Origin of the sequence: Mucilaginibacter sp., assembly GCF_036568825.1 — a bacterium.
Taxonomy (GTDB): Bacteria; Bacteroidota; Bacteroidia; order Sphingobacteriales; family Sphingobacteriaceae; genus Mucilaginibacter.
The window spans coordinates 1-43,392 of sequence record NZ_DATCRU010000072.1 but is presented as its reverse complement, the minus strand read 5'-3'; the positions used below and the strand labels follow the sequence as shown (position 1 = coordinate 43,392).

39 protein-coding genes and 1 pseudogene are annotated in these 43,392 nt (G+C 42.1%); 18 read left to right on the top strand and 22 right to left on the bottom strand.

Annotated elements, in window-relative coordinates:
* Positions 1-510: sugar phosphate isomerase/epimerase family protein (locus VIM89_RS16675; RefSeq protein WP_488157309.1), on the top strand; the 510-nt coding region annotated here is incomplete at its 5' end.
* A gap of 23 nt (positions 511-533) precedes the next feature.
* Here VIM89_RS16675 and VIM89_RS16670 read toward each other — a convergent pair.
* Positions 534-1,307, bottom strand: coding sequence for an NUDIX hydrolase (locus VIM89_RS16670; RefSeq protein ID WP_488157308.1), 774 nt, complete (start codon positions 1,305-1,307; stop codon positions 534-536).
* Positions 1,308-1,447: 140 nt separating this feature from the next.
* On the opposite strand from VIM89_RS16670, the gene VIM89_RS16665 reads away from it, so the two are divergent.
* The 9 genes from VIM89_RS16665 to VIM89_RS16625 all read left to right on the top strand — a co-directional run bounded on the left by VIM89_RS16665 (position 1,448) and on the right by VIM89_RS16625 (position 13,224).
* Positions 1,448-1,822 carry a hypothetical protein gene (locus VIM89_RS16665; protein ID WP_488157307.1) on the top strand — a complete coding sequence of 125 codons (375 nt, stop codon included), beginning with the start codon at positions 1,448-1,450 and terminating at the stop codon, positions 1,820-1,822.
* 24 nt (positions 1,823-1,846) lie between these two features.
* Positions 1,847-4,201 (top strand): beta-glucosidase, encoded by a 2,355-nt coding sequence (locus VIM89_RS16660; RefSeq protein ID WP_488157306.1) that lies wholly within the window; start codon positions 1,847-1,849, stop codon positions 4,199-4,201.
* 427 nt (positions 4,202-4,628) lie between these two features.
* Positions 4,629-5,711, top strand: coding sequence for an L-rhamnose/proton symporter RhaT (gene rhaT / locus VIM89_RS16655; RefSeq protein ID WP_488157305.1), 1,083 nt, complete (start codon positions 4,629-4,631; stop codon positions 5,709-5,711).
* Between the two features lie 14 nt (positions 5,712-5,725).
* Complete coding sequence (locus VIM89_RS16650; RefSeq protein ID WP_488157304.1) at positions 5,726-7,843, top strand: bifunctional aldolase/short-chain dehydrogenase; 2,118 nt, start codon at positions 5,726-5,728, stop codon at positions 7,841-7,843.
* 11 nt (positions 7,844-7,854) lie between these two features.
* Positions 7,855-9,129, top strand: a complete 1,275-nt coding sequence (locus VIM89_RS16645) for a sugar isomerase (RefSeq protein ID WP_488157303.1) — start codon at positions 7,855-7,857, stop codon at positions 9,127-9,129.
* Positions 9,130-10,515 carry an FGGY-family carbohydrate kinase gene (locus tag VIM89_RS16640; RefSeq protein WP_488157302.1) on the top strand — a complete coding sequence of 462 codons (1,386 nt, stop codon included), beginning with the start codon at positions 9,130-9,132 and terminating at the stop codon, positions 10,513-10,515. It begins immediately after the preceding gene.
* Complete coding sequence (locus tag VIM89_RS16635; protein ID WP_488157301.1) at positions 10,512-11,252, top strand: (Fe-S)-binding protein; 741 nt, start codon at positions 10,512-10,514, stop codon at positions 11,250-11,252. The genes VIM89_RS16640 and VIM89_RS16635 overlap by 4 nt, the downstream gene beginning before the upstream one ends.
* A 5-nt stretch (positions 11,253-11,257) precedes the next feature.
* Positions 11,258-12,631: a lactate utilization protein B gene (locus VIM89_RS16630; RefSeq protein WP_488157300.1), complete on the top strand. Its 1,374-nt coding sequence runs from the start codon at positions 11,258-11,260 to the stop codon at positions 12,629-12,631.
* Positions 12,628-13,224, top strand: coding sequence for a LutC/YkgG family protein (locus VIM89_RS16625; RefSeq protein ID WP_488157299.1), 597 nt, complete (start codon positions 12,628-12,630; stop codon positions 13,222-13,224). The genes VIM89_RS16630 and VIM89_RS16625 overlap by 4 nt, the downstream gene beginning before the upstream one ends.
* Here VIM89_RS16625 and VIM89_RS16620 read toward each other — a convergent pair.
* The 9 genes from VIM89_RS16620 to VIM89_RS16580 form a co-directional block, all read right to left on the bottom strand.
* On the bottom strand, positions 13,221-14,246 hold the full coding sequence (locus VIM89_RS16620; RefSeq protein ID WP_488157298.1) for a GntR family transcriptional regulator: 1,026 nt from the start codon (positions 14,244-14,246) through the stop codon (positions 13,221-13,223). The two genes, VIM89_RS16625 and VIM89_RS16620, sit on opposite strands and share 4 nt — an antisense overlap.
* Before the next feature lie 272 nt (positions 14,247-14,518).
* Entirely contained in the window at positions 14,519-15,856 is a 1,338-nt protein-coding gene (locus tag VIM89_RS16615) for a sensor histidine kinase (protein ID WP_488157297.1), read from the bottom strand.
* 6 nt (positions 15,857-15,862) lie between these two features.
* Positions 15,863-16,543: a response regulator transcription factor gene (locus VIM89_RS16610; RefSeq protein WP_488157296.1), complete on the bottom strand. Its 681-nt coding sequence runs from the start codon at positions 16,541-16,543 to the stop codon at positions 15,863-15,865.
* Positions 16,544-16,545: 2 nt separating this feature from the next.
* On the bottom strand, positions 16,546-17,427 hold the full coding sequence (locus tag VIM89_RS16605; RefSeq protein ID WP_488157295.1) for a hypothetical protein: 882 nt from the start codon (positions 17,425-17,427) through the stop codon (positions 16,546-16,548).
* A 36-nt stretch (positions 17,428-17,463) separates the two neighbouring features.
* Positions 17,464-17,805, bottom strand: coding sequence for a hypothetical protein (locus VIM89_RS16600; protein ID WP_488157294.1), 342 nt, complete (start codon positions 17,803-17,805; stop codon positions 17,464-17,466).
* 272 nt (positions 17,806-18,077) lie between these two features.
* A complete protein-coding gene (locus VIM89_RS16595) occupies positions 18,078-19,004 on the bottom strand; it encodes an FAD:protein FMN transferase (RefSeq protein ID WP_488157293.1) in 927 nt (308 codons plus the stop codon).
* Positions 19,005-19,164: 160 nt separating this feature from the next.
* Complete coding sequence (gene prfA / locus VIM89_RS16590; RefSeq protein WP_488157292.1) at positions 19,165-20,238, bottom strand: peptide chain release factor 1; 1,074 nt, start codon at positions 20,236-20,238, stop codon at positions 19,165-19,167.
* A gap of 311 nt (positions 20,239-20,549) precedes the next feature.
* The gene (locus tag VIM89_RS16585; protein WP_488157291.1) at positions 20,550-21,041 is read right to left on the bottom strand and encodes an SRPBCC family protein; all 492 of its coding nucleotides are present in this window, start codon (positions 21,039-21,041) and stop codon (positions 20,550-20,552) included.
* Between the two features lie 12 nt (positions 21,042-21,053).
* Positions 21,054-21,818, bottom strand: coding sequence for a UDP-2,3-diacylglucosamine diphosphatase (locus VIM89_RS16580; protein ID WP_488157290.1), 765 nt, complete (start codon positions 21,816-21,818; stop codon positions 21,054-21,056).
* A 160-nt stretch (positions 21,819-21,978) separates the two neighbouring features.
* Here VIM89_RS16580 and VIM89_RS16575 point away from each other — a divergent pair, with 160 nt between their 5' ends.
* A complete protein-coding gene (locus VIM89_RS16575; protein WP_488157289.1) occupies positions 21,979-22,773 on the top strand; it encodes a DUF1835 domain-containing protein in 795 nt (264 codons plus the stop codon).
* Between the two features lie 227 nt (positions 22,774-23,000).
* On the opposite strand, the gene VIM89_RS16570 is transcribed toward VIM89_RS16575, so the two are convergent.
* Positions 23,001-24,593 (bottom strand): glycoside hydrolase family 10-like protein, encoded by a 1,593-nt coding sequence (locus VIM89_RS16570; RefSeq protein ID WP_488157288.1) that lies wholly within the window; start codon positions 24,591-24,593, stop codon positions 23,001-23,003.
* Between the two features lie 347 nt (positions 24,594-24,940).
* Here VIM89_RS16570 and VIM89_RS16565 point away from each other — a divergent pair, with 347 nt between their 5' ends.
* Positions 24,941-25,858 carry a hypothetical protein gene (locus VIM89_RS16565; RefSeq protein WP_488157287.1) on the top strand — a complete coding sequence of 306 codons (918 nt, stop codon included), beginning with the start codon at positions 24,941-24,943 and terminating at the stop codon, positions 25,856-25,858.
* Positions 25,859-26,157: 299 nt separating this feature from the next.
* On the opposite strand, the gene VIM89_RS16560 is transcribed toward VIM89_RS16565, so the two are convergent.
* From VIM89_RS16560 to VIM89_RS16545, 4 genes are all read right to left on the bottom strand, one after another.
* Positions 26,158-29,901 (bottom strand): sensor histidine kinase, encoded by a 3,744-nt coding sequence (locus VIM89_RS16560; RefSeq protein WP_488157286.1) that lies wholly within the window; start codon positions 29,899-29,901, stop codon positions 26,158-26,160.
* A 92-nt stretch (positions 29,902-29,993) separates the two neighbouring features.
* Positions 29,994-30,884, bottom strand: a complete 891-nt coding sequence (gene fabD / locus VIM89_RS16555; protein WP_488157285.1) for an ACP S-malonyltransferase — start codon at positions 30,882-30,884, stop codon at positions 29,994-29,996.
* Positions 30,885-31,002: 118 nt separating this feature from the next.
* Complete coding sequence (gene folE, locus VIM89_RS16550) at positions 31,003-31,641, bottom strand: GTP cyclohydrolase I FolE (RefSeq protein WP_488157284.1); 639 nt, start codon at positions 31,639-31,641, stop codon at positions 31,003-31,005.
* A gap of 9 nt (positions 31,642-31,650) precedes the next feature.
* Entirely contained in the window at positions 31,651-32,067 is a 417-nt protein-coding gene (locus VIM89_RS16545; protein WP_488157310.1) for a 6-pyruvoyl trahydropterin synthase family protein, read from the bottom strand.
* Between the two features lie 82 nt (positions 32,068-32,149).
* Between VIM89_RS16545 and mqnB the strand changes: the two genes are divergently transcribed.
* Both mqnB and VIM89_RS16535 read left to right on the top strand, forming a co-directional pair.
* Complete coding sequence (mqnB, locus tag VIM89_RS16540) at positions 32,150-32,797, top strand: futalosine hydrolase (protein ID WP_488157283.1); 648 nt, start codon at positions 32,150-32,152, stop codon at positions 32,795-32,797.
* A gap of 90 nt (positions 32,798-32,887) precedes the next feature.
* A complete protein-coding gene (locus VIM89_RS16535; RefSeq protein ID WP_488157282.1) occupies positions 32,888-33,724 on the top strand; it encodes a menaquinone biosynthesis family protein in 837 nt (278 codons plus the stop codon).
* Positions 33,725-33,767: 43 nt separating this feature from the next.
* Here the strand turns inward: VIM89_RS16535 and hflX are convergent, their stop codons facing one another.
* Entirely contained in the window at positions 33,768-34,952 is a 1,185-nt protein-coding gene (hflX, locus tag VIM89_RS16530; RefSeq protein ID WP_488157281.1) for a GTPase HflX, read from the bottom strand.
* A gap of 97 nt (positions 34,953-35,049) precedes the next feature.
* On the opposite strand from hflX, the gene VIM89_RS16525 reads away from it, so the two are divergent.
* Together VIM89_RS16525 and VIM89_RS16520 are read left to right on the top strand one after the other, a co-directional pair.
* Positions 35,050-35,292, top strand: coding sequence for a DUF433 domain-containing protein (locus tag VIM89_RS16525; protein ID WP_488157280.1), 243 nt, complete (start codon positions 35,050-35,052; stop codon positions 35,290-35,292).
* Positions 35,282-35,635 carry a DUF5615 family PIN-like protein gene (locus tag VIM89_RS16520; RefSeq protein WP_488157279.1) on the top strand — a complete coding sequence of 118 codons (354 nt, stop codon included), beginning with the start codon at positions 35,282-35,284 and terminating at the stop codon, positions 35,633-35,635. The genes VIM89_RS16525 and VIM89_RS16520 overlap by 11 nt, the downstream gene beginning before the upstream one ends.
* Position 35,636: 1 nt before the next feature.
* Here VIM89_RS16520 and VIM89_RS16515 read toward each other — a convergent pair whose 3' ends face one another.
* From VIM89_RS16515 to VIM89_RS16495, 5 genes are all read right to left on the bottom strand, one after another.
* Positions 35,637-37,064, bottom strand: a complete 1,428-nt coding sequence (locus tag VIM89_RS16515) for an ATP-dependent DNA helicase (RefSeq protein ID WP_488157278.1) — start codon at positions 37,062-37,064, stop codon at positions 35,637-35,639.
* A 59-nt stretch (positions 37,065-37,123) separates the two neighbouring features.
* Complete coding sequence (gene trpC, locus VIM89_RS16510; protein WP_488157277.1) at positions 37,124-37,906, bottom strand: indole-3-glycerol phosphate synthase TrpC; 783 nt, start codon at positions 37,904-37,906, stop codon at positions 37,124-37,126.
* A gap of 54 nt (positions 37,907-37,960) precedes the next feature.
* On the bottom strand, positions 37,961-38,551 hold the full coding sequence (locus VIM89_RS16505) for an anthranilate synthase component II (protein WP_488157276.1): 591 nt from the start codon (positions 38,549-38,551) through the stop codon (positions 37,961-37,963).
* Between the two features lie 162 nt (positions 38,552-38,713).
* On the bottom strand, positions 38,714-40,123 hold the full coding sequence (locus VIM89_RS16500) for an anthranilate synthase component I family protein (RefSeq protein WP_488157275.1): 1,410 nt from the start codon (positions 40,121-40,123) through the stop codon (positions 38,714-38,716).
* A 235-nt stretch (positions 40,124-40,358) separates the two neighbouring features.
* The gene (locus tag VIM89_RS16495) at positions 40,359-40,802 is read right to left on the bottom strand and encodes a cytochrome B (RefSeq protein WP_488157274.1); all 444 of its coding nucleotides are present in this window, start codon (positions 40,800-40,802) and stop codon (positions 40,359-40,361) included.
* 461 nt (positions 40,803-41,263) lie between these two features.
* Between VIM89_RS16495 and VIM89_RS16490 the strand changes: the two genes are divergently transcribed.
* The gene (locus VIM89_RS16490; RefSeq protein WP_488157273.1) at positions 41,264-41,767 is read left to right on the top strand and encodes a hypothetical protein; all 504 of its coding nucleotides are present in this window, start codon (positions 41,264-41,266) and stop codon (positions 41,765-41,767) included.
* Between the two features lie 3 nt (positions 41,768-41,770).
* Here the strand turns inward: VIM89_RS16490 and VIM89_RS16485 are convergent, their stop codons facing one another.
* Positions 41,771-43,060 carry an anhydro-N-acetylmuramic acid kinase gene (locus VIM89_RS16485; RefSeq protein ID WP_488157272.1) on the bottom strand — a complete coding sequence of 430 codons (1,290 nt, stop codon included), beginning with the start codon at positions 43,058-43,060 and terminating at the stop codon, positions 41,771-41,773.
* On the opposite strand from VIM89_RS16485, the pseudogene VIM89_RS16480 reads away from it, so the two are divergent.
* Positions 43,059-43,392 (top strand): annotated as a pseudogene (locus tag VIM89_RS16480) (glucosamine-6-phosphate deaminase); the annotation flags it as partial. The gene VIM89_RS16485 and the pseudogene VIM89_RS16480 overlap by 2 nt on opposite strands.

The window sequence follows — 43,392 nt, the reverse complement described above, 5'->3', positions numbered from 1 at the left end:
CCGTTTATCAGGGTGTTTCCCAATGATTTTCCGAAGGGAACAGACAAAAATATAACCATGGATCTGATGGCTGGCGGACTGCTGACGCTGGCAAAATATGCGGAAGGAAGCAATGTATCCGTACTTATAGAATCGCATGGCGACCTGGTTCATTCAGATGATCTTGAAAAAGTGCTGAAAGCTGCTGAACACAAACATGCAGGCATGATCTGGGATGTTGTAAATATGTGGTCAATCACTAAAGAACCGGTGGGCCGGGTTTTTGAAAGGCTGAAAAAATATATACGTCATACCCATATCAAGGATGCAAAGGTTTCGGGTAGTGATGTTCAATATGTCTTCCTGGGCAAAGGCGATACACCCATTTTTGAGGCTATTGATTTGCTGGCAAAAAACAATTACCAGGGTTATTACAGTTTTGAATGGGAAAAACTATGGCACCCTGAACTGCCTTCATCTGAACTTGCTTTAGCCGATTATAGCCAAACCATGAGGAAGCATTTTAGCTGATTTGTGAACATCAGGCCTCGAAATCAGAAAGCCAGGTCCGCCCCGCTTTTTAATGCAGTTTCATATTTCTCCTTATCAAACTTATAAAGATAAGGCGAGCGGTGAGGGCCAATCTTCCTCGTCTCATTGAGCTTGATAATAATACCTGTTGCCATCAGGCGTTTGGCAAAGTTCCGGTCATCCAATTGTTTGCCAAGAATAGTCTCGTACAAGCTATGGATTTCAGGCAAGGTAAATTTTTCTTCCAGCAGTTCGTATCCTATCGGATAATGAGCAATATGGAGGCGCATAGCTTTCAATGCTTCTTTAATGATCATTTCATGATCGAACATCATTGGAGGCAACTCATTTACTGGCCACCAGGCGCAATCCGCCTCCTGCTCGGATTTTGTAACGGTTACTTTAGAAAATTCCGTCAGCGTATAAAAAGCTATCGACACAAAATAATCGAATATCCAGGAGTCGGCAGGTATTTCAATCCCGGCTATCTTTGATATTTTTTCGGCAGTAAACCCATTGTCGGCTACGCGTTGAGGATTTCCGAAGGCATTGAACTTTTGTAAAAACAATCCCCTTAAGCCGGTCCGTAAATAAGCTATTCGTTTTGCTGCCTCTTCAATCGACTCTGTTCGTTTGATATAACCTCCGGTCACCGTCCATTTCTCATCTGCAAAAGGCTGTTGCAACAAAACTTTCAGTTCTTTTTCATGATAACCGAATATCACATTATCAACCGACACATTGCGCAGGTAATCATTTGCATGGTTAAAAAAGTCGTCGAACAGATCTTCTGTCATGGTTAATTATCGTTTTCAAAATTAGAAATTTTCTATTGTGTAAAAAATACGCAATGAAACTTGCTTTTGTAAAAATAGCGATATATATTTATTCCGTTCAAATTACGGATTGTATTTAACTATTTAACCAAAAAGACATTATGAGAAAACTGACTTTCATTTTTACATTGGCCACAGCCCTGTTCTTTGGCCTGAACGCAAAAGCGCAAACCACCGATTATTTCCCGGGCAAATGGAACGTTGTCATTATGGGTACACCCAACGGCGATGCTAAACTAACCTTCGTGTTGGAAAGAAAAGACGGCAAATTAGGCGGAGTTGTACAGGATACCACTGGCAAGGAAATGACCAAGATCACCCAGATCGACGAAAAGGACAAAACCATCAACGCCGCATTTACCATCCAGAGCTACGATGTAAATTTAACATTGGAGCCGGTAGATGACGACCATGTAAAAGGCAGCCTGATGGGCATGTTCGAGGCAAAAGGTATACGTGTTAAAGAAAATCACTAAGCAGATAAATCCATTAGAATAGAAATGAAGAAATTATTTTTTGTGCAGATTGTCGTAGTAGCAGCATTAGTAGCCGGACAATCTGCTTTTGCGCAGGAGAAAGAGCCGCAGTTTGGTAAAGACCCGATCAAAGAGATCGTGAAGAAAATGAGCCTGGAGGATAAGGTGAAAGTGGTTGTGGGTAAAGGGTTTTCCATGCCGGGCTTAAGTATGGGAGCTGTTGACAAAACTCCTGATAAAATGCCTACGATATCCGGACACACTAATCCGAACCCTAAATTCGGAATACCTTCTATAGGTATGGCTGACGGGCCTGCAGGTATTCACAGGTTTGTGATGACCAAAAAGGATTCAGCAGATAATTTATTTTCAACCGCATGGCCGGTGGGAACATTACTGGCATCAAGCTGGGATACTGCACTGGTTAGAAAAGTGGGCGTTGCCTTTGGTTCAGAGATCAAATCATACGGCATTGACTTTATACTTGGTCCGGGTGTTAATATCCATCGAAATCCGCTTGGAGGACGAAACTTTGAATACTATTCAGAAGATCCGCTGGTTTCGGGTAGCATGGCTTCGGCTATTATTAATGGTATCCAGTCGCAAGGTGTTGGTGCAACTATCAAACACTTTGCGGCAAATAACCAGGAAACTGACCGCGCTTCGGTAAACGAGATTATTAGCGAACGTGCCTTGCGCGAGATCTATTTGAGGAACTTTGAGATCGCTATCAAAAGATCTCATCCATGGGCGGTCATGAGCTCTTATAACCTGATCAACGGTACTTATGCTTCTGAGAGCCGTGACTTGCTAACGACAGTTTTGCGCGAAGATTGGGCATATAAAGGTCTCGTGATGAGCGACTGGTTCGGTGGTAAAGATGCTGCCGCGCAGGTGTATGCAGGCAACAACTTGATGATGCCGGGAAATCCAACCCAGGTAAAAGCGATTACCGAGGCTGTAAAATCAGGAAAACTTTCAGAAGCCGAACTGGATAAAAATGTAGAGGCTGTTTTAAATGTACTGGTACATACGCTTACCGCAAAAAATTACGATTATCCAAACAAAGCCGATCTTAAAGGGCATTCACAAATATCAAGGGAAGCTGCAGCTGAGAGTATGATCCTGCTGAAAAACAACGACAATGCATTACCTATAAAAAAGAGCGGTGCAACTATTGCACTGTTTGGTAATCACGGCTACGACCTGATAGCAGGTGGCACAGGAAGCGGCGATGTAAATAAACCATACGTAGTTTCCTTAAATGAAGGGTTGACCAAGGCTGGTTACAAGCTGGATGATGCATTAGCGCAGAATTACAAAGGCTACCTGGCTGACTACGCGTCCAAGCATCCAAAGAAATCTTTGATACAGGAGCTGATGAATCCAACACCTTTTGCACCTGAATATAAATTTGATGCCGGCAGTGCAGGTCAAAAAGCAGACGCATCGGATGTGGCGATCATCTACATAGGCAGAAATGCCGGCGAAGGTAACGACCGTAAAGTAGCTGATGACTATGAGTTGACTGATCTTGAAAAAGATATGATCACCAGTGTCTCTGATGCTTTCCATGCAAAACATAAACCGGTTATTGCCGTGTTAAACATTGGCGGTGTGATCGATGTAAAGGCATTCCGCGATAAGGTTGATGCCATATTGCTGGCATGGCAACCTGGCGAAGAAGGTGGTAACGCTATTGCCGATGTATTGAGCGGCAAAGTAAATCCATCAGGCAAACTGGCAACTACTTTCCCTGAGTCTTATAGCGATGTACCTTCAGCTAAAAACTTCCCTGGTAAAGAATTCCCTGAAAAAGCAACTCAGGGCATGATGGGCAAATCCATTCCTGCCGAAGTTGTTTACCAGGAAGGCGTTTATGTAGGCTATCGTTACTATAATACCTTTAAGATTAAACCAGCTTACGCGTTCGGTTATGGATTGTCATACACCAGCTTCTCCTACAGCAAACTGACCTTAAGCAGCGCTGCATTTAATGGTAAGATCACAGCTACAGTAACCGTTACCAATACCGGATCGGTTGCAGGTAAAGAAGTGGCTGAATTGTACCTGAGTGCCCCGCACAAAAGCATGGATAAACCATCTGAAGAGTTAAAAGGCTTTGCAAAAACAAAAGAGTTGAAACCGGGCGAATCTCAAACTTTAACATTTACTTTAGATGCAAAATCATTAGCTTCTTTTGATACTGCTCAGTCGGCCTGGGTAGCAGATGCAGGCGAATACAAGGTTAAGATTGGCGCGTCAAGTGCGGATATCAAACTGGAAAAGCCATTCAGCCTTGCTAAATCTATTACCGTTGAAAAAGTGCACAAGGCCTTAGTTCCTCAAGTAAGCATCGATGAGCTGAAGGCTAAATAAGCAGAATCTCTTAAAAATAATAATTAACTGGTCTTAAAGTCTTCCGGATAACCCGGAAGACTTTTTTGGTTTAAATTACCTCTTGAGGATTATGATGTATTTATATCTTTATGATTTACCCCATAAGGGTAACATGTTGGTAGAAAAAACATAACACCCCATTTTTTGCGCCGTAGGTGCAACACATTTTCGACATTGCTATTCGAAATGCATGTCAGGTATTGCACCTACGGCGCAGAAAATATATTTCAATTATTATTTCTACCGACATTTAGCTCCTAACGGAGCATCATTTTAGGAAATGGATTTGTGTCTCTCACTCACAAATAAGAATAGATTTTGGCAGTTAAAGACAGATAAGGACAGTTGCTAAAAAGTTGTAAATTACCTTAGCAAAAATTATCGTCAACCAATCAACTTAAATTAAATGCAGGTAATATTCGGAGTAATCTTCCATTTTATCGGTGGTTTCGCGTCGGGTAGTTTTTATATTCCTTACAAAAAAGTAAAGGGCTGGGCCTGGGAAAGCTTCTGGATAGTGGGTGGATTATTCTCATGGCTTATCGTTCCGCCGATAGCTGCATGGCTTACTATTCCCGGCTTTGCCGAGATCATCCACCAGACTAATGGCGGTGTAATTTGGCTCACCTATTTTTTTGGCTTGCTTTGGGGAATCGGTGGTTTGACCTATGGACTCGGCGTTCGTTATCTAGGCGTTTCATTAGGCAGCACAATCATATTGGGACTTTGCTCGGTATTTGGCTCACTTGTGCCTTCGATTTATTACAGTCTCAATCCAAAAGCAGGGAAGGATAATTTTGGCACATTGCTACATACCCACTGGGGACAAATGGTATTGATAGGCATCATCGTATGCGTTATCGGGATTATTGTTTGCGGTAAAGCGGGTACGATAAAGGAGAAAGACCTTCAAAAAAACCAAACTGCTGCGGCAGATAATAAAGAATACCATTTCGGCATAGGAATATTTGTAGCAATCGTTTCAGGCGTGCTGAGCGCTTGCTTTAATTTCGGTATCGAAGCCGGTAAGGATATGGCGGATACAGCTAATCATTTATGGCAGGCTGCGCATCCCGGACAAGGAAATTTCCTGTTTCAAAACAATGTTACCTATGTGCCCTTGCTATGGGGAGGATTGACCACCAACTTTATCTGGTGCATGATCCTGAATGCACGCAATAAAACATTTGATAATTACGCAGATAAAAAGACACCGTTGCTGAGAAACTACTTATTCTCGGCATTGGCAGGCACAACCTGGTTTTTGCAATTCTTTTTCTATGGCATGGGCGAAAGCAGATTGGGTAACGGCGCAAGTTCGTGGATACTGCACATGGCATTCATTATCCTGGTCGCCAATATATGGGGACTGCTCCTGAAAGAATGGAAAGGGGTAAGCAAAAAAGCCTTTGCCACGGTGATTGCAGGTATATTGATCATTATCGTTTCTGTACTCCTCGTAGGCTACGGAAACTCATTAAAAGCTTAAAAATAAATATTTATATGAAAACAACTGCTGACTTCAAATATGTGAGTTATCTGTGGGATGACGCAGCAGCCGAAAAACTGGAAGGCGATGAAGTAGGATTACTAATTTACAGGTCGAATTTGCTTGGGGCTGATCTGCGACTGACCAACTATGGCGGCGGCAATACCTCGTGCAAAGCCATAGCAAACGACCCGCTGACCGGCGAGGAAACCGAAGTAATGTGGATCAAAGGCTCAGGCGGGGATATAGGAACGCTTAAAAAAAGTGGACTAGCCGCATTATATGTCGACAGGTTACGCAGCCTGAAAAATGTATACCGCGGACTGGAGTTTGAGGATGAAATGGTAGAGCTATTCAACCATTGTATATATGATCTGAACTCAAAAGCGCCATCTATTGATACACCTCTGCACGGGTTTTTGCCATTTAAACATATCGACCACTTACACCCTGACGCAGCCATTGCCATCGCGGCAGCAAAAGATGGAAAGCGCATTACGCAAGAATTATTCAGCGGTAGTATCGGTTGGGTTGATTGGCAGAGACCGGGTTTTGATCTGGGCTTAAAATTGAAAGAATGTCTTGATAATAATCCGGGCATTCGTGGTATAATGTTGGGCTCACATGGTTTGTTTACCTGGGGCGATACGGCTTATGAAAGCTATATCAACACTCTGGAAGTTATAGAACGTTGCGCTGCTTACCTGGAAGATAATTATGGCAAAAAAGGCCCTGTATTTGGCGGGAAAAAGTTAGAAAGCCTGAGCGAAGCGGATCGCAAAAAACAAGCTGCAGCTATTGCACCAATATTACGCGGCTTCTGTTCGAGTGAGCGCCACATGGTGGGGCATTTTACAGATGATGCGCGTGTGTTGGAGTTCATTAACTCCAATGATTTAACTCGGCTGGCTCCAATGGGAACCAGTTGCCCGGATCACTTTTTGAGAACGAAAATTAGTCCGCTGGTGCTTGAGTTGAAATCGGATGAAGACTTATCAGATGAAAAAGCGATCAAAGAGAAATTGCAACCGGCTTTTGAAGCATACCGGAAGATGTACACCGAGTATTACGAAAACTGCAAACATCCAAACAGTCCGCCGGTGCGCGATGCCAACCCGGTGATCATTCTTTACCCGGGTGTGGGTATGTTCTCTTTTTCAAAAGATAAACAAACTACCCGCGTGGCATCCGAGTTTTATATAAACGCGATCAATGTAATGAAAGGTGCGGAAGCTGTTTCTGAATACACTTCATTGCCTCGCCAGGAAGCTTTTGATATCGAATACTGGCTGCTGGAAGAAGCGAAGCTGCAACGTATGCCAAAACCAAAAGCATTATCCGGCAGGATCGCCCTGATAACCGGTAGCGCAGGTGGTATTGGTAAAGCTATCGCTAAAAAATTTGTGGAAGAAGGTGCCGTGGTGATCCTCAACGACATGAATGCTGAACGCCTAGAGGGCGCTGGTGAAGAGTTTAAAAAGCAATTCGGCAAAGATTCTTATACCACAGCGTTATTGGACGTGACCAAACAAGAGCAGATCGACGAAGCATTAAATGCAGCAGCATTAGCTTTTGGCGGGGTAGATATTGTAATAAATAACGCTGGTTTGTCCATCTCCAAATCAATCGGCGACCATACTGAAAAAGATTGGGACCTGCTTTATGATGTGCTGGTGAAAGGTCAGTTCTTTATTACCCAGGCTGCCGTTAAAGTAATGCAAAAACAAGCTATTGGTGGAGACGTGATTAATATCGTCAGCAAAAACGCTCTGGTAAGTGGTCCAAATAACGCAGGGTATGGTAGTGCAAAAGCGGCACAATTACACCTGAGCAGATTAAATGCAGCGGAATTAGGTTCAGACAATATTCGCGTAAATGTAGTAAACCCCGACGCAGTGATCAGCGATAGTAATATTTGGGCAGGTGGCTGGGCTGAAGGCCGCGCTAAAGCATATGGAATTACCATTGAAGAATTACCGGCTTATTATGCCAAACGCACTTTGCTTAACCAGGTGATTTTACCGCAGGATATTGCCAATGCATGTTTTGCTTTTGTTGGCGGATTGCTGAATAAATCGACTGGTAATGTATTGAATGTAGATGGCGGCGTGGCAATGGCATTTGTAAGATAAATTGAACCAGTATGAAACAAGGGAAAGAAGTTATTGGCGAACACAACCAGCAGCTTGAGGCGGAACATAAACGCAAATTTGAATTTATTGCCGAGGGAGTGCCCAATGTAGATGAGGTCATAAAAAAGCTCATTGCGTTTAATATCGCAATCCCAAGCTGGGCATTGGGTACGGGTGGTACACGCTTTGGTCGATTTTCTGGCGGTGGCGAACCACGTAATTTGGAAGATAAAATTGCTGATGTGGGTTTGATCCATGCCTTAAACAAATCCAGCAATTCTATCTCCTTACATATTCCATGGGATATTCCTGAAAATGCTTCAACAATAAAAGCACTGGCAGCACATTACGGGCTGCATTTTGATGCAGTCAATTCCAATACATTCCAGGATCAGCCCGACCAGGAACTAAGCTATAAATTTGGTTCATTGAACCATGTGGATAAGGCGGTTCGCCAGCAAGCAATTGAGCACAATATCCAGGTGATAAAATACGGTGTTGAACTCGATTCAAAAGCGTTGTCAGTCTGGCTATCGGATGGCTCAAACTTCCCTGGCCAGCTGAATATGCGTGGTGCTTTTGAGCGGACATTTGATAGTTTGCAGCAGATATACTCTGCTTTACCAGATGACTGGAAGATGTGGGTAGAATATAAACCCTATGAGCCTAACTTTTACTCAACCACCATTGGCGATTGGGGGCAATCCTACCTGTTATCAAGCAAACTGGGTAACAAGGCACAAACTTTAGTTGATCTCGGTCATCACCTTCAGGGAGCGAACATTGAGCAGATAGTTGCCTTGCTTTTGATGGAAGGCAAGTTGGCAGGTTTCCATTTTAACGATTCAAAATACGGTGATGATGACCTGACTGTAGGTAGCATTAATCCATATCAGTTATTCCTGATCTTTAATGAACTGGTAGAGGGTATGGACGCAAGAGGTATGAATCATGCCACAGGGATAGGCTGGATGATCGACGCCTCGCACAATATAAAAGATCCGATAGAAGATCTGTTGCAGTCGGTAGAGGCTATAAAAATAGCCTATGCACAGGCGTTGCTGGTTGACCAGATTGCTCTGAAACAGGCGCAAAAAAATAACGATGTGGTGCAGGCGCAGGAGATTTTGCAACATGCTTATCGTACGGATGTGCGTCCACTGGTGGCACAGGCACGCTTACTGGCAGGCGGAGCATTACAACCTTTAGCGCTTTTCAGAAAGCTCGGTGCGCGTGATAATCTGATCAAGGAAAGAGGACTGAAAACTATAGCAACCGGATTGTAAATGAAGCCAATACCCGTCATAGCTATTTTTGATGTCGGCAAAACGAATAAGAAACTATTCCTGTTTGATGAGCATTACCAGATAGTTTATGAAAAATCGGCCCGTTTTATTGAAACCGCAGATGAGGATGGGTTTCCTTGTGAAAACCTGGAAAGCCTGCGGCTGTCTGTATTTGATTCATTAAGCACGATATTCCGTCTGAAGGAGTTTGAGGTGAGGGCTGTAAACTTTAGCGCCTATGGGGCAAGCCTGGTTTATGTAGATGAAGAAGGCAAGCCTCTAACGCCATTATACAATTACCTGAAGCCGTTTCCGGAAGAACTAAGCAAACAGCTTTACGCTAAATACGGTGGGGAAGAAAAGTTTGCGTCCGAAACGGCATCGCCTATCCTGGGAAGTCTAAATTCTGGTCTTCAACTCTATCGACTAAAAATACAGAAGCCCGAAATCTTTAAAAAACTGAAGTATGCGCTGCACCTTCCTCAATATTTGAGTTCATTGATATCCGGCCAATATTGTTCGGATATTACCAGCATCGGTTGCCATACTGCCTTATGGGACTTTAACAACCGTCGATATCACGAGTGGGTTGAAAAGGAGGGCTTATCACTAAAATTGGCGCCAATCAAGAGCCCTGCTGAGGCTTTAGAAGCTTGCTTTCCGGGTAACAATTATTGTGTAGGTATTGGTTTGCATGATAGCTCTGCTGCGCTTATCCCCTACCTGGTGAGTTTCAACGAACCTTTTATCCTGATCTCAACCGGAACATGGTGTATCAGCATGAACCCGTTCAACCAAGCCCCATTAACTCAGAATGAATTGCAGCGGGATTGCTTATGTTTCCTGCAATACCAGGGTAAGCTGGTTAAGGCATCAAGGTTGTTTGCAGGAAATGAACACGAACAACAGGTAAAGCGCATTGCCGAACATTTTAAACAGGACGCGATCAGGTTTAGAACGATGCCTTTTGACCCTGAAGTAATTAATAAATTGCAGCAATCTATTCAGCAAAACAAGCATTCTGACGCATTTTTGAAGGAATCCGTTTTTAAAAACAGAGATTTAAGTATTTTTAGCGACGAAACAGAAGCCTATCATCAACTGGTCCTCGACCTGATACATCAGCAGGTATACTCTACCCGGTTGGTGCTGAAAGGTACTTTTGTGAAGCGGATTTTTGTTGACGGTGGTTTTAGTAAAAACGCTGTATATATGAACTTACTGGCAAATGCCTTTCCCGAGATCGAGGTTTTTGCAGCTTCAATGGCCCAGGCGACTGCCATTGGCGCGGCGCTGGCCATTCATAGATCCTGGAACAATAAACCTATACCAGGCGACATTATTGAATTGAAGTATTACGCGCAAAGCAAGCCTGTAACCAAATGACTGTTGGACTTTTTATTCCCTGCTATGTAGACCAGTTTTATCCCGGTGCTGCAATAGCTACTTTACAACTACTCGAAAAATTGGGTGTATCTGTAGTTTATCCGCCCAAACAAACCTGCTGCGGCCAGCCTATGGCTAACTCGGGTTACGAGCACCTGACAACTGGTTGCAACGAGCTATTCATAGACAATTTTTCTGCCTTTGATTATATCGTATCGCCTTCGGGGAGTTGCATACTGCATATAAAAGATCATCTGCATTCTGAAAACAGGGAAAATGAAGCAGTGCAGGTACGCCACAAAGTATACGAACTGACAGAGTTTTTAACCGATATACTAAAGGTAGATCATCTTGACGCTACATTTCCACATAAGGTAGGTGTGCATCAAAGTTGCCACGGTCAGCGCGGACTAAAAATATCACAAATGACTGAATTGGTAGCTGAGCCATTTTCCAAGCCAGTGCAGCTACTCAATATGGTACAGGGAATTGAGTTGATCCCGCTGAGCCGACAGGATGAATGCTGCGGTTTTGGGGGGACATTCTGCGTAGCCGAAGAAGCAGTTTCGGTAAAAATGGGTATTGATCGTGTTACAGATCATTTGGAACATGGTGCCGAGTATATTACCGGGGCAGACATGTCGTGCCTGATGCACATGGAAGGTATTTTAAGAAGACAGGAGAGCAAAGTGAAAGTGATACATATTGCCGAAATATTAAATTCTTCAGCCCAATGAGTACGATGTCAACAAAAAATCATGCTGAACTCGCCGGGCAATTCAATGCCGATGAACAACGTGTCGACTGGCACGATGAAACTTTATGGTGGATCCGTCAGAAACGCGATAAAGCCGTAAATCAATTTCCTGAATGGGAATTGTTGAGAGAGACAGGCTCTAAGATTAAAGAGCATACCCTGTCAAATCTGGCCAATTACCTGGAAGCATTTGAAGCTAATGCATTGGCAAATGGCATCACCGTTCACTGGGCTGCTGACGCGAAGGAACATAACGAGATAGTACACAGGATTATCAAAAGGCATGGCGTTAACCGTATGGTAAAGAGTAAATCCATGCTGACAGAAGAATGCCATCTGAACGAATACCTGGCTGAGAACGGCATCGAAGTAATTGATTCTGATTTAGGCGAACGCATTGTACAACTGGCAAAAGAACCGCCTAGCCATATCGTTTTGCCTTGTATCCATAAAAAGAAAGAAGAAATAGGTGATTTATTTCATGAACACCTTGGAACACCCGCAGGTGTTTCCGATCCGCAAATACTGGCCGAAACTGCGCGCCAGCATTTGAGAGAAGTTTTTCTAACACGAAAAATCGCTCTTACAGGCGTAAACTTTGCGATTGCCGAAACAGGTGAATTCATCGTTTGTACCAACGAAGGTAACGCTGACATGGGAGCACATCTTTCCGAAGTGCATATCGCCAGCATGGGTATAGAAAAGATCATTCCTAAACGAGAGCATCTGGGTGTATTTCTAAGATTGCTTACCCGTAGTGCAACAGGACAACCGATTACTACCTACTCCAGTCATTATAAAAAACCACGGCCTGGGCAGGAGATGCATATCGTGATTGTAGATAATGGGCGGAGCGTCCAATTAAGTCGAAAAGATTTTCGCAATTCACTTAAATGCATACGTTGTGGCGCTTGTATGAATACCTGCCCGGTTTATCGCCGCAGTGGTGGCCACAGTTATCACAATGCCATCAGTGGTCCGATTGGTTCCATTCTGGCGCCAAACCTGGATATGGAAAAATATGCCGATCTGCCGTTTGCTTCTACACTGTGCGGATCATGCTCCAATGTTTGCCCGGTAAAAATTGATATTCACGACCAATTATATAAATGGCGGCAGGTGATTGTTAAAGCTGGATATACGACCAAAACCAAAAGCGCCGGTATGAAAATGATGAATTGGACGCTTTCATCTCCAAGCATTTATCACGTAGCAGGAAAAGCAGGAAGGATTGTGATGAAGTACGCGCCATTTGCGGTAAATAATAGTTTAAATCCATGGTATAAACAACGCGATATGCCGAAACCACCGGCAGAATCATTTGATGAATGGTACAAAAAGAACAGGGGGAAAAAATGAGCAGGGAAAAAATAGTATCAGCTATCCGAGCTAATCAACCTGAGTTGACTGCTTTGCCGGATGTTGAACCGCTTAAAGCTTACGCTAACAAAGAAAATTTATTAGCTCAATTTACAACCATCGCCACAAATATTGGCGCCAAGGTATGTGAGGTAAAGAATATAGATGAGGTAAAAACCGCAATCCAAAATAATTTTGGAGAGGGGAAGAGAATTGTCTCAACTTTATCAGAACTCAGCGATATTGCAGATACCAAAGAATACCTGAAAAATTTGCCTGTCGAATTAGCTGATGTTGAACTGGCGATATTGCGATCTGATCTTGCTGTAGCCGAAAACGGTGGTATATGGATCACCGAAGATCAGATGGGGCAAAGAGTGTTGCCTTTTATAACCCAGCATCTGGCCGTAATAGTTGATGCAAAAAATATTGTGCCGACAATGCACGATGCATATAGTTCTATCGGGATTACTACGCAAGGATTTGGTGCTTTTATAGCCGGTCCTTCAAAAACGGCTGATATCGAACAATCATTGGTAATAGGCGCTCATGGCCCAAGGAGTATGAGCCTATTCCTGCTTAGCGAAGACTAAAGGGAACTTCTCTCTGTAACTTTAAAAGGAATCGCAATATGTTCCGTTGAATTGGTTAAAACCAGTCCAGCGGTTTTCTTGCCCATCAACGCAAAATCAGTTGAGATAGTGGTTATGCCATCCAGGATGATCTTTTTCAATGGGGTTTCATTGTAGGAGATCACGCCTACATCGTTGCCTACTTTTAATTTTGCTGCGATGATCTTCTCGATCAATTCCACCAGGTGGTCTTCCATTACATTGATGTAGGCCACATCTTTTAATACTTTTTCCTCCTTCAGGGAATAGATCACTTCATAATCAAAAGCATATTGCTGGCAAAAATTAAGGAAGCCTGTGAGTATTTCTTTTGGGTAATAGGAATTCTCAGGGAATATGATCTTCAATGTATGATACTTGCCCAGCTTGTTGAGCAGTTTTTCAAGGGCTTCGTAAATGTCTTTTTCAAAGCTTTCATAAACAGCACCGAACTGACCTGTGACACCGGATTCCAGCTTATCCATCAGTATCAATTTATCCTTTGGTATGGCATTGATCACTTCATAGGCACGCTCAGTATTCTCCATAAAGTGCGGAATGATCACGAACTTGGAGTAGTTGTTAATCTTATCCAGGATCAGCTTTTTGAATACATTGAAATCGTTATTATAGATATAAAAGTCGATGGCAGCATTGTTCCCTAAAGTCGCCGCAAAAGCGTCATACATGATCTTTTTATGGCTGCTAAGTTTGTTGAATAATAAAAGAACTTTTACCGGTTGGTTGAAATTTGTATTCGCTATAAAATACCCTTTTCCTGCAACTGATTTTACAACACCTGCCTTCTTTAATTCGGTGTAAGCCCTTTCAATCGTATTCCTTGAAGTATCCAATGCCACACAGAAATCATTAATAGATGGAAGAATATCATCTTTCTCAATCTTCCCCGATTCAATACCCCTTAAAATGGAATTGATGAGCTGTAAATATTTCGGAGTGATGGAATACTCATCTATCTCAACAATCTTCAGGTAATTCTTCATAATGGCCTACAATACAAACATAGTTTTTTTATAAAAAAGAAGAGCTCCTGATGGGCAGGAACTCTTTCAACCAATTATAAAACCTAAGAGAGAAGAGAGACGCAGAGGATGGATTCGAACCATCTGTTTGCCCCGGTAAGCGCTCTGCATTATGTGTGATAGAAAACGTATTGTTTAACTATCATGGAACAAATATATGAATTAATATATAATGTCTATAGGAAAAGTAGTATAAAATTAAAAATATTCACAAGTGGCTATTTTACAGCTAATTATGATGTAATTGTTATAAGATTAGCCGGAAAAATCAGCTTAAAGGTGGTACCAACTTCGGGTTCCGAGGCTACTTCGATACGGATTTGATGAAAATCAGCTATAGATTTTACAATAGGTAATCCCAAACCGAAACTATCCTGTTGAAGCGATTGCGTGAATTTTTTAAAACGATTAAAGATATGAGGGATGCGCTCTGCACTGATGCCTATGCCGGTATCGGCTACAGCAACAATAAAAAATTTATTATCCGCATGACCGGTTATTTTAATCTCGCCATGCTCTTTATTGTATTTAATGGCATTATTTATCAGGTTGAAAAACAAGTTGAAGAGCAGGAATTTATTTACATGATTTAACTCCCATTCAGCGGGGATATCTATTTCGCAAATGATTTCTTTCTCCTGCAGACGAATAGATATTTCTTCATACACCTCGTGGATCAGTTCAGATAAAGATATGTTATCTTCTTTCAAGAACTGTTCATTTTCTATCTGCGAGATAAGCAGCAATGTTTTGGTGATGCTTTTCAGCCGGTTCAAGATCTTCTGCATCTCAATCAACCGCACTTTAGTTTCATCGGGAATGTCCTCCTCCTCAAACATATTCTCGATTTTCGATTGCAGTATGGATATCGGAGTCATCAGCTCGTGCGATGCGTTCGAAATAAATTCGCGTTCCTTCTGGAAAGTACTTTCGATGGTCTGGATCATCTTATGAATGCTGATATCCAGGTATTCAAAGTCGGTGGTTGAGGTCTTGACCTTCTTATAAGGTGTATGGTTCGGGAACTTATGCCCGATCAGTTTTGTTTTAATGATCAATCCTAAAGGCCGCAGAACATAGGTAGAGTAAACCTGGTCGGCCAGGATGGTCAGCAGGATCATCCCCAGTAATATTTCAAGGGCTATGTTTTGTAAGGGCGTGGTAGTTTCGTTAATAGTATCGATACTTTTCCCTATCTCCAGTATGTAATTTTGCTTGCCAACCTTAAAATTATGACTCAATATCCGGTATTGGATGGTATCGCCTTCAACAAGCCGGTTTTCATTAAAAATAGTATCGATACTTTCATTTAATGAATCAACGTCCAGACTCACATACTCTTCCTTAAGCAATGCATTGTAGCTGCCATAGCCTTCACCATTCTGTATGTAATTATTGATACCGGGCCCGCTAACGAGTTTCAATACCTTGTCCTCCTGGCGTCTGAGCCAGTTATCAGTATAACTGCGGTTAATATCCCTGATCAGCGTCGGCAGCAACAATACAAACAACACCACTATTACCACTTTAGAGATGGTATTAAACAGTGTCAGTTTGGTTCCGAGCTTCAAAGGCGTTTAACTAATATTGATACGATAGCCTAATCCCCGCACCGTTTCCAGCCAGTCGGGTGAGCTATATGCATTCAGTTTTTTACGGATATTTTTTATGTGGGCATCAATGTAGTTGGAATCATAATCATCATTTACGATGCTTCCCCATATATGCTCACTTAATTGGGACCGGGTTAGGGTCCTGTTTTTATGCAGCAACATATAAGCTACCAGGTCGAATTCCTTTTTGGTGATACTGCTAATAGGGGTATTATTATGGGATATTGTACGATTGGTCAGATCGATCACAAAATCACCCAGCATTACTACGGAATGCTTGAGCCCGAATTTCCTGCGAATAATAGCCTGCATCCGGCTTTGCAGCTCGAGTAGTGAGAATGGCTTTGGCAGATAATCGTCTGCACCCAGATCAAGTCCTTTTATACGGTCGTTCACTTCTGCACGTGCGGTTAATATGATACATGCCGCTTCGGGATTATATTTTTTTGCTTCTTTTAAAAGATCAAGCCCGTCGTAATCGGGCAGACCGAGGTCAATCAGGATAAAATCATACAGGTTGGTTGCTATTTTCTCTGATGCAGAAATACCATCGAAGCAAACCTCACAAATATAATTTGAGTTAGATAGAAAAATCTCCAGCTCATTCGTCAGTGCTTTTTCGTCTTCAACAATCAGAACATTCATAGCTAATAAAAAACGTAATAAAAAGTCAGGTTATAGAACGATTCTTTATGGTTCCTTAATATACCCTCAACGTTTACAGGTATAGAATATTTATAAGCAAACTCAAATGTATAATGCGGCCTGTTGTAAGCAATAGGAATTTTAAAGCTATAGTTCAGCATATCGATCTCGCTGTTATGCTTGGCATATTTCTGAATGCTGATCGGAGGTCCGATTGGGGTATAGGTAAAATCTACCCTGCCCGGGTGGTTCAAATTGTATTTTTGTACGAAGTTCTGCGTGCCTAAAATAACATTAAAGCCAGGATTGAATGATAGGTAATCCTTGTCGTCAAAAATACTCCAGTTTGTTTCGATATATTTAGAATTGGTGATCGTCATAAAAAAGTCGTGCGATTCACCGAATAAGTAATCCAGTATAACGCCTGATTTTAATATCTTCCAGTCATAGCTGTTATTAAAGTTGATATCATTGGAGGAGGCTGATTTAATGATAAGCGCATTGCGGTCAAAGATAAAACGGGTGTAACTGATATTACCTGCGAATTTTGGTGTTATATGATAAACATAACCGCCTCCCAGGTCAACCTCATCAACATTTGGGATAGAGCCCAATACTTTGTAGGCCGACCCATAAACAAACCAGCCGAATTTAGTATTGTAAATCGCATCTGCATTTAAAAAAGGATACTTAACCGGCCCTGTACGACCGAAAAAGCTTGCATCGCTGCCAAAGCTTACTCCTGCCGAAATTGATCTTTTCTTTATGATCGTGTCTGAATCAGCAACTATGCGGGCTGAATGATCTGCGAAACCGCGATTGGCAGGTGTGGCATTCACATCCAGGTAAATTGTCAAAAGAAGCAGGGCGCAGATGTATTTCATTTTAATAAATACGCAATATAATATCCATTGATATAGTTAATTACCATTCCTCCTCGGTATTTCAGGAGGCCGCTCCAATCCCGCCGGACGCCGCTGGCGTTTTGGCTTTACTTTATTTGGTGAATTTGCGCTACCATTTTCATCAACCTTTTCCGGTTTTGGTAAACGCTTCGCCTTGGCAACTTCTTTTATTTTCTTTTTGTCATCGGGTTCCTGCTGTTTCTTTTTAGTGGTATCACTATAAAGAACTGCTACCAGTGCCGAATCGGTATGAAAGGCGACAGATTTATGGTGATGTACACCATTATTAAATTTTGCGGAAGATAAACATGGTATGAGTATCAATAGCAGGACAATATACACAAACCACTTAATCATTAGGAGTAGAAAAGTTTAAAAGTTTTTTCAAACGCAATCCATTCAAAGTTAAACCACAGTCCCGGATGTCCTGCCAGAACGTATGTAACGTTATTGTTTATCTATCAAAAATGGAAATTTTTAGCGAAATAATTTGGCCGCCGACCTGAAGAAAGCCGTCAATGGTAACCGAACACAATCTATTATCTTGTAGGTTAAACAGATTCTATCAGCGCTTTTGGGCGAAATTTCTCGTTGGTGATCCTGCCAAATAAGGACAGGTCATTTCCAAACTAAGACAAATAATTAACTTCTTTTGAAGTGTAAACCCTGTCGTGGTCATCAACGATCACACAGGCCAGTTGCTGTAACTGGTTGATGAGGTATAAACCTGCGTTAACGCCCATCGTCATTACCGGCGTAGCCATCGCATCCGAAAGCTCTGCGGTAGGACTAACAATGCTTACACTTTTTAACACACTAACCGGAAACCCTTTTTTGGTATCCACGTTGTGCGTATATTTTTTGTTGCTGATGGTCACATTCTTCTCGAAATTTCCCGATGTGGCCACAGCCATATTGCTGATATTGATATTGGAAAAAGGTTGAGATTTACGGTCAGGATCGGCTGAAGCGATTGTCCATGGTGCATTATCCGGTTGTAAACCCCAGGTGAGCAAGTCGCCGCCCGCATTAATTACCCCGCTGCTTACGCCCATCATTTGCAATACATATTTCGCTCTATCGGCAGCATACCCCTTGCTCAAACCGCCAAAGCCTATACGCATACCCTTTTCGGTTAAGAAAACAGTTGTTTTTACCTCGTTGGTCTGTACATTTTTGTAGTTGGTGAATTTTACCGACTCAAGCTCGATCTTTGTAGCCTCAATATTTGTGTCGACTGCATTATAGGTAATATCGAAAGTACCAAAAGTAAGCTCAGAAATTTTAAGAGCGCGTTCAACCAGCCTGAATATCTCTGCATTAACTTTTACCGGTTTTATGCCTGCATTGCGATTGATGTCGTTGATCTGGCTATCGTCGCTGAAGGTGCTAAGTAACTTTTCAACCCGGTTAATCTCTGCAACGGCGGCATCGATACAATTATCTGCCCAAACGGGGTCGTTACCAACAACACTGATCTCGAAACGGTTTCCCATCAAACGTATTTCGCGCCTGAATATATTTTGGTCGTTATTATAATGTTTTACAGCTAACATGGGGCATTTAATAAATTCTTGCAATTGGGTCATTACGACACAATTAATGCAATATGCATTTTGCCCGAAAGTAAAAGCCGAACATGAAAATAACATGAAAAACCAAGCGAGCTTAACATTATGTTAAACTTTTAAGAAAATCTGACTTTTAAGAGACGATTTAAGCGATGGTGCCTTCTTTTAATTTTTCAGCGTTCTCAGCAAATTGCAGCGCTTCCAGAATTTCCTGAATATCGCCGTTCATTACGCCGGGTAAATTATACATTGTAAGGCTGATGCGATGCTCGGTAACGCGCCCCTGAGGATAGTTGTAGGTACGTACTTTAGCTGAGCGGTCGCCTGTGGAAACCATAGTTTTACGTTTTTTGGAGATATCTTCGAGGTGCTTTTGCAGCTCCATCTCGTATATCCTTGAACGTAATACCTGTAAGGCTTTATCGTAGTTTTTTAATTGCGATTTCTGGTCCTGGCACTGTGCAATGATGCCGGTTGGTATGTGGGTTAACCGCACTGCTGAATACGTGGTATTTACAGACTGTCCGCCTGGCCCTGAAGCACAGAATAAATCCTTACGAATATCGCTCGGGTTCAGCTCAATATCAAATTCATCAGCCTCTGGCAATACCACCACGCTGGCTGCTGATGTATGTACACGCCCCTGGGTTTCGGTATCAGGTACACGTTGTACACGGTGCACACCCGATTCGTATTTTAAAGTACCGTAAGCGTCTTCAGCCAGTACGTTAAAGACAATTTCCTTGTAGCCGCCTGCAGTGCCTTCGGTATAGTCAACCAGTTCAGTTTTCCAGCCGCGTTTTTCGCAGTAGCGCATATACATGCGGTAAAGGTCACCGGCAAAAAGGGCAGCTTCGTCGCCACCGGTACCGCCGCGAATTTCCACGATGGCGTGCTTGGCATCTTCAGGCTCTTTGGGGATCAGCATCAGGCGGATCTCTTCTTCCTTTTCATCCTGTTTTACCAGCAATTCATCCAGTTCCCCTTTAGCCATTTCGCGAAAATCTTCATCTTTCTCGGTAGCCAATATTTCTTTATTGGTTTCGATATTGCTGATGATGTTGCGGTAGATATAATATTCGTCCACAATTTTGGCAAGGTCCTTATATTCCTTGTTCAGCTGTGCAAAACGCTTCATATCCGACATTACATCCGGACTGCTTAACTCGCCTTCTACATCTTTCCAACGCTGGTGGATCGCTTCTAACTTTTCTAACATAGTTTTATACCTCTCTGCCAGGGTACTGAACCTCAGCAAAAAATCGCACAAAAATACGAAATTTTAGGGAGATTTTAGCAGCACAAATGTGGTGTAAACTAATAAGCCTTCAAAATTTATCCGCAGAAGGAGGCTCCGCTGGAGCCAATATATTTTTTGCTTTAGACTATAAACAGGTGACTCCGATGGAGTCAACAATTTTAATAGTTTTAGCTCCATAGGAGCTTCCTGTTTATAGAAAGAAAAAAATGACATTAGGCTCCGTAGGTGCCTCCTTTTCAAAGCGATTTCCTTGAAAAATCAAATCAGTTCTAATGGCTTATATGAGCAATCGGTTCGGCATATGCTGCCAAATTCTCTAGAGTCGAATTAATACCGTTTTGATGATCTTCTGGTTTAATACCATCCGGCACATTGCTACAGGTAATAGATACTTTAGTGTCTTCACCAATTGGTTCTAATATTGTCGTGACGGTCATTTCCTCGGCGTAGACCGGATCATCCGATTCAAACTGAACAACCTCAGTAATTTGCCTGTTGGGAATTAACTCTTTAAAATAACCATGAAAAATATCTTCATGGGCAGATGTTTTGCCCTCTACGTCATGCTGCTGACTGATATAACTAAATGACATCCTGAATTTACCACCCTGCTGCGGATCAAACTCAAAAACATAGCATTGCATGCCTTTTGGTGGTCGCCATATAGTAATAGCTTCACGATCTAAAAATGCTTTATAAATGGTTTCGGGAGATGCGTGGATCACCCGTGATGCAGCGTCTGTTCTGTTATTGTCCGACATATGATTGTTGCTTTATTTAGCTACAATCGGTCTTTCAAAATGTTTAAGATGAAGTTCCTGTCCGTCGAATTCGGCGTAAGAAAAAGTTTTAACCCATTCGCCCAGGTTTATATAGCGGCTCTTTTCATTCAGCATCACATCCATGGTCTTATGGCGGTGGCCGAATATGAGGTAATCAAAATGTTTGGTCTTTAACAGGTCGTTGCAAAAAGTCACCAGCCATTCATGCATGCCAGGTTTCGAGCCTTCATTCTTTTCGCCCGCAATACGGCTATGGCCCGACCAGTAATTAGCAACTCCGACTCCCAGGTTTGGATGTATGCGTGCAAACAACCACTGACAGAACGGACTACGGAAGAATTTTTTCAGGAATTTATATTTTCTATCACCCGGACCAAGCCCGTCGCCGTGGTGGATATAAAATTTCTTGCCGTTGCGCTCAATTTCCAGTTCGTTGCTGATAATTGTGGCTCCAAATTCCTTTGGGAAATAATCAAACATCCACATATCGTGGTTGCCTTTGAACATATAAATTTTGATGCCTGAATCTGCCAGTTGAGCAAGTTTGCCTAGAAAACGAATGTATCCTTTAGGCACTACTGTTTTATATTCAAACCAGAAATCGAACACATCGCCCACCAGGAATATTTCTGCTGCATCTTCCTTTATCATATCCAGCCAGCGGATCAAACGGTCTTCACGCTCGCGGCTGGTGGTATAACTAATAGCACCTAAATGGATATCAGAAGCAAAGTAGAGTTTATTGCGGGTCGACATGTGCCCAAAAGTAAGGTATTGGGATGAATTGGAAAAGAGAGACTGATTTCGGAATGCGAAAGTTCGATTTCGGAATTATTGATTAAGATAATTTAATGTTGAATTGTCACATTATACTATCAAATTTGATAATCCATATTTATCACCTGATATTTAAGTTATGAGCAGCATCCTTCACATCCTCAACGGCGATTCAACAGCGTATGGCTTTAAAGATACCGGGCTTGATGGCGATATCCTGGTCTGGCGCGAAGTGCTTTCTCAAGGGCCGCTTATCGAAGATATTTCATCTTCTGAATTTTGGGAAAAGCGCTCCGAATGGATTTCTAAAGGATTTAATGAGTCTCCTGAAAATTATCGTAAGAAGGTAATTGAGCCGTTGGGCAAGCTGAGTAACATTTACGACGAGATCACGCTGTGGTTTGAGTTCGATCTACATTGCCAGATCAATATGCTTGGTGTGATGGAGATGATGCTGAAGCATACCGATCTTTCCATACCTAAAGTCTATTTGGTATGCCCGAGCGAGTGCGCAGGAGTGCCGGACTTTCGCGGAATGGGCCAGCTTAATGGTAACCAATTAGCTGTTTTGTATGATGACCGTTTTCGACTCAACGATTGGGATTTTACATTAGCCTCGCAAGCCTGGAAATTATATGTAAGCGGTGATGACATGGCTCTTGAAAAATGGATAAACGAAACTACTTTTTGGGGAAGCCTTCACCTGCTAAAACCGGCATTGCAAGCACATTTGAAGCGGGTCAGGACAAATGAAGCAGGCCTGAATTATATAGAGCAAACACTTTTGGATATTTACAATAGTGGCATCAAAACCAAACATGCTATTTACGAGGCTTTCTGGAAAACCGAAAAAATATACGGCATGGGCGACCTGGAGATAGATATCTATCTGCGTTCGCTAGCTGATAAAGACTTTATTACTATGCCTTCCTAACCCAAGTGATAATCTATGTTAAGAAGAATTCCCTCTTTTTTGCTTGCAAAAGAGAGGGTGGTCGAGCGAAGCAATGACCGGGTGAGTCGACTATACGAGCGGCATTACCGCAAATGCATAACGACCAGTTTACTCACCCCGACGACGCTACGCTGGTCGACCCTCTCTTCCGTGAACGGAAAAGAGGGAGAAGAAATTGATTTTTTCGTTAGCATAACGGTATCGACTTACTGTGTTGTAGGATAGTTGGTCGTTACCGCAATAGTCGGACTTGGGTCACTTTCATTTTTCATCCGGTCAAGCGTGGTGATCACATAAAGATAGGTTTTGCCACGCTGCGCGGTTTTATCTTCATAAGCCTGATCGTCGTTGTATTGGATGTGCAGGATATATTTCGGATCATTTAAGTTTACTTTCTCTGTCGCCTCAAACCGGTACACCACAAAGCCATAAGCAGGGTCGCCATCACTGGCTGTGTCAGGCATCGACCATGCCAAACGAACAGAGCTGCCATTAAATTTACCAGCCACATTTTTAGGTGGATTTGGCGGTACAGAATCCAGCCAGAGCATTACCGGCGGCAATGCAGGATACTTATAATAATTATTTTTAAGCGTATCAGTAAACCCATACGCATTGTGCATCAACGAGTTATTACTGAAGAACACGCTGCCTTCTACACGGGGATTATTGCGCAGGTATTTGATCTGATTTGGCAATTCATAAGGGTTCAAAAAAGTCCTCGATCTTGGCTCCAATGCCCGGTAAGCCGCATGGCCGATATATAAATGATGACCAAAAGTGTTATCGCTCCACCAGTCTACCAGTTTATTATAATCCATCAGGCGGTCGTTGGTAGGGCGATAAAGTTGTGGTACAACGTAATCTATCCACCCCTCTTTCATCCATTTGCGGGCATCAGCATATAATTCATAATAAGTTTCAAGGCCATGCGAATCTGAACCCGCAGGGTTGTGGCTCTTATTTGCCCAAATACCAAACGGACTGATGCCGAATTTGACATAGTATTTGTGATCATGGACACTATCGCCCAGCATTTTTATCAGTTGATCGACATTATTGCGCCGCCAGTCGTTAATATCGGTGTAGTCGCCGCCGTAAGTTTTAAAGGTTTGTGCATCGCGTATCTGCTGCCCGTCGATTTTGTATGGATAGAAATAATCATCCATGTGCACTCCATCGATGTCGTAATTGTCCACCACGTTCAGGATCACCTTTACAATATAATCGCGCACTTGCGGTATCCCAGGGTCAAATACTTTAATACCGCCATAGGTGAAAAACCAGCTAGGCTGCGTATTGGTAATATGGTTTGGACTAAGCGCCCGGAAATTGCTATCGAAAGTTGCCCGGTATGGATTAAACCATGCATGTAATTCCATGCCGCGTTTATGACATTCCTCTATGGCAAATTCAAGCGGGTCAAAACCATTAGCCGGCGCCATTCCTTGTTGCCCCATTAGCCATTTCGACCATGGCTCCAAACTTTTTGCATAAAAGGCATCAGCTGCGGGCCGCACCTGAAAAATTACTGCATTGATACCTATGCGCTGATCCTCATCTAATATGGTTATCAGATCTTGCTTTTGTTCATCAACAGATATCCGGCCCTCCTTAGGCCAGTCAATATTTGCAACTGTAGCCACCCAAACCCCTCTGAATTCACGTTTTGGCGCCATTTTTACCTTACTTGATGTGTCTATCTTTACCTTAGGCAAAGTATCAACCTGCTGCGCATGAACATTTAGGAAGAAAAGAATTAGTAATATAAAGTATACGAAATATTTGTAAATACGCATTAGAAAGGCATTTTTAAAAAGTGCAAAGATATGAAACTCAGAAATCTATTGCTTTATTATTAAATCAATTTATACTTAAGTATTGGGTTTTTAGCTTTTTTGTGTTTACATTTAAAGCAGATTTAGCTATGAATCTAAGCCAACAGAAAATCGAATGTCATAATTTTATCATTTTTACGTTTAATAATTTTTAAGTTATAGTAAAACAATTTGGTAACAAGTTTGTTGCCACAAAGAATATTTAACGCTAAACGTCTAAAAACGCAAAATTTAAACGCTTGTTGGCTGTAGCACCACATTATTTAAACAGCCCTAATTAATTTAAAACTAAACAACTTAAGACCGCCATGGAAAATCAATCCGGACAAACTCCCAAAAAGAATTCTAACGTAATCTATTTTCTGATTGTTGTGGTTTTGGCCTTGCTGGGGACAGATGTATACTTGTATCTGCAAAAAAATAAATCGGATACAAAAATCATATATCAGGACGATGAGAGAAACAGGCTAAAGATCGAACTGGACAGCCTGGAAGCACAAATAGAACAGGTAAACACCGGCAAAGCAAAAATGACTGCCGCGATGAAAGCCAAAAACGATTCACTTGAATCGAAGATCAAAGTTTTACGCGTTCAGCTGGCAAAAGGAAAACTGACTAAAGCCGAACTGAACAAAGCACAGGAAGATATTAAACAACTGAGATATTTTGTTACCAAATACACCGCTGACATTGAAGAGCTGAAGAAACAAAATACCAGCCTCAGTAATGAACGGGATACGCTAAAGACCAATCTGGCAGCATCTACGGCAAAAAACACAGATCTCACCAAGCAAAATGAGGACTTGGATTCGAAAGTCAAGGTCGCATCCGTGTTAAAGCTGGCCCAGGCCAATGTCGTTGCCTATAAGGTAAAAAACAGCGGTAAGGAAGTAGATGTAACCCGCGCCAACCCGGCCAAAAAGATCAAGATCAACTTTACTGTAGCTGAAAACAGCATTGCCGAAAAACGCATGCACGATGTTTATGTACGTATCCTTGACCCAACAGGCAACCTGATCACTGATCCAAAAGACGCGGGAACCTTTCAGTCTGAAGGACAGGATTTGCAGTACACCTACAAAACTTCTATCGACTTTAAAGATGATGGCAGCGGCTACACCATTGATTGGGTTAACCCGGCCCTGCCGTTTGTAAAAGGCACCTACCAGGTATTGCTTTATGCTGATGGTGGTAAAATGGGTTCAACTTCATTTAGTTTAAAATAAACACAATTTTCAATACAGAGTCAAAAGCTGCTTGTAACGTACAGGCAGCTTTTTTTGTGCAGGCATACCAGTGATCGTTGGTCCGGATTTTCAATCCAGGACCAATATAGCCTGGGGATTTGCAATCCCCGGTTTGAAACGCTAATTGTCATTTAATCCGCGGATTACAAATCCGCATGTTTTTTAGTCCGGGATTATAAATCCGGACTAACAGGCAGGAGCCAGGCAGGAGGTATGACATATTATTTCATCATTTATAGCGATGGGTTTCAAACCCATCGCTATAAATAATCTATCGATCAGGATGCTTCCGGCAGACTGAAATAAAATGTAGTCCCCGAGCCTATCGTCGTTTCAAACCAAACCTTACCACCTGCATTTTCTATAGAGTTTTTAACGAATGCCAAACCAAGCCCTGTACCTGAACTTTTAGTAGTGAAGTTCGGCTCGAATATTTTCTCGCACAGGTTATCGGGAATGCCATTGCCATTATCCTTTACACTGAGTAAAATATTTTTGCTGGTGATGAGGTAATTGATCTCTATCAGTCCCTGCCTGTCATTTGGGATGGCTTCTATAGCATTCTTCAGTAAGTTATTAAAGCATCTTAGCAATTGGTCCCTATCAGCATTAATAAAGAACTGGCTATCAGGCGGATTGAAAACTATCCGGAGATTATCCATCTGTTTAAAAATGATAACCGCTTGATTTAATGCTTCGAAAATATCCATGCGCACGATACGGGTATCCGGCATTTTTGCGAACGCCGAGAACTCTGATGCGATAGATGACAAACTTTCTATCTGCTCAACAAATGATTTGCTGAAGCGCTCAAACTTTTGATCAAATTTAGGGTCCTTATCCTTCCATGATTTTTCGAGCAATTGCAATCCCAATTTTAATGGTGTGAGCGGATTTTTGATCTCGTGTGCCACCTGTTTGGCCATTTCGCGCCATGCACTTTCCCTTTCAGATTGGGCGAGTTTTTGCGCGCTCTGCTCTAGGGCGGCAATCATGTTATTATATTCGGTGATGAGTGCGCCGATCTCATCATTACGTTGCCATTTAATGGGTTCGTTCTTTTGTCCGTAGATCGTTCGGCTCAAGCTTGTCTGAATGATGGTTAGCGGATTGGTGATCTGCCTGGCAATAAGCACCGCCAGCAAGCCAATCGCAATAAAAATCAAAGCGTAAACATTGATCATAGCATTCAGCAATGATCCTGCGCGTTGTTTATAATCGGCCTCGTTTGAGAAATAAGGCAACTGCAAATAGCCTAAGGTATGCTTGGCGTCTTTAATAGGAACATAGGCTGCCTTATAGTTCAGCTCACCAATTATTTCATTGTGAATGTACTCCGATTTTTGAAGCTTATTAAGATAGATATACGCTTTGGCATTTATCCGCGGAGCAAGCAATCCATAGTCATACAACTTGGGTTGTGTCGACATTAATTCAGTGCCACTGGTATTAAACAGGGTCAGGTCTGCTGAATAAGTTTTTGCAAACTCATTGAATCTGAGCTGAAAACTTTCGATCGAGTTCTTATTGAATGCGTCATAAACAAGATTACTGTTCTCAAAAGCTTTTGCAATGTGCGATATTTTGTCGCTAATAGTTTGATCCTGCTGAGCATTATACTGATCAACAATAGAAAGATAAGTGATAATACCCACCATAATCAGTGTTACAACCACCGTAAAAACGATAGAGAGCTGGATGCGTGTTTTGTATAATATCTTATCAAAATTTAGCTGCAATACCCAATGCAGATAATTATCCTTAATATACATGATCCGGATACGTGCCCACAGCCACCTGATGCTGATGCAGACAGCCGCAAAGACCAGGAACACGATAAAGAAAAACGTAATGGAAGTTACGGTATTAATAAGGATGTCATTTTCCTTACTCACTACGATCAGCGTACGTTTTGATGGTTCATAAATCAGGTGACTATATCCTTTTAATATCCCGAACCGGTCTGATTCTGTACTTGCAGTATTAATAAAAATATATCCTTTTAACTGCCCTTTCAAATCGTGGTTAGTGAGGCTGTAAACATAATGCCCGTTCTGGCTAAAGAGTTTATTGTCCTGGTAAAAGGCGTAAGAATAATCCTTGAAAAGGTCATTTGACTTATAAGTACCATTGATTAATAATGCAGGAAAGGAGTTTTCGCCGTGCAGGAATTTTGATTCCAGCTCCACAACGATGGTACCCACATTAATCTCGCCTTTAAAAATGGGTATCAATGCCAGGTATTTCAGCACACCTAATGTGCCTATGTTGCGGTAAAAATGATCAGATTCTTTGAAGAAAGAATCGAATTTGATCATATCCTTAAACATGTCCAGTTCGTAGGCTTTATCTCCTAATGCTTCGCCCCTGTTATTATATTCATGTATTTTGAATTCATACTTTCCCAGGTATCCGTCAAAATAGGTGCGTTGAATATGATCGGCTAATCCCGTTAGGGTATTATGGACGGTATCGGTAAAATACCGCTGTATTGAGGGGTCGGTAACTATCCGCTTATCAATGTCTTTAAACATATTGTTGGCGACGGGATCATTCGGCGCTTCTAATTGCTTCACCAGGTCTTTGCGGGTTTCTTTTTCTTTTATCGCCTGAAAGTGGTTGAGCTTGATGGCAGACAATACGGCACAGAGCAGAACGATAATTACTAGTGCAGTCGCGGTTATTTTACCCTTATCATACCGGTAGGCATACCCTCTTAAAATTACCCATATCGCCCAGAAAATATAAAAAACACTGAACTCCTGATCCTGCTGAGCCGCCATGATGGTACAGATAACCATACTGAGTAATAGTATGGCCACCTGGTGTGATACCGGTACAACCAGTCTGCTGCAGACGGTAAGCGTAACCTCCGTCAGTAAATAAAATATCAGGAAACTGAAGCATAGCATTAAGACACCCAGCATGCTAAAGCCGGAGAGGTTAAGCACGTTATTGACATCAAAATTGATATTGGAATACCTGACCAGGCCATAAAACAGCCGCAACAGCGAAGTGGAACTGACGTCGAGCATCAGCACAAACGCAATCACAATGAAATAACCAATAAACCTGTTGTAAACATTGGTAAGTATCTTCTCCTTATGCCGGAACACGAATGTGGCAAACCAGGTGCAGTACAATATATTGATGCAAAAATCTCCAAGTGATGGAAACAACGGTCCTGAGCTATAATGTTCGGGGTTAAAAATCTCAGGCTGATGAGAGAAACCCGGCCACCCATAGTGCAGGTTCATGATCCGTAAAAGGACGATAAAGGATGCCAGCATCAGAAATGACAAGTAGACATATCCTTTGAGTGCTATATAATTACAGACGCTATGCACCAGCAGGAACAATACGAATGCGCATAACACCCACAGTACCACCTCGAAATAAAAAAATTTATGGCCAACCTCGTTACCTTTTACTTTGACTGAAAATAACAGGGTGTTATCCAGGCTGTGTATCTCGTAAACATTTTTGTCAGTAAAGTCGGCTATCTCGATATTGTTGTCCTTCAATAGATTCTTAGCAAAAACATTGTGCAGATATTGATTCTGGACACGGTAATTGATCTTTACAGGGATAAAAAAGATCGCATAAAAATTACCCTCGCTTTTTTTAATGACGTCATAAAAACCATTAGTACCCTGTATAAATGAATAGCCATTCCGGATATTGGCCGGTCGTACAGGTATTATTTTAATCCCGCTCCAGAATGCAAGGTGGTTATCTTTATAAGTGAGCACCCATATATTTTCATCAGTAGTAAATTGCTTGATGATCTTCAGACCCTCCTGCTCATCGTTGCCAAGTGTTTTTAGCTTGTCGAAGTTTTTCTTGTCGTCAAGAAAATTTTTGACGACGGTTTCCTTCTTGTGAAGATTGTCTTCAAGCGTTTGCCCGGTTTGAAAAAGATTATTTCTTGGGGTGTAGGTTTTCTGGACAATAACTGCCGTAAGCAATAAGCTGGCAAACAGCAAAGCCAGCAACAGTCGTATTTTCGCAGATGTCGTCAAGATGTCAAACGGCTAACAAGGTAACGTAAAGATACAATACAAAAAAGAAAGCCATCCTGTTTGGGATGGCTTTTAACATTTAATTTTTTAGTTTATTCCTGCGGTAATGCCGCACTGCTGGTTGGCATCGCTCTGTCAACCTTCTTTACCAGGCCTTGCAACACGTTTCCTGGGCCTACCTCGGTAAATGAAGTTGCCCCGTCCTCAATCATATGCTGTACAGTTTGTGTCCAACGAACAGGGCCGGTTAACTGTGCGATCAGGTTATGTTTGATCTTCTCCGGATCGGTGTAAGGTTTGGCATCGATATTCTGATAGATCGGGCAAACCGGTTCTTTGATTTCGGTATGAACGATGGCGTGTTCCAATTCAACTCGTGCTGCTTCCATCAATGGCGAATGGAAAGCCCCGCCTACATTCAGTTTTAATGCACGTTTAGCTCCGGCAGCGGTCAGCTTTTCGCAAGCAGCATCGACTCCTGCAATAGTTCCTGAAATGACCAATTGACCCGGGCAATTGTAATTAGCCGGTACGACAACGTCAGTTAACTCGTGGCAGATATCTTCTACTGTAAAATCATCCAGCCCTAAAATAGCCGCCATGGTTGATGGCTGTATTTCACAAGCTTTTTGCATGGCATTGGCACGTGCAGCTACCAAACGTAATCCGTCTTCAAATGACAATGCTCCGGCAGATACCAAGGCCGAGAATTCACCCAATGAGTGGCCTGCAGCCATTTCAGGTTTGAAATCATCACCCAACACCTTAGCCAGGATAACAGAATGTAAAAAGATGGCCGGTTGTGTTACTTTGGTTTGCTTAAGGTCTTCGTCGGTGCCGCTAAACATTACGTCGGTAATCCGGAAGCCTAAAATCTCATTAGCTTTTTCGAATAACTGGCGGGCTTCTTCCGATCTTTCATAAAGATCCTTACCCATACCTACAAACTGGGCACCCTGGCCCGGAAAAATATATGCTTTCATGTGGTTTATTGGTTCATTAGTTCAATTGTTCATTGGTGCAATGTTCCAATAATTTTCTTACAAGTAAAAACTGCGATTGATTTTTACCAATGAACTAATGCACCAGTGAACTAATGAACTAACCTAGCTTAGCTGCTATCAAATTTAAAAACTCTGCGCGGGTTTTTTCTTTCAAAAATTCGCCCGTAAATGCAGAAGTAGTGGTAACTGAATTTTGTTTTTGTACGCCGCGCATGCTCATGCACAAATGGCGGCATTCAATTACAATACCTACACCCAATGGGTTTAAGGTATCCTGTATACAATCTCTTATCTCGTTAGTCAAACGTTCCTGAACCTGTAAGCGGCGTGCGAAAACATCCACAATACGCGGTATTTTGCTCAAACCAACTACATGTCCATTGGGAATATAAGCCACATGAGCCTTGCCAAAAAAGGGCAGCATATGGTGCTCGCACATCGAATATACTTCGATATCCTTCACGACCACCATCTGGCTATATTCCTCTTTAAACATAGCCGATTTCATAATCGCCTTTGCATCGAGCTCGTAACCCTGGGTAAGGAATAGCATGGCTTTCGCCACCCTTTCGGGGGTTTTCAATAATCCTTCACGCTCAGGGTTTTCGCCGATCTGCTTTAAAACGCTGTGATAATGGGTGCTCAGGCTGTCGATCAGCTCAGGATTATACCTGTCGATCTTTACGTAGCCTTCAATATTATCGTCGTCGTCCTGGATAAGATTCTTTTTGCTCATTTGTCAGGTTTAATCGCCAAAGTACTCGGCGGAATTATTTTCGGTTTCGTAAAGTTTCACCGAATGCAGGAATACGCCCTTGTTATTTTCTATTGGCGCTTTCAATTGGTTGAATATCTCGATGCAAAGCAACTCGGTCGAGGCCATTTTACCGGCCATAAACGGAACATCAAGGTTGATGTTTTTATGGTCCAGTTTTTCGATCACATAATCGTTGATGATCGTTTTCAGTAATTTCAGATCTATCAGGTAGCCGGTCTCGTACGTAACATCACCTTTAACCGTTACAAACAAATTATAGTTGTGACCATGCCAGTGCGGATTGGCGCATTTGCCAAAAATCTCTGCGTTCTTCTCCTCGCTCCATTCCTCACGGTACATTCTGTGAGCAGCATTAAAGTGCTCTTTCCGTGTCATGTATATCATCATAGTAATAATTGGTGCAAATATACAAAACAAAAACAAGGGCATTGTTCTATCTTAGCTGTCAAAATAAAGCCATTTATTTATGCGGATATTGGTTGTTTCTGCTACTGAGTTCGAAGTCGGAAGTCTGAAGTCAGAAGTCGGAAGTCAGAGTCAAGAATCAAGAATCAAGAATCAAGAAATAGACTTTTTGGTCACCGGTGTTGGTATGGTGGCAACTGCATTTGCATTAGGAAGGCATCTCGCAACCCATCAATATGACCTGGCTATAAATCTGGGTATAGCAGGCAGTCTTGACCGAAATATTGCTCTTGGGGAAGTGGTGGAGGTAGTAGATGATCAGCTATCCGAGCTAGGCGCAGAAAATGATGAGACATTTTTGCCGATAGAAACGCTTGGCTTTGGTGAGAGCATTTTTAAAACTGATACCCGTCTTTCATATTACACCAATCAGCAATTAAAGCAGGTAACAGCCATTACGGTGAATACGGTTCATGGACATGAACCCAGTATTCAAAAATTAACCGGACGCATTCAACCACAATTGGAAAGTATGGAAGGCGCTGCCTTTTTTTATGCCTGCAAACAGGTGGCTGTTCCTTGTTTGCAGATCAGGGCAGTGTCAAATTATATAGAAAAACGCAATCGTGACGCCTGGCAAATAGGGCTTGCTATTAAAAATCTGAATAAGTTTGCTACAGAGTTGTTGGAAGTGTTGGAGAAGTTGTAAGAGTTGTAAAGGTTATTCTAAATACCATTTACCCTTTCCTCATAACGTCTACAACCATTACAACCTCTACAACCATTACAACTAAAAAACATGAAACTATCTCTCGGCTTTTCTCCCTGCCCAAATGATACCTTTATTTTTGATGCCCTGATCCACCATAAGATCGACACGGAAGGGTTAGAATTTGATGTGTTTTATGATGACGTGGAAACACTGAACCAGAAGGCATTTCGCGGCGAGTTGGATATTACCAAGCTGAGTTATCATGCCTTTGCATACGTGATCGATAAATATGTATTGCTGGATGCGGGGAGTGCATTGGGCTTCGGCGTAGGACCGCTTTTGATTTCGAATGTCGAATTTTCGATTTCGGATTTAAATAATACTGATCACAAAATCGGAATTCCGGGTAAATATACGACGGCCAACTTTCTTTTAGGATTAGCACTGCCAGAGGCTACTAATAAGCAAGAATTAGTATTTTCTGAGATCGAAGATGCTGTCTTGAGCGGCAAAGTCGACTTGGGGCTTATCATCCACGAAAACCGTTTCACCTATCAGGATAAAGGCCTGAAAAAGATCGTCGACCTTGGGGATTACTGGGAAAAGCAAACCGGCTGTGCTATTCCGCTGGGTGGTATTGTTGCTAACCGCAAATTAGCGTTGGATGTTAAGCACAAGATTAACCGGGTGCTAAAGAAATCGGTAGAGTTTGCTTTTGCGAATCCGAAATCGGGATTGGAGTTTATCCGCTCGCATGCACAGGAAATGAGTGAGGAGGTGATGTATAAGCATATCGAACTGTACGTCAATAAGTATTCTGTTGACTTGGGTGAAGAAGGTAGAAAGGCTATTAACCTGCTCTTTGATACTGCGAAAGAAAAGAATATTATACCTGAGATAACGAAAGAGATTTTTTTAACCTGACATAAAAAGCCCCTCTCTTTTGGAGAGGGGTTGGAGTTAGGCTTTAATACAACAATTTATCGTACGGATACCTTGCCGTATGGATTGCTTTTACCCGTTCATACAGCATTGCTCTGAATTCCTCCACGTTCTCCTTTTTAAGGGCAGAAATAAACATTGCCGGACTATTATTCTTGGCCATCCAACTTTGTTTAAAGTCCTCTAAGGTCATTGTGTGGGCTTCTTCACCGGGATGATGATGCAGCGGTTCATAAGCGTCGATCTTGTTAAAAACCGTGATCATTTGCTTATCGATGGCGCCCAGATCTTTTAGTGTTTCGTTTACTGTTCTAATTTGGTCCTCGAAATTGGGGTGCGAAACATCCACCACGTGAACCAACACATCGGCTTCACGCACCTCATCCAGCGTCGACTTAAAACATTCTACCAAATGGTGAGGTAGCTTGCGGATAAAACCTACGGTATCAGATAACAGGAATGGCAGGTTTTCAATCACCACCTTACGCACTGTCGTATCCAGCGTAGCGAACAACTTATTCTCAGCAAATACCTCCGATTTGGAGATCATGTTCATGATGGTGGATTTGCCTACGTTGGTATAACCCACCAATGCCACACGAACCAGTTGATGACGGTTTTTGCGTTGTGTCTCGTTCTGCCGGTCGATCAGTTTTAATTTTTCCTTTAAAAGAGAAATTTTATTCAGGATCAAACGACGGTCGGTCTCTATCTGCGACTCACCGGGGCCGCGCATACCGATACCACCTTTCTGGCGCTCTAAGTGCGTCCATAAACGGGTCAATCGCGGCAGCAAATATTGTAATTGGGCCAGCTCAACCTGTGCTTTGGCCTGCGCGGTTTGGGCACGATTGGCAAATATGTCCAGTATCAGGTTACTACGGTCGAGTATCTTTACCTGCAGTTCATTTTCTATGTTACGCAATTGCGAAGGCGAGAGCTCATCGTCAAAAACCACGATGTCTATCTCTTCGGCTTGTACATATTCTTTTATCTCTTCGAGCTTACCTGTCCCGACAAAAGTTGCGCGTTCTGGCCGCAGCATTTTTTGGGTAAAAGTTTTTACCGTAAGGCCTCCTGCGGTTTCCACTAAAAACTCCAATTCCTCCAGGTATTCTTTTTCCTGTGCTTCGGTTTCATTAGGTGTAATAACACCCACCAGCACTACTTTCTCCTGCTTCACAGCAGTATCATAAAATTTTTGTCTCATGTAAAATAATGATTATCAATCAAGATGCCAATTTAACCATAATGCATCAATGCGGTTAAAATGACATTAAGTAAAATATTTTCTCTAACTTTATATTATGAACAACGAACAGCAAAAACTGCTTGAACGTGTTACTCTTGTACCCGATTTACTAAGTGGTAAGCCTACCATCAGAGGGCAACGCTTTTTAGTTAGTGACGTGCTCGAGCTATTATCTACAGGAATGTCTGAAGAAGAAATTCTGGAACAACACCCTGTTCTGCAAAAAGAAGATATACAAGCTGCCCTTTTGTATGCGTCACTAAAAATGAAAAACACTATAGTGATCCATGCCGCCTGAAAATTGGGAGATTTGGCTTGATACTCAAATATCACCGATCATCGCAAAATGGATGTCTGAACATACAGGCTTTGTCGTAAAATCATCGTATAGTTTAGATCTAAATAATCTTACTGATACAGTTATTTACAACATGGCCAAATCACAGGGCAATGTTATCCTTGTTTCTAAAGACGCGGATTTTCCAGAATTAATTAGTCGATTAGGATCACCGCCTAAATTGATTGTTGTCAAAAAAGGTAATTGTACCAATCGGTTGCTTTGGGAGTTTCTAAAACCCAATATTTCAAAAGCAATTAAACTACTAATCACATCAGATATAGATATTATTGAATTGGAATAAATTAATTTACCCACCAGTGTTTAACGAGATTCAATTTGCGTCTGGCCCTGGTTATTGCCGTATACCACCATTTGCATAATTCTTGCGGATGCATATTATACATCCCATTTTTGTTATTATCTAAGAATAAAAATACATTATTCCATTCGCCGCCCTGAGCTTTATGACAAGTTACAGCGTAGCCGAAAGTCGCTCTTAAACAATTGAGATAATCATCTTCAAGCATGGCCTTTTTATAATCAGGCGTATTTGTGCTTATTTTTCTTGATCGCATTCTTTGGCTAAAATCGATCATCAATTCTTTCATTTGATTATTTGAAAGATTCCCTTTTAAGCCATATAGTGAATCTAAAGACAACAAAATATTATAATCTTTTTCTGACGAAACAGATTTAATACGAACACTTTGAAACTTAAGACCTGCCTTTGTAGTAATGTCACCTAATTCGCTTACAATTACAAAATCTCCATTAGTTAAAGGTACCACATAGTTGTTTTGAGTTACTAATAATACTTCACCTATTTGCAATGGGATATTTACATCCCCGAATAGTTCCCTACGCATTGCCTTATTGATATTTGTTACCATTACATTGCTTCTGGCAATTGCGAGTGTTTCACTTATACCTGTTTGCTTATATTGTTTGACATAAGAATTGAATAATTCTTTGTCTGATGTATGCAGCTCAACATTGTTCAAGTTTGAAGCCGGTAGTTTGAGATATATCTCCCATTCCTTTTGTAAACTCATATCACGAACAGCACCGGCTAACTTAAGTATATCATTGGAGGATTCTGTTCTTTCTATTTTTTCCAAGGTAAATGATAAGGCTACCTTATCATGTTTGGCCAACCACTTTAAATCTAATGCCGGGCTAAAATGCTGATTAACTGGAGGAAGCTGGCAGGGGTCACCTACAAAAATGATTTTATTTTTATCTACAACTTCAAAAAAATCATTTAATAAAATGCCAGAACCAAATTGTGCAAACAATATATCTTTTGATAAGTCACCTGATAGCATAGAAGCCTCATCTACGATATATAATTGTTTCCCTTGATCTGGTTGACGAGTTGTAAATTGCAAACTCATTTGACCGCTATTATTATTGCCTTCGGACATGTCTTCCAGCATTTTATCATCAATGCCATCAACTTTACTGAAATTATATAATTCGCTGTGAACTGTTTTTGCTGAAAATCCGGTCTTACCTTTTAATACAGTTGCGGCTCGTCCTGTTGATGCTAATAAACAAAATTGTTGCTCATTATCTGAAAGCCATTGCCCTAAATGTTGCATCAAAAAAGTCTTACCGGTACCAGCATATCCTTTTAGCACAAAAACATTAGCAGATGGGTGTTCAAGAAATTTTTGAATGGCTTTAAATGCTAATTTTTGATCTTCGTTTAAGGTTAATTTTTCGGACATGTTAGCTAAAATACTGATAATTAGGTTAATTACACCACTTAGCTGTTTTGTAAATTCACCTATAACTCTTTCACAAACTCCCTTATCGCCGCCCCCGGATCTTCCTGCTTCATAAAGTTTTCACCTATCAGGAAACCGTTAAAGCCTGCTTTTTTTAGCTCCTTTATGGTTTCCGGGTTGCTGATTGCGCTTTCAGATATCTTCATAAACTCAGCCGGAATATGCTCTGCCAACTGGTATGAAGTATCTACCGATACCGTAAAATCAGCCAGGTTACGGTTATTTACGCCGATAGCATCCAGCTTAGGATTAATGCTGCGTTGCAGCTCTTCCAGGTTGTGCACTTCCAATAACACATTCAATTCTAAGCTTTTTGCTCTTGTGGCTAATTGATCTATTTGCTCTGGTGTCAATATAGCAGCGATCAGCAGGATAATATCAGCCCCCAACGCTTTTGCTTCAAATACCTGGTACTCATCGATCATAAAATCCTTGCGGAGAATAGGAATGTTATTCGCCCTGCGTGCCTCCGCCAGGTCAGTTTTTCGTCCCATAAAAAACTTACGGTCGGTTAAAACGGACAGGGCCGATGCACCAGCCTCAGCATACGCATTGGTTACCTGCTTTACCGTCACTTTATCGTTGATCACCCCTTTTGAAGGCGACTTCCGCTTAAACTCGGCAATAATACCTGTGCGGTTAGCATCCAGCAAAAACTCCTTAAACGAAAGCGGCTGCCTGCTAAAAAACTCCGCCGACTCCAGCATTTTTATAGAAGTGAACTTCTTCGCTTTCTCTACTTCCTTCTTTTTATGGGCAACAATTTTATCAAGAATAGTCATAAATCTCCGGCAACATCAACGGTTGCTTCTTTTGCAAGTATAAAAAATATCAGCCTAAATCACTTCTGCCATTTTAGGCGCTAACCAGTTTTGCATCATCTGGCGACCGTATTCCGTCAACACTGATTCCGGGTGAAACTGTACACCGCGAACATCATATTCTTTGTGACGTAACGCCATAATGCTGTTGTCCTGCTCGTCAATGGCGGTTATGGTCAGTACATCAGGCAAGCCTTTATGATCTACTACCCAAGAGTGATAACGGCCCACCTTAAAGTTTTTCGGCAAGCCGGTAAATAGCTTTTCGTCGGCGTCAGTCACCTTTATCGGCGTCGCTATGCCATGCATCGGGCGACTCAGGTTATACAATTGTCCGCCAAATGCCTCAGCTATGGCCTGCTGACCTAGACACACCCCAAAAATGCTCTTAGTAGGCGCGTAGCGTGCTATCACATCCAGCAGCGAACCCGCTTCTGACGGTATGCCCGGCCCCGGCGACAGGATAATATGGCTGAATGCTTCAACATCGTCCAGGTTGAATTTATCGTTCCTCCACACCTCGCATTGCAAACCTATCTCGTTTACCAAATGCACCAGGTTATAGGTGAATGAATCGTAATTGTCTATTATTAAAATCTTGCTCATGTGTGCTTTAAATTCTAAGCTCTAAAATCTAAATTCTAAAACTTTAATTTCTAAACTCTAAATCCTAGTCTCTAATTGTTAAACTCTAAATCCTAATTCCTAAATTCTAATCTTTGTGCGCTAATCACTAATCACCGGTTAACCGATCACTGATTAACTATCTCACAATTCCTCCGCTAATTCAATGGCCTTCCTCAATGCCGCTATTTTGTTGTCCACTTCTTTTAACTCGCTTTCCGGATTCGAGTCGGCTACGATGCCGGCGCCTGCCTGGTAGTGCAGCGTATTGTTTTTGCTCAGGAACGACCGGATCATAATAGCAAGGTTAACATCTCCGTTAAAGCCCATGAAGCCGATGGCCCCGCTGTAGAAACTGCGCTTGCTTTTTTCATTTTCGTCGATGATTTCCATTGCGCGGAATTTCGGCGCTCCGCTCAATGTCCCTGCGGGGTATGTATCCGCTACAATTTTGAATGATGACTCCCCCGGACGAATCTTCCCGCTCACATGCGACACCAAATGGATCAAATGCGAATAATACTGAACTTCCTTAAAAGCCTTCACCTCTACCTGATCGCAATGGCGGCTCAAGTCATTCCGCGCCAGGTCGACCAGCATAACATGCTCTGCCGACTCTTTCGGGTCATTTTCCAAAGCACGGGCTATTTCTGCGTCTTTCACGTCATCCCCGCTGCGCTTAAATGTCCCGGCGATTGGAAATATATTAGCCACATTATCTTTAATAGTGATCTGCGCCTCGGGCGATGAACCGAATATGCGAAAATCACCATAATCGAAGTAGAACAGGTAAGGCGATGGGTTGATCGACCGTAACGCCCGGTACACATTAAATTCATCCCCCTGGAACGCCCTCGAAAACGGCTTCGACGGCACGATTTGGAACACATCACCCCTGAAAATATGCTGCTTCATCTTCTCTACCATCGCCATAAATTCCTGTCCGGTCAGCGTTGATTTTTCATCGCCATTGCTTTGGAAGTGATATTCAGGGAAATTCTTGTTTTTGATCAGGTATTCCAGCTTTTCCAGTCCACCGTTGGTAGGCATGTCCTCAGGTTGGTTTTGAAAAATGTGCAACTCGTTTTTAAAATGATCGATAGCAATGATGTAGCGGTAAATATGGTACTGCATCACCGGAATCTTGCGCGTATCGTCAGCGCTTTGCTTTAGCCTGATGGTTTCGTAATGCTCAACAGCCTCGTGCGTAAAGTAACCCCAGATACCGTTTGAAATAATCTTGCTGTTACTCTCCGTAGTTTCAAAGCTCGCCACAAACTTGGCGATCTCGTCTACCAAATCAAAAGTGCCGGGTTCGCTTACTACGGTATTACCGTCAGGATAGCTTTTCTTCAGGCGACCGTCGCTTAATACCAATCCGCTGATGGGTTCGCAGCAAACATAGCTCATGCTGTTCTCGCGGCTGTGATAGTCAGAGCTTTCCAGCAGCAGGGCATTCGGGTACACATCGCGCAGGCGCAGGTAAATGCTCACCGGCGTGGTGGTATCGGCTAGCAGTTTTTTAGAAGTAGTGGTTATTTTATATCGTTTCATTGTTGTTGTTCAAAAAGCATTAAAATACAAAGCCCGGCGTTGGTTGGCGCCGGGCTTATATTAGGTTTACAATTGATTAGTAAGTCTTACCAAAAATATATCCGGACGCCATTTTCATGGTGCCACCAGCTAGTATTTTTGTTAGTTTTAATCATCGCGGTCACAAATTTATAAAGAATATTGAATTAGCAAATTTTTCAGGAAAATATTTTGTGCTTTTCTGAAAAAATTATGATTATGACATTCCAAGCAGTCTCCGCTTGCTTAAAATTATGATTATTGCAATAAAAATCAGGGCTAAAGTGTAGAATATAGCTATGCTTTTATGTTTTGCGTCAGATGTAGCGCCGCGTTTTGAACGGGTATGACCAACGGTGATCAAAGCAATGGCGATCAGCATGCCTACAAGGTGTTCCATCGTCCAGTAACGGGTGGTGGCATCCTTCATGGTATCCGGACCGAACTTTACGAACGGGCTCACAAAATACAGCACGATACCGATAAGCAATTGCGTATGCGCCGATATCATGGCAAACAGGTTGAGCTTGCGGTGACTTTCGGTGTATGATACTTTGCCCAGCCAACCAAGCCAGGCCCGTATGATCGCCAAAAGAAGCAGTAAAAGCACGATATACCTGAAACCGGAGTGCAGGTGTAAAAGAAAGCTGTATAAAGTCATGATGTGAAATGGTGTTTAATGAATGTGTAAACTGACGAAACAAATATAGCTTTTTGTCTGAACCGCTGATTTATTTGATTAAATGGATTTCGCTGATTAGAAAAAGGGTGTCATACTGAGCTTAGTCGAAGTATGGTAGGATGGGTAGGCTGCATGTTGTCTGAACCGGAATTAATAGAATTTTTGAATTGCCTGAATTCTGCCAATTCTTTAATTCTATTAATTCGAGTTCTGACAATTTGGGCGTTTCCGCTGATAGAAGCGGCCGCGCTGTACGTTCATACGCCTGCAGGCCTTAGGCGCAGGGCCAGTATTTACTGCCATCGCTAACGCGGATTGTCTGAACCGCTGATTAATTTGATTACGTTGATTTCGCAGATTATTTAATTGTACAGCCGTTGTGAAGGTCTCAAACTTCCAAAATCTTTTATATTTTAGCATCACTAAATCTTATACACAACATGAATAACTTCTCAATAAGTCGTCAAATCACTTTAAAGGACTACAGGCAACTCAGCTTTAATCTAACCTATAAAAGATGGTGGGTGATTCTTATCAATGCATTGGCATTAGTTTTTATCGTATTACTGATAATTACAAAAGGCAAAATTCTTAATGATAATGATTTCTCTTCTATAGGAGTTGCTCTAATTTTTATGGCCATTTGGTTTCCAATAGGAATTTTCCTCGCAGTACGAAGAAATTTTAAAAGCAATTACAGATTGCATGAGTTCATAACTTATAACCTTTCAGAAGACGGTTTTTCCGTGACTGGCGAATCATTCAATAGCACAATGGATTGGACAAAAGTTTATAAAATAAGAATAATTGAAGGCTGGCTGCTGATATATAGTAATAGAATAGTAGCCAATTTGATAAAGATTGGTCCAGATGATCAGGGGAATATTGAAGCTTTAAAGAGCTTTCTTAAAAATGGCCATTTCAAAGCAAAGTTGAAATGGTGATATCTATACCCCAAAACTAAACTTCCCCATCAACACCCTGGGATTATCCCCAATCTGAATCGACTCACCCGATAAAGCCTCATTACCCAACAACGCAAACAAAATGGCTTCTTTCGCATCCGGATCAATGCCCAGATTGGAGGTATTACCTAAGGTTGCTTTAGGCAGCAATTGCTTCAAATAAGTAGTCACAAAGTAATTATGCGCGCCGCCGCCGCTTAGGAAGATGTGGCTGTTGGCAGGCAAATATTTGGTGACGAAATTGGCAATGCTGGTAGCAGTGAAAGCACTCAGCGTAGCTACCACATCATTTTTGTTGATCTGTTTGGTGTTCGATACTTCCTGCGCGTCTTCCAGGTAGCTCAGGTTGAACAGCTCAGGGCCGGTGGTTTTGGGGGCTTTCTCGTTGAAAAAAGGATGATCCAGCAAGGCAGCAAGCAAATCATCATTCACCAATCCCGACAGGGCGATGAATGAGTCCTTATCATAAGACTGGTTAAAATATTCCCGGCACGCCGCATCGATCATCGTATTCCCCGGACCGATATCAGTGCAGATCACTTTATGCGTATCGCCATCGGCTGGCAGGTAGGTCAGGTTGGCAATGCCACCTATGTTGAGCAGGATACGGTCTTCGCCTTTTTTGCTACCTAGCAATACGTCACCATACAAAGCAAGCGGAGCGCCTTCACCACCCGCGGCAATGTGTTTTTGTCGGAAATCGCTGATGGTGAGTATGCCGGTTTTTACTGCCAGGTGATCGCCGTCGCCTATTTGTAAGGTCGCGTTTGGATATTCTTTCTGCTTATGCAGTCTTTTTGGCGCATGATAAATAGTTTGCCCGTGACTGGCGATGAAATCTACCTCAGCAGGTTTGATATTCCATTTGGCAAGGGCTTCTAATACCAACTCACCATGAAAAGTGCCGATATAGGCATTTAATAAAGTGATCTTTTCCAGGTCGACCAGCCTTTTTGAAAATACCTCGTGCACCTCGTTTTTAAAGTGCTGTTTATAAGGTATCGTGATAAAATGCAGCAGCTCGAATTTGGTATGCAGTCCGTTGCCTTTGAATTTGCAGAGTGCTATATCCAGGCCATCTAAAGAGGTGCCAGACATCAGTCCGATACCCAGTTTCTCCGGTTTTTGAGCGATGGAAAACAGCTTTTGCAGGTTTTGATTCAGGGCAGGCATCGGGTTGGTAAAAGTTAAAATGAAATTAGCTTTATATAAGCAAACATATCTAATATATTTGCTTTCACCCACACCAAAATCAATTAAAACCTTTGACATGGCGCGATTAAATTTATTGGAAGAGACCCGGTATGAGAAATTGCCGGTGAGCGTATTTGCAAACCAGAAAGAAGCCTCGGTATCCGTAGCAAGGCGAATAGCCGACCTGATCCGCAGTAAGCAGGACAGGAATGAGCAGGTTGTGCTTGGCCTGGCTACAGGCGTAACCCCGCTGGGCGTTTATGCCGAGCTGGTGCGCCTGCACCGCGAGGAAGGCCTGAGCTTTAAAAACGTGATCACCTTCAACCTGGACGAGTACTACCCGATGAAGCCCAATGCGGTTCAAAGCTATGTGACTTTTATGTATGAGAATTTGTTCTCACACATCGACA

Excerpts from the sequence above, each read along its gene's own strand:
- VIM89_RS16665 (WP_488157307.1), top strand. The coding sequence starts at position 1,448 with ATGAGAAAACTGACTTTCATTTTTACATTGGCCACAGCCCTGTTCTTT.
- VIM89_RS16525 (WP_488157280.1), top strand. The coding sequence starts at position 35,050 with ATGAACAACGAACAGCAAAAACTGCTTGAACGTGTTACTCTTGTACCC.
- VIM89_RS16485 (WP_488157272.1), bottom strand. The coding sequence starts at position 43,060 with ATGTCAAAGGTTTTAATTGATTTTGGTGTGGGTGAAAGCAAATATATT.
- prfA (WP_488157292.1), bottom strand. The coding sequence starts at position 20,238 with ATGTTAGAAAAGTTAGAAGCGATCCACCAGCGTTGGAAAGATGTAGAA.
- VIM89_RS16585 (WP_488157291.1), bottom strand. The coding sequence starts at position 21,041 with ATGTCGGACAATAACAGAACAGACGCTGCATCACGGGTGATCCACGCA.
- VIM89_RS16505 (WP_488157276.1), bottom strand. The coding sequence starts at position 38,551 with ATGAGCAAGATTTTAATAATAGACAATTACGATTCATTCACCTATAAC.
- VIM89_RS16495 (WP_488157274.1), bottom strand. The coding sequence starts at position 40,802 with ATGACTTTATACAGCTTTCTTTTACACCTGCACTCCGGTTTCAGGTAT.
- rhaT (WP_488157305.1), top strand. The coding sequence starts at position 4,629 with ATGCAGGTAATATTCGGAGTAATCTTCCATTTTATCGGTGGTTTCGCG.
- VIM89_RS16605 (WP_488157295.1), bottom strand. The coding sequence starts at position 17,427 with ATGAAATACATCTGCGCCCTGCTTCTTTTGACAATTTACCTGGATGTG.
- VIM89_RS16490 (WP_488157273.1), top strand. The coding sequence starts at position 41,264 with ATGAATAACTTCTCAATAAGTCGTCAAATCACTTTAAAGGACTACAGG.
- hflX (WP_488157281.1), bottom strand. The coding sequence starts at position 34,952 with ATGAGACAAAAATTTTATGATACTGCTGTGAAGCAGGAGAAAGTAGTG.
- VIM89_RS16645 (WP_488157303.1), top strand. The coding sequence starts at position 7,855 with ATGAAACAAGGGAAAGAAGTTATTGGCGAACACAACCAGCAGCTTGAG.
- VIM89_RS16650 (WP_488157304.1), top strand. The coding sequence starts at position 5,726 with ATGAAAACAACTGCTGACTTCAAATATGTGAGTTATCTGTGGGATGAC.
- VIM89_RS16595 (WP_488157293.1), bottom strand. The coding sequence starts at position 19,004 with ATGTTAGCTGTAAAACATTATAATAACGACCAAAATATATTCAGGCGC.
- VIM89_RS16640 (WP_488157302.1), top strand. The coding sequence starts at position 9,130 with ATGAAGCCAATACCCGTCATAGCTATTTTTGATGTCGGCAAAACGAAT.
- VIM89_RS16620 (WP_488157298.1), bottom strand. The coding sequence starts at position 14,246 with ATGAAGAATTACCTGAAGATTGTTGAGATAGATGAGTATTCCATCACT.
- VIM89_RS16670 (WP_488157308.1), bottom strand. The coding sequence starts at position 1,307 with ATGACAGAAGATCTGTTCGACGACTTTTTTAACCATGCAAATGATTAC.
- VIM89_RS16515 (WP_488157278.1), bottom strand. The coding sequence starts at position 37,064 with ATGTCCGAAAAATTAACCTTAAACGAAGATCAAAAATTAGCATTTAAA.
- VIM89_RS16635 (WP_488157301.1), top strand. The coding sequence starts at position 10,512 with ATGACTGTTGGACTTTTTATTCCCTGCTATGTAGACCAGTTTTATCCC.
- mqnB (WP_488157283.1), top strand. The coding sequence starts at position 32,150 with ATGCGGATATTGGTTGTTTCTGCTACTGAGTTCGAAGTCGGAAGTCTG.
- fabD (WP_488157285.1), bottom strand. The coding sequence starts at position 30,884 with ATGAAAGCATATATTTTTCCGGGCCAGGGTGCCCAGTTTGTAGGTATG.
- VIM89_RS16625 (WP_488157299.1), top strand. The coding sequence starts at position 12,628 with ATGAGCAGGGAAAAAATAGTATCAGCTATCCGAGCTAATCAACCTGAG.
- VIM89_RS16500 (WP_488157275.1), bottom strand. The coding sequence starts at position 40,123 with ATGAAACGATATAAAATAACCACTACTTCTAAAAAACTGCTAGCCGAT.
- VIM89_RS16570 (WP_488157288.1), bottom strand. The coding sequence starts at position 24,593 with ATGCGTATTTACAAATATTTCGTATACTTTATATTACTAATTCTTTTC.
- VIM89_RS16545 (WP_488157310.1), bottom strand. The coding sequence starts at position 32,067 with ATGATATACATGACACGGAAAGAGCACTTTAATGCTGCTCACAGAATG.
- trpC (WP_488157277.1), bottom strand. The coding sequence starts at position 37,906 with ATGACTATTCTTGATAAAATTGTTGCCCATAAAAAGAAGGAAGTAGAG.
- folE (WP_488157284.1), bottom strand. The coding sequence starts at position 31,641 with ATGAGCAAAAAGAATCTTATCCAGGACGACGACGATAATATTGAAGGC.
- VIM89_RS16580 (WP_488157290.1), bottom strand. The coding sequence starts at position 21,818 with ATGTCGACCCGCAATAAACTCTACTTTGCTTCTGATATCCATTTAGGT.
- VIM89_RS16630 (WP_488157300.1), top strand. The coding sequence starts at position 11,258 with ATGTCAACAAAAAATCATGCTGAACTCGCCGGGCAATTCAATGCCGAT.
- VIM89_RS16535 (WP_488157282.1), top strand. The coding sequence starts at position 32,888 with ATGAAACTATCTCTCGGCTTTTCTCCCTGCCCAAATGATACCTTTATT.
- VIM89_RS16520 (WP_488157279.1), top strand. The coding sequence starts at position 35,282 with ATGCCGCCTGAAAATTGGGAGATTTGGCTTGATACTCAAATATCACCG.
- VIM89_RS16565 (WP_488157287.1), top strand. The coding sequence starts at position 24,941 with ATGGAAAATCAATCCGGACAAACTCCCAAAAAGAATTCTAACGTAATC.
- VIM89_RS16600 (WP_488157294.1), bottom strand. The coding sequence starts at position 17,805 with ATGATTAAGTGGTTTGTGTATATTGTCCTGCTATTGATACTCATACCA.
- VIM89_RS16610 (WP_488157296.1), bottom strand. The coding sequence starts at position 16,543 with ATGAATGTTCTGATTGTTGAAGACGAAAAAGCACTGACGAATGAGCTG.
- VIM89_RS16660 (WP_488157306.1), top strand. The coding sequence starts at position 1,847 with ATGAAGAAATTATTTTTTGTGCAGATTGTCGTAGTAGCAGCATTAGTA.
- VIM89_RS16575 (WP_488157289.1), top strand. The coding sequence starts at position 21,979 with ATGAGCAGCATCCTTCACATCCTCAACGGCGATTCAACAGCGTATGGC.